This window comes from Actinomadura sp. WAC 06369 (assembly GCF_003947565.1).
GTDB lineage: Bacteria > Actinomycetota > Actinomycetes > Streptosporangiales > Streptosporangiaceae > Spirillospora > Spirillospora rifamycini.
Genome location: NZ_QHJN01000027.1, coordinates 1 through 55800 on the forward strand (window position 1 = coordinate 1; position 55800 = coordinate 55800).

At 74.4% G+C, this 55800-nt stretch carries 53 protein-coding genes (1 of these 53 only partly in view); 23 read left to right on the top strand and 30 right to left on the bottom strand.

Going from position 1 to position 55800, the window contains the following annotated elements; translation table 11 throughout:
- Positions 1 to 845: SigB/SigF/SigG family RNA polymerase sigma factor (locus DMH08_RS09940; RefSeq protein WP_125613214.1), on the top strand; the 845-nt coding region annotated here is incomplete at its 5' end.
- 33 nt (positions 846 to 878) lie between these two features.
- On the opposite strand, the gene DMH08_RS09945 is transcribed toward DMH08_RS09940, so the two are convergent.
- Positions 879 to 1766 carry a S1 family peptidase gene (locus tag DMH08_RS09945; protein ID WP_125613216.1) on the bottom strand — a complete coding sequence of 296 codons (888 nt, stop codon included), beginning with the start codon at positions 1764 to 1766 and terminating at the stop codon, positions 879 to 881.
- A 96-nt stretch (positions 1767 to 1862) separates the two neighbouring features.
- On the opposite strand from DMH08_RS09945, the gene DMH08_RS09950 reads away from it, so the two are divergent.
- Complete coding sequence (locus tag DMH08_RS09950) at positions 1863 to 2885, top strand: Gfo/Idh/MocA family protein (protein ID WP_125613218.1); 1023 nt, start codon at positions 1863 to 1865, stop codon at positions 2883 to 2885.
- Here DMH08_RS09950 and glpK read toward each other — a convergent pair.
- Positions 2861 to 4375 carry a glycerol kinase GlpK gene (glpK, locus tag DMH08_RS09955; RefSeq protein ID WP_026406157.1) on the bottom strand — a complete coding sequence of 505 codons (1515 nt, stop codon included), beginning with the start codon at positions 4373 to 4375 and terminating at the stop codon, positions 2861 to 2863. The two genes, DMH08_RS09950 and glpK, sit on opposite strands and share 25 nt — an antisense overlap.
- Before the next feature lie 143 nt (positions 4376 to 4518).
- Positions 4519 to 5337, bottom strand: coding sequence for an MIP/aquaporin family protein (locus tag DMH08_RS09960; protein WP_233617507.1), 819 nt, complete (start codon positions 5335 to 5337; stop codon positions 4519 to 4521).
- 373 nt (positions 5338 to 5710) lie between these two features.
- Between DMH08_RS09960 and DMH08_RS09965 the strand changes: the two genes are divergently transcribed.
- On the top strand, positions 5711 to 6883 hold the full coding sequence (locus tag DMH08_RS09965; RefSeq protein ID WP_125613220.1) for a serine hydrolase domain-containing protein: 1173 nt from the start codon (positions 5711 to 5713) through the stop codon (positions 6881 to 6883).
- Positions 6884 to 6910: 27 nt separating this feature from the next.
- Here the strand turns inward: DMH08_RS09965 and DMH08_RS09970 are convergent, their stop codons facing one another.
- Complete coding sequence (locus DMH08_RS09970) at positions 6911 to 7387, bottom strand: nuclear transport factor 2 family protein (RefSeq protein WP_125613222.1); 477 nt, start codon at positions 7385 to 7387, stop codon at positions 6911 to 6913.
- Positions 7388 to 7510: 123 nt separating this feature from the next.
- Here DMH08_RS09970 and DMH08_RS09975 point away from each other — a divergent pair, with 123 nt between their 5' ends.
- The gene (locus tag DMH08_RS09975) at positions 7511 to 8383 is read left to right on the top strand and encodes a siderophore-interacting protein (RefSeq protein ID WP_051301619.1); all 873 of its coding nucleotides are present in this window, start codon (positions 7511 to 7513) and stop codon (positions 8381 to 8383) included.
- A gap of 103 nt (positions 8384 to 8486) precedes the next feature.
- On the opposite strand, the gene DMH08_RS09980 is transcribed toward DMH08_RS09975, so the two are convergent.
- Complete coding sequence (locus DMH08_RS09980) at positions 8487 to 9842, bottom strand: ABC1 kinase family protein (protein WP_026406162.1); 1356 nt, start codon at positions 9840 to 9842, stop codon at positions 8487 to 8489.
- 207 nt (positions 9843 to 10049) lie between these two features.
- Here DMH08_RS09980 and DMH08_RS09985 point away from each other — a divergent pair, with 207 nt between their 5' ends.
- Together DMH08_RS09985 and cphA are read left to right on the top strand one after the other, a co-directional pair.
- Positions 10050 to 10877, top strand: a complete 828-nt coding sequence (locus DMH08_RS09985; protein WP_026406163.1) for a cyanophycinase — start codon at positions 10050 to 10052, stop codon at positions 10875 to 10877.
- Between the two features lie 2 nt (positions 10878 to 10879).
- A complete protein-coding gene (gene cphA, locus DMH08_RS09990; RefSeq protein ID WP_125613224.1) occupies positions 10880 to 13618 on the top strand; it encodes a cyanophycin synthetase in 2739 nt (912 codons plus the stop codon).
- 43 nt (positions 13619 to 13661) lie between these two features.
- On the opposite strand, the gene DMH08_RS09995 is transcribed toward cphA, so the two are convergent.
- The 11 genes from DMH08_RS09995 to DMH08_RS10045 form a co-directional block, all read right to left on the bottom strand.
- Positions 13662 to 14822 (bottom strand): 4-hydroxybenzoate 3-monooxygenase, encoded by a 1161-nt coding sequence (locus DMH08_RS09995; RefSeq protein WP_026406164.1) that lies wholly within the window; start codon positions 14820 to 14822, stop codon positions 13662 to 13664.
- A gap of 66 nt (positions 14823 to 14888) precedes the next feature.
- Entirely contained in the window at positions 14889 to 15755 is an 867-nt protein-coding gene (locus DMH08_RS10000; RefSeq protein WP_233617508.1) for an IclR family transcriptional regulator, read from the bottom strand.
- A 13-nt stretch (positions 15756 to 15768) separates the two neighbouring features.
- On the bottom strand, positions 15769 to 16170 hold the full coding sequence (gene pcaC / locus DMH08_RS41545; RefSeq protein ID WP_233617509.1) for a 4-carboxymuconolactone decarboxylase: 402 nt from the start codon (positions 16168 to 16170) through the stop codon (positions 15769 to 15771).
- Positions 16167 to 17012: a 3-oxoadipate enol-lactonase gene (gene pcaD, locus DMH08_RS10010; RefSeq protein ID WP_125613226.1), complete on the bottom strand. Its 846-nt coding sequence runs from the start codon at positions 17010 to 17012 to the stop codon at positions 16167 to 16169. Before pcaD ends, pcaC begins: the two co-directional genes overlap by 4 nt.
- Positions 17009 to 18214, bottom strand: coding sequence for a 3-carboxy-cis,cis-muconate cycloisomerase (gene pcaB / locus DMH08_RS10015; protein WP_233617510.1), 1206 nt, complete (start codon positions 18212 to 18214; stop codon positions 17009 to 17011). The genes pcaD and pcaB overlap by 4 nt, the downstream gene beginning before the upstream one ends.
- On the bottom strand, positions 18204 to 18770 hold the full coding sequence (gene pcaG, locus DMH08_RS10020; RefSeq protein WP_026406167.1) for a protocatechuate 3,4-dioxygenase subunit alpha: 567 nt from the start codon (positions 18768 to 18770) through the stop codon (positions 18204 to 18206). The genes pcaB and pcaG overlap by 11 nt, the downstream gene beginning before the upstream one ends.
- Positions 18767 to 19435: a protocatechuate 3,4-dioxygenase subunit beta gene (gene pcaH / locus DMH08_RS10025; RefSeq protein ID WP_026406168.1), complete on the bottom strand. Its 669-nt coding sequence runs from the start codon at positions 19433 to 19435 to the stop codon at positions 18767 to 18769. Before pcaH ends, pcaG begins: the two co-directional genes overlap by 4 nt.
- Entirely contained in the window at positions 19432 to 20088 is a 657-nt protein-coding gene (locus DMH08_RS10030; RefSeq protein ID WP_026406169.1) for a CoA transferase subunit B, read from the bottom strand. The genes pcaH and DMH08_RS10030 overlap by 4 nt, the downstream gene beginning before the upstream one ends.
- Entirely contained in the window at positions 20088 to 20870 is a 783-nt protein-coding gene (locus tag DMH08_RS10035; protein ID WP_125613228.1) for a CoA transferase subunit A, read from the bottom strand. The genes DMH08_RS10030 and DMH08_RS10035 overlap by 1 nt, the downstream gene beginning before the upstream one ends.
- Positions 20871 to 20993: 123 nt before the next feature.
- Positions 20994 to 22031 carry a sigma-70 family RNA polymerase sigma factor gene (locus DMH08_RS10040; protein WP_125613230.1) on the bottom strand — a complete coding sequence of 346 codons (1038 nt, stop codon included), beginning with the start codon at positions 22029 to 22031 and terminating at the stop codon, positions 20994 to 20996.
- A gap of 148 nt (positions 22032 to 22179) precedes the next feature.
- Positions 22180 to 22722, bottom strand: coding sequence for an XdhC family protein (locus tag DMH08_RS10045; protein ID WP_125613232.1), 543 nt, complete (start codon positions 22720 to 22722; stop codon positions 22180 to 22182).
- A gap of 171 nt (positions 22723 to 22893) precedes the next feature.
- Here DMH08_RS10045 and DMH08_RS10050 point away from each other — a divergent pair, with 171 nt between their 5' ends.
- Entirely contained in the window at positions 22894 to 23451 is a 558-nt protein-coding gene (locus tag DMH08_RS10050) for a universal stress protein (protein WP_051301621.1), read from the top strand.
- A gap of 46 nt (positions 23452 to 23497) precedes the next feature.
- Here DMH08_RS10050 and DMH08_RS10055 read toward each other — a convergent pair whose 3' ends face one another.
- Complete coding sequence (locus DMH08_RS10055; RefSeq protein WP_125613236.1) at positions 23498 to 24586, bottom strand: acyl-CoA dehydrogenase family protein; 1089 nt, start codon at positions 24584 to 24586, stop codon at positions 23498 to 23500.
- Complete coding sequence (locus DMH08_RS10060; RefSeq protein WP_026406174.1) at positions 24583 to 25776, bottom strand: acyl-CoA dehydrogenase family protein; 1194 nt, start codon at positions 25774 to 25776, stop codon at positions 24583 to 24585. The genes DMH08_RS10055 and DMH08_RS10060 overlap by 4 nt, the downstream gene beginning before the upstream one ends.
- 237 nt (positions 25777 to 26013) lie before the next feature.
- On the opposite strand from DMH08_RS10060, the gene DMH08_RS10065 reads away from it, so the two are divergent.
- The 4 genes from DMH08_RS10065 to DMH08_RS10080 all read left to right on the top strand — a co-directional run bounded on the left by DMH08_RS10065 (position 26014) and on the right by DMH08_RS10080 (position 30150).
- The gene (locus tag DMH08_RS10065; protein ID WP_125613238.1) at positions 26014 to 26874 is read left to right on the top strand and encodes an SDR family NAD(P)-dependent oxidoreductase; all 861 of its coding nucleotides are present in this window, start codon (positions 26014 to 26016) and stop codon (positions 26872 to 26874) included.
- A gap of 26 nt (positions 26875 to 26900) precedes the next feature.
- Positions 26901 to 27764 (top strand): ATP-binding cassette domain-containing protein, encoded by an 864-nt coding sequence (locus DMH08_RS10070; protein ID WP_233617511.1) that lies wholly within the window; start codon positions 26901 to 26903, stop codon positions 27762 to 27764.
- Between the two features lie 132 nt (positions 27765 to 27896).
- Positions 27897 to 28493 carry a TetR family transcriptional regulator gene (locus DMH08_RS10075; RefSeq protein WP_051301622.1) on the top strand — a complete coding sequence of 199 codons (597 nt, stop codon included), beginning with the start codon at positions 27897 to 27899 and terminating at the stop codon, positions 28491 to 28493.
- Positions 28494 to 28620: 127 nt separating this feature from the next.
- Positions 28621 to 30150 (top strand): RtcB family protein, encoded by a 1530-nt coding sequence (locus tag DMH08_RS10080; protein WP_026406175.1) that lies wholly within the window; start codon positions 28621 to 28623, stop codon positions 30148 to 30150.
- Positions 30151 to 30163: 13 nt separating this feature from the next.
- Here the strand turns inward: DMH08_RS10080 and DMH08_RS10085 are convergent, their stop codons facing one another.
- Complete coding sequence (locus tag DMH08_RS10085; protein WP_125613242.1) at positions 30164 to 31594, bottom strand: aldehyde dehydrogenase family protein; 1431 nt, start codon at positions 31592 to 31594, stop codon at positions 30164 to 30166.
- Positions 31595 to 31774: 180 nt separating this feature from the next.
- On the opposite strand from DMH08_RS10085, the gene DMH08_RS10090 reads away from it, so the two are divergent.
- Together DMH08_RS10090 and DMH08_RS10095 are read left to right on the top strand one after the other, a co-directional pair.
- Positions 31775 to 32956, top strand: a complete 1182-nt coding sequence (locus DMH08_RS10090) for an acyl-CoA dehydrogenase family protein (protein ID WP_026406177.1) — start codon at positions 31775 to 31777, stop codon at positions 32954 to 32956.
- 87 nt (positions 32957 to 33043) lie between these two features.
- A complete protein-coding gene (locus DMH08_RS10095; RefSeq protein WP_026406178.1) occupies positions 33044 to 33508 on the top strand; it encodes an SRPBCC family protein in 465 nt (154 codons plus the stop codon).
- Between the two features lie 32 nt (positions 33509 to 33540).
- Here DMH08_RS10095 and DMH08_RS10100 read toward each other — a convergent pair whose 3' ends face one another.
- From DMH08_RS10100 to DMH08_RS10115, 4 genes are all read right to left on the bottom strand, one after another.
- The gene (locus DMH08_RS10100) at positions 33541 to 34335 is read right to left on the bottom strand and encodes an enoyl-CoA hydratase/isomerase family protein (protein WP_026406179.1); all 795 of its coding nucleotides are present in this window, start codon (positions 34333 to 34335) and stop codon (positions 33541 to 33543) included.
- Complete coding sequence (locus DMH08_RS10105) at positions 34332 to 35279, bottom strand: alpha/beta hydrolase (protein WP_026406180.1); 948 nt, start codon at positions 35277 to 35279, stop codon at positions 34332 to 34334. Before DMH08_RS10105 ends, DMH08_RS10100 begins: the two co-directional genes overlap by 4 nt.
- A gap of 68 nt (positions 35280 to 35347) precedes the next feature.
- On the bottom strand, positions 35348 to 36064 hold the full coding sequence (locus DMH08_RS10110) for a gamma-glutamyl-gamma-aminobutyrate hydrolase family protein (protein WP_026406181.1): 717 nt from the start codon (positions 36062 to 36064) through the stop codon (positions 35348 to 35350).
- A 118-nt stretch (positions 36065 to 36182) separates the two neighbouring features.
- Positions 36183 to 36983: an MmyB family transcriptional regulator gene (locus DMH08_RS10115; protein ID WP_026406182.1), complete on the bottom strand. Its 801-nt coding sequence runs from the start codon at positions 36981 to 36983 to the stop codon at positions 36183 to 36185.
- A 110-nt stretch (positions 36984 to 37093) separates the two neighbouring features.
- On the opposite strand from DMH08_RS10115, the gene DMH08_RS10120 reads away from it, so the two are divergent.
- Complete coding sequence (locus DMH08_RS10120) at positions 37094 to 37492, top strand: PaaI family thioesterase (RefSeq protein ID WP_125613244.1); 399 nt, start codon at positions 37094 to 37096, stop codon at positions 37490 to 37492.
- A gap of 29 nt (positions 37493 to 37521) precedes the next feature.
- Here the strand turns inward: DMH08_RS10120 and DMH08_RS10125 are convergent, their stop codons facing one another.
- The 3 genes from DMH08_RS10125 to thyX form a co-directional block, all read right to left on the bottom strand.
- Complete coding sequence (locus tag DMH08_RS10125; protein WP_026406184.1) at positions 37522 to 38232, bottom strand: dienelactone hydrolase family protein; 711 nt, start codon at positions 38230 to 38232, stop codon at positions 37522 to 37524.
- A 55-nt stretch (positions 38233 to 38287) separates the two neighbouring features.
- The gene (locus DMH08_RS10130) at positions 38288 to 39451 is read right to left on the bottom strand and encodes an LAGLIDADG family homing endonuclease (RefSeq protein ID WP_125613246.1); all 1164 of its coding nucleotides are present in this window, start codon (positions 39449 to 39451) and stop codon (positions 38288 to 38290) included.
- An 85-nt stretch (positions 39452 to 39536) separates the two neighbouring features.
- Positions 39537 to 40268 (bottom strand): FAD-dependent thymidylate synthase, encoded by a 732-nt coding sequence (gene thyX / locus DMH08_RS10135; protein WP_199747717.1) that lies wholly within the window; start codon positions 40266 to 40268, stop codon positions 39537 to 39539.
- 193 nt (positions 40269 to 40461) lie between these two features.
- Between thyX and DMH08_RS10140 the strand changes: the two genes are divergently transcribed.
- Complete coding sequence (locus tag DMH08_RS10140) at positions 40462 to 42489, top strand: molybdopterin-containing oxidoreductase family protein (RefSeq protein ID WP_125613248.1); 2028 nt, start codon at positions 40462 to 40464, stop codon at positions 42487 to 42489.
- Between the two features lie 111 nt (positions 42490 to 42600).
- Entirely contained in the window at positions 42601 to 43851 is a 1251-nt protein-coding gene (locus DMH08_RS10145) for a DUF1266 domain-containing protein (protein WP_125613250.1), read from the top strand.
- 18 nt (positions 43852 to 43869) lie between these two features.
- Here the strand turns inward: DMH08_RS10145 and add are convergent, their stop codons facing one another.
- On the bottom strand, positions 43870 to 44895 hold the full coding sequence (gene add / locus DMH08_RS10150) for an adenosine deaminase (RefSeq protein ID WP_199747718.1): 1026 nt from the start codon (positions 44893 to 44895) through the stop codon (positions 43870 to 43872).
- A gap of 98 nt (positions 44896 to 44993) precedes the next feature.
- Between add and DMH08_RS10155 the strand changes: the two genes are divergently transcribed.
- Complete coding sequence (locus tag DMH08_RS10155) at positions 44994 to 46067, top strand: helix-turn-helix transcriptional regulator (RefSeq protein ID WP_125613251.1); 1074 nt, start codon at positions 44994 to 44996, stop codon at positions 46065 to 46067.
- Here the strand turns inward: DMH08_RS10155 and DMH08_RS10160 are convergent.
- The 3 genes from DMH08_RS10160 to DMH08_RS10165 form a co-directional block, all read right to left on the bottom strand.
- Entirely contained in the window at positions 46051 to 46986 is a 936-nt protein-coding gene (locus tag DMH08_RS10160; RefSeq protein ID WP_034521861.1) for an SDR family oxidoreductase, read from the bottom strand. The two genes, DMH08_RS10155 and DMH08_RS10160, sit on opposite strands and share 17 nt — an antisense overlap.
- A gap of 74 nt (positions 46987 to 47060) precedes the next feature.
- A complete protein-coding gene (locus DMH08_RS40945) occupies positions 47061 to 47207 on the bottom strand; it encodes a GPGG-motif small membrane protein (RefSeq protein ID WP_169528911.1) in 147 nt (48 codons plus the stop codon).
- Between the two features lie 333 nt (positions 47208 to 47540).
- On the bottom strand, positions 47541 to 49703 hold the full coding sequence (locus tag DMH08_RS10165; RefSeq protein ID WP_026406189.1) for an anthranilate synthase component I: 2163 nt from the start codon (positions 49701 to 49703) through the stop codon (positions 47541 to 47543).
- A 380-nt stretch (positions 49704 to 50083) separates the two neighbouring features.
- Between DMH08_RS10165 and DMH08_RS10170 the strand changes: the two genes are divergently transcribed.
- The 6 genes from DMH08_RS10170 to DMH08_RS10195 all read left to right on the top strand — a co-directional run.
- The gene (locus tag DMH08_RS10170; protein WP_026406190.1) at positions 50084 to 50332 is read left to right on the top strand and encodes a DUF3311 domain-containing protein; all 249 of its coding nucleotides are present in this window, start codon (positions 50084 to 50086) and stop codon (positions 50330 to 50332) included.
- Positions 50333 to 50336: 4 nt separating this feature from the next.
- Positions 50337 to 51947, top strand: coding sequence for a monocarboxylate uptake permease MctP (mctP, locus tag DMH08_RS10175; protein WP_026406191.1), 1611 nt, complete (start codon positions 50337 to 50339; stop codon positions 51945 to 51947).
- A gap of 253 nt (positions 51948 to 52200) precedes the next feature.
- On the top strand, positions 52201 to 53313 hold the full coding sequence (locus DMH08_RS10180; RefSeq protein ID WP_034521864.1) for a hypothetical protein: 1113 nt from the start codon (positions 52201 to 52203) through the stop codon (positions 53311 to 53313).
- Positions 53310 to 54260, top strand: coding sequence for a DUF6772 family protein (locus DMH08_RS10185; RefSeq protein WP_034521866.1), 951 nt, complete (start codon positions 53310 to 53312; stop codon positions 54258 to 54260). Before DMH08_RS10180 ends, DMH08_RS10185 begins: the two co-directional genes overlap by 4 nt.
- 14 nt (positions 54261 to 54274) lie before the next feature.
- On the top strand, positions 54275 to 54634 hold the full coding sequence (locus DMH08_RS10190) for a hypothetical protein (RefSeq protein WP_125613253.1): 360 nt from the start codon (positions 54275 to 54277) through the stop codon (positions 54632 to 54634).
- 12 nt (positions 54635 to 54646) lie between these two features.
- Positions 54647 to 55800, top strand: partial view of an ABC transporter substrate-binding protein gene (locus DMH08_RS10195; RefSeq protein WP_026406195.1) — the 5' portion only. The gene runs 367 nt beyond the window's last position; the window shows 1154 of its 1521 coding nt (coding positions 1–1154); the start codon lies at positions 54647 to 54649; its stop codon lies off the right edge, out of view.

Here is a 55800-nt window from a genome sequence, read left to right on the forward strand (position 1 = left end):
GGGCGTCGGGGCGCGCGGCCGCGGACCCCGAACCGCCCGGACGTCCCGGCGCGGCCGCGCGCCCCGACGCCCCCCGCCGCGCGGACGACGGGCAGGCCGAGGCGCTGCTCGCCGAGATGAACCGGCTCGCCGAGGACGACCCGCGCCGCGAGCGGCTGCGCGCCCGCCTCGTCGACCTGCACGCCGCGCTCGTCCGCGGGGTGGCGCGGCGGTACGCGAACCGCGGCGAGCCGATGGACGACCTGGTGCAGGTCGCCTACCTCGGCCTCGTCAAGGCCATCAACCGGTTCGACCCCGAGGTCGGCGACCGGTTCGTCACCTACGCCTACCCGGTGGTCACCGGCGAGGTGAAGCGGCACTTCCGGGACAAGACGTGGGGCCTGCGGGTGTCGCGCCGCATCCAGGAACTGCGCCCCGTGCTGCAGCGCACCGTCCAGGACTTCACCCGGGAGCACGGCCGCTCCCCCACGACCCGGGAGATCGCCGCGCTCATGGAGATCGGCGAGGACGAGGCCGTCGAGGTCCTGGTGGCCTGCGACGCCTACCGCCCGCTGTCTCTGGAGGCCCCGGCGGACGGCGGGCAGGGCGGCGACGGCGGCGGCACCGTCGGCGAGTACCTCGGCTCCGACGACCCGGAGCTGGACGCCTTCATCGACGGGCACGCGCTGCGCCCGCTCATCGACGAGCTGCCCGAGCGGGAGCGCACGATCCTGCTGCTGCGCTTCTTCGGCAACAAGACCCAGACGCAGATCGCCGAGCAGATCGGCCTGTCGCAGATGCACGTGTCGCGGCTGCTGCGCAGCACCCTGGACAAGCTCCGCGCCGGGCTGCTCGCCGAGCGGTGAGCGGGTCGGCGGGCGGCCCGGCGCGGCGCCCCCTCAGGTCCGCGCGGGCTCGGGCAGCGCGCAGGTCCCGCCGACCGCGACGTCGCCGCCCGGGGCGAGGCAGCGGGCGAGCGCGTACGTCTGCTGCCCGTACGACGCGCCCGGCCGCACGGTCACCCGGCCGTTGCGGTCCACCTCGCACGGATTGTTCAGGGTGCAGCGCTCGCCGTCCTCGTTCCCCGTGTTGTTGACGGCGACGACCGCGCCCGTCGACGCGTCGACCACCGGGGAGCCGGACGTGCCGCCGATCGTCCGGCAGGCGGAGGTGTAGCGGATCGAGTCGGCCCAGGTCCACTCGGCCTCGCGGAGCCGGTGGACGGTCCCGTCGATCGAGCAGGCGTAGATCTGCCGCCAGTACCCGGACACGACCCGGATCGGGGTGCCGTCCGGCGGCCGGGCCGCCGACAGCCGCAGGGCCGGGACGCCGTACCGCCGCCGGATCTCGGCGTAGCTGGCGTCCAGCCGGTACACGGCGACGTCGGTGCCGGTCATCGTGGCGTACTCGAGGTTGTCGGCGCGCAGCGTGCCGAGGTTCCGGCGGCCCGTCCGGTCGAGCAGCGTGAACGTCCGCGCGGAGGGCCGATCGACGATCACCTCGCCCGCCCCCGGCATCCCGGTGCTCAGGCAGTGCCCGTTCGTCATCACCAGGGCCGGGTCGCCGTCGCGGGACCGCGGCCCGCGCACCAGCGAGCCCGAGCAGTTGTCCAGGGCCACGATGCCCGTGAAGTCGACCGCGGCCTGCCGGGCGTACCCGGCCGGTCCCCCCGCCTCCGGCGCCGTCCGGGCCGCCGCGGCGGCGGGCGGGACGGCGAGCAGGGCCGTGGAGACGAGGCCGATCGTGAAGCCGATCGTCAGGCCGGTCGTGCCGAGACGTCCGAGCATGTGTTTCCCTCCGCAGTCGATACACTACTGTCCGTGACTTGATGTTAAATCGGCCGCGGCGTCTCCAAAAGACTTGATCGCCGTTACGATCGCCCCATGGCGGGATCAACGGTGCGCTGGGGCATATTGGGTACGGGCGGAATCGCCGCGACGTTCACCGAGGATCTGGGCCTCCTCCCCGACCACGAGGTCGTCGCCGTCGGGTCGCGGTCGGCCGCCTCCGCGTCCGCGTTCGCCGAGCGGTTCGGGATCCCCCGCGCGCACGCGTCGTACGCCGGTCTCGCCGCCGACGACGGCGTCGACGTCGTCTACGTCGCCACCCCGCATCCCCTGCACTTCGAGCCCGCGCGGCTGTGCATGGAGGCCGGACGCGCCGTGCTGGTGGAGAAGCCCCTCACCATGTCCGCCGACGACGCCGAGAAGCTCGCGGCGATCGCCCGCGAGCACGGCGTGTTCGCCATGGAGGGCATGTGGACGCGGTTCAACCCGCTCGTCCGCCGCCTCCGCGAACTGGTCGCGGACGGCGCGATCGGCGAGGTGACGTCCGTGTACGCGGACTTCTCCGTCGCGGCCGAGTTCGACCCGGCGCACCGGCAGTGGTCCCCCGCGCTCGGCGGCGGCGCGCTGCTCGACCTCGGCTGCTACCCCGTGTCGTTCACCTGGCCGCTGCTCGGCCCGCCCGCGACCGTGCAGGTCGCCGCGAGCCCCGCGCCCACCGGCGTGGACGCCAACACCGGGATCATGTTCGGCTACGAGTCCGGCGCGGTCGCGCTGCTGCACTGCGGGCTCACCGGGTTCTCCCCGCACACCGCCACCGTCGTGGGCACGCGGGGCCGCGTCGACGTCGCGGCCCCGTTCTACCGGCCGTCCGCCATGACCCTGATGCGGGCCGGCGCCGCGCCCGAGGAGATCACCGCGGACGTCCCCGGGCACGGGTTCACCTACGAGGCCGAGGAGGTCGCGCGCTGCCTGCGCGCGGGCCTCACCGAGTCGCCGCTGATGCCGCTGGACGAGACCGTCGCGATCCTGCGGACCCTCGACGAGATCGCCGCGCGGTTCACCGCGTCGTTCGCGGACCGGCCGGCGGGCGGCGCTCAGTCGACGTCCACCCAGCCGTAGGTGCGCTCCACGGCCTTCTTCCAGCCGGCGTAGCCCTCGGCGCGGCGCTCCTCGCTCCAGGTGGGCTCCCAGCGCCTGTCCTCGTTCCAGTTCCGGCGGAGCTCGTCGGTGCCGGACCAGAAGCCGGTGGCGAGGCCCGCCGCGTAGGCGGCGCCGAGGGCGGTCGTCTCGGCGACGACGGGGCGGGAGACGGGGACGCCGAGGATGTCGGCCTGCATCTGCATGCACAGCTCGTTGGCGGTGACGCCGCCGTCGACCTTGAGGACGTCCAGGGAGACGCCGGAGTCGGCGTGCATGGCCTCGACGACGTCCCGGCTCTGGTAGCAGATGGACTCCAGGGTGGCGCGGGCGAGGTGCGCGTTGGTGTTGAACCGGGAGAGCCCGACGATGGCGCCGCGGGCGTCCGAGCGCCAGTAGGGGGCGAACAGGCCGGAGAAGGCGGGCACGAAGTAGACGCCGCCGTTGTCGTCGACCTGGCGGGCGAGGGCCTCGGACTGCGCGGCGCCCGAGATGATCCCGAGCTGGTCGCGCAGCCACTGCACCGCCGACCCCGTCACCGCGATCGACCCCTCCAGCGCGAACACCGGCTTGGCGTCCCCGAACCGGTAGCAGACCGTCGTCAGCATCCCGGCCTCCGACCTCACCAGCTCCTCACCGGTGTTGAGGAGCAGGAAGTTGCCGGTGCCGTAGGTGTTCTTGGCCTCGCCGGGCGCGAAGCACACCTGCCCGACCGTGGCGGCCTGCTGGTCGCCGAGGATCCCGGTCAGCGGCACCTCGCCGCCCAGCGAGGCCGCCCGCGTGACGCCGTAGGGCTCCGGCGAGGACGAGGAGCGGATCTCCGGCAGCATCGCCCTGGGCACGCCGAAGAAGGACAGGAGCTCGTCGTCCCAGTCGAGGGTCTCCAGGTCCATGAGCATGGTGCGGCTGGCGTTGGTGACGTCGGTGACGTGCACGCCGCCGTCCCGCCCGCCGGTCAGGTTCCACAGCACCCAGGTGTCCATGGTCCCGAAGACGGCCTCGCCCTTCTCGGCGGCCTCGCGGACCCCGTCGACGTTCTCCAGGATCCACTGGATCTTGCCGCCGGCGAAGTACGTCGCGGGCGGCAGCCCCGCACGGTGCCGGATGACGTCGCCGCGGCCGTCCCGGTCCAGGGCGGAGGCGATCCGGTCGGTGCGGGTGTCCTGCCACACGATCGCGTTGTGGTACGGGCGTCCGGTGCGGCGGTTCCAGACGAGCGTGGTCTCCCGCTGGTTGGTGATGCCGAACGCGGCCAGGTCGCCGTAGTCGAGGTGCGCCTTGTTCAGGGTCGTCTGGACGACCGCGCGGGTGCGCTCCCAGATCTCGGTGGGGTTGTGCTCGACCCAGCCCGCCCGCGGCAGGATCTGCTCGTGCTCGAGCTGGTGGCGGGCGACCTCGTTCCCGCCGTGGTCGAAGATCATGAAACGGGTGCTGGTCGTCCCCTGGTCGAGCGCTCCGACGAAGTCGGCCATCGATGCCTGCCTTTCTGCTGGAGGGCCGAGGCCCTCGCCACCTCGCGTCCGCCTCGCGGTGCCGTGCCAGGTCGCGTCCCGCACGGGTCGCGTCTTGCTCGGTCGCCTCTTGTCCGGACGCGTCTTTCTCGGGCGCGTCCCGCTCAGTCCACGTCGTACTCGGGGCGGGGCTCGCCGTCACCGGGCTCCTCGGCGGGGAGCATGCGCCCGATGAGCAGGATGTAGAGCCCCGCGCCGATGATCCCCCCGATGATCGGTCCGGCGATCGGCACCCAGAAGTAGAGATCACCGTACTGATCCCGCCACGCCTCCCCGTAGCCGGTGAGGAACTGGGCGAGGCGCGGGCCGAAGTCGCGCGCCGGGTTGATCGCGTAGCCGGCGTTGGTGCCCCACGCCATCCCGATCGCCACCACCACGAGCCCGATGATGAACGGCGTCATGTTCGCCAGCGGCGGCGAGTTGCGCAGGTCGGTGAGGGCGAGCACCAGGAAGAGGAGGATCGCGGTGCCGATGACCTGGTCGCGGAACCCGCCCCACATCCCGACGGGCAGCTCGCCGTTGCCGGGCATGGTGGAGAAGACGGCCTGCGACTTCTGCGTCAGGCCGGGGTCGAACGCGTGCAGGACCTCGGTGTAGTTCCAGCGGACGAGCAGCGCGGCGATGAACGCGCCGAGCATCTGCGCGGCGATGTACGGCAGGACCTTGCGCCAGGGGAAGCCCTTGAAGACGGCGAGCGCGACCGTCACGGCCGGGTTGATGTGGCCGCCGCTGATCCGGGCCGAGACGTAGACGCCCAGGGTGACGGCGAGTCCCCAGGCCCAGGAGATGCTGTCGTGGTCGCCGATCCCGGCCGCCGCGACCTGCGCGACGACCGCGAGACCGAACAGTATGAGGATCAGCGTGCCGGCGAATTCCGCGGCCATTTCCCGGGCCAGTTCGGGGACTTTCGGCCCTTTCGTCATCCGCGCCTCCTCGGAGTGTGACGTGGAACACAACTGACGCGAACGTAAATAATCATCACGGACATGGTCAACCGTCGCGGACGGATGATTTCGTCGCACCGGCCGCCCGCGCCACGCACGAAGATCGTCCGCGGAGACGGGCATTCCCCGGCGCGCCGCCGCTACACGGCCCGCGCGCACCCGTCCCGCCGCACCTCACCGCCCCGAGGCCGCCGCCGCGGCCCCTCGTCCCCCCGCGGCGGGCCACGGCGCCGGACCCGCCGCGGCGCGCGCCGCCCGGACACAGAAAAATGTCGCCGAATATATCGACGCGTCGTCCAATATCGATCATGATCAGAGCAGCCCGCCGATCCCGCACCCCCAGGGAGACCCGATGCGCCGCACGCCTTGGACGTTCGCGCTCGCCCCCGCCGCCGTGACGGTCGCCCTCACGCTGACCGCCGCGCCGGCCGCCGCCGACCCGGCCGCGCCCGGTCCCGCCCCGTCCGCGCTCCGCCCGTCCGGCCCGGCGGCGCTCTCCGCGGACGCCGAACCGGCGCGCGGCTTCGACCCGCTGCGCCCGTCGTCCGACCCGGTGGAGCTGCGCGAGGCGCACCGGCCGCTGTCGGTGACCTACACCCACGACGGCGCGGAGCGCACGCTCGACGACTACCTGGCCCGGACGGGCACGCAGGGCTTCGTCGTCCTGGACGGGCGGGACGTCGTCTTCGAGCGGTACACGGCGGCGAACCGGGATTCGCTGTTCCAGTCGTGGTCGGTCGCCAAGTCGTTCACCTCGGCTGCGGTCGGCGTCGCGCTCGGCGAGGGGGCCATCGACTCGATCGACGATCCGGTCACCAAGTACCTGCCGGAGCTCGCCGGCTCCGGCTTCGCCGGCGTCTCGCTGCGCGACCTGCTGCGGATGTCGTCGGGCATCGACTGGGAGGAGGCGCAGGACGTCCCGTTCGTGCACGTCGCCGCGAGCCTCGGCTACCCGCTGCCCGAACTGGCGAAGCGGCAGAAGCGCGGCTGGGAGCCCGGCACCCGGTTCGAGTACACGAGCATGAACTCGTTCGTGCTGGCCTGGACGGTCGCCGAGGCGACGGGCGTCCCCTTCCACACCTACGTGCAGGAGAAGATCTGGGGCCCGGCGGGGATGGGCGCCAAAGCGTTCCTCGGCAACGACTCCAGCGGCAACAGCATGGGCTACTGCTGCGTCTACGCGACCGACCGCGACTTCGCCCGGTTCGGGCTGCTGTACCTGAACGGCGGCCGGGCGAACGGGCGGCAGGTCGTGCCCGAGTCCTGGGTGGAGCGGTCGACGAGCCCGTCCGCGTCCTTCAACCGGGGGTACGGGTTCCAGTGGTGGCTGGAGGACGACGGCGACTTCTCCGCGAACGGCCTCGGCGGGCAGCGCATCTGGGTGTCGCCCGAGTACGGCGTCGTGATCGTGAAGTCGACCCTCTACACCCTGGCGGGCGAGGACGAGACGGAAGCCGCGTTCGAGGCCGTCGCCGCCGAGGTGGCCCGCACCCGCGCGGCCCGCACCGCCGCCCCCGCGCGCTGACGGGCGTTCACGGGCGCCGGCGCGCCGTCACTCCCGCCCGGTCTCCCCCGCGAGCCACGGGTAGCGGGCGGTGTCGCCGCCCGCGTAGTCGGGATCCAGGTAGATGAAGACGCGCTGGATCTTCCAGTCGCGGATCTCGAAGACGTCGCACCAGCGTCCGGCGCCCCACTCGGGGACGCCCGCGCGCCAGGGGCCGTCGCGGTGCTCGCCGTGGCTCGTGCCCTCGCACACGAGCGTGTCCCCGCCGGAGAAGATCCAGTTGAACATGGCGTAGTGGTGCCGGATCGAGGTGATCGTCCCGCCGACGTCGCCGAACAGCCGGGCGATCTCGTCCCTGCCGGTGGCGAGGCCCCACTTCGGGAAGTACACCTGCGCGTCGTCGGCGAACAGGTCGAGGATCGGCGACCCGTCGGAGGCCACGCCGCCGTTGTCGAACCCCTTGAGGTACTCGAGCGCCACCGACTTGCGCTGCTCGTCCGTCATCGTGTGCCTGCCGACCGCCATGAGCCCACCCGCCGGGTCGCCGGAACGCCGTCCGGCCGACGGTATCCCGAACGGCGGGAACAATCAGGATCTTCCGCAAGTTAGGCTTACCTAACGGGATTGGCCGACGACAGCGGAGGATGCATGGCGACGGAACCGGTGCGCGGGAAGCCGGAGCTCAACCGGGGCCCGGCGCGCAGGAAGGCGAGGCTCCACGTGGGCACGGTACTGCGCACCGAGCGGCTCACCCCGCACATGATCCGGGTCGTCCTGGGCGGCGACGGGCTCGCGAACTTCGACGCGGGCGAGTTCACCGACCACTACGTGAAGCTCCAGTTCCCGCGTCCCGGGGTCGAGTACCCGGAGCCGTTCGACATGGAGCGGATCCGCGCCGAGATGCCCCGCGAGCAGTGGCCGATGACCCGCACCTACACGGTGCGCGCGTGGGACGCCGACGCCCGCGAGCTGACGATCGACTTCGTGTACCACGGCGACCAGGGCGTCGCGGGCCCGTGGGCGGCGAACGCGAAGCCGGGCGACGAGCTGGTGTTCCTCGGGCCGGGCGGGGCGTACGCGCCGAGCGCGGACGCGGGCTGGCACCTGCTGGCCGGCGACGAGAGCGCGCTGCCGGCCATCGCGGCGTCGCTGGAGCGGCTGCCCGCGGGCGTCCCCGCCCGCGTGCTCGTCGAGGTGGCCGGGCCGGAGGAGCGGCAGGACCTCCCCGGCGGCGTCGAGGTGACGTGGCTGTACCGGGGCGGCGAGAAGGTCGGCGACCTGCTAGTGGACGCGGTGCAGAAGCTCGCCTGGCCGGACGGCGAGGTGCACGCGTTCGTCCACGGCGAGGCGAACTTCGTCAAGACGCTCCGGCGGTACCTGCGGGTCGAGCGGCAGATCCCGATGGAGCGGCTGTCGATCTCGGGCTACTGGCGGCTGGGCCGCGACGAGGACGGCTGGCAGTCGTCCAAGCGCGAGTGGAACCGGCAGGTCGAGGAGGAAGAGGCCCGGGCGCTCGCCTGACGCCCCGGCCCGTGCCGCGCGGGCCCGGTCCGAAGACCTCCGCACGAAGGCCCGCCACGCGTCCGGCGCGTGGCGGGCCTTCGCCCGCCTTCGCGTGGGGCCGTCAGGCCGTGATCTCCTCCGGGGCGTCGGTGCCGGGGTCGTCGTCGGCGAAGCCGGGCAGCCACCGCTCGGCCTCGGCGCGGTAGGCGCCCTCGGCCTCGAGCTGGCACAGGACGCCGCCGCCCCCGGCGAGGGCGCGGCTGACGGCGAGGTACTGGGGCGGCAGCCGGAACTGGCGGGCGAGCGCGCCCGGCCGCATGTCGGAGGCCAGGCCGAGCCCGCGCGCGGTCTGCTCGCGCATCCACTCGCGGTTGTAGCGGAAGCGCTCCACGGCGAACGGGGCGGCGTGCGGGGCGATGAGGTCGGCGACCTCGTCGGGGTCGACCTCGGCGTCCTCGGCGAGCCAGCCCTCCTCCCAGAGGGCGTCGACGATCGCGTCGGGGTCGCCGAGGGTGCCGATGCGCAGCAGCCGTCCGATGGACCACTGCAGTTCGGCGGGGACGCGCGCGGCGCCGCCGAAGTCCATGACGCCGAGCCGGCCGTCGTCCAGCAGCCGGAAGTTGCCCGGGTGCGGGTCGATGTGGATCATCTCGCAGCGGGCGGGGCCCGACAGCAGGAAGCGGAACAGCAGCAGCCCGGCGCGGTCGCGGTCGTCCTGGTCGCCCTCGGCGATGACGCGGGCGAGCGGGGCGCCCTCGAGCCACTCGGTGACCAGCACGTTGCCCGACTGGGCGACGACGGCGGGGACCAGGAAGTCGGGGTCGCCGGCGTAGGCGTCATGGAAGGCGGTCTGCGCGCGCGCCTCGTCGACGTAGTCGAGTTCCTTCTCCAGCCGCCGCCTCAGGTCGGCGATCACGGGCTTGACCTCGACGCCGGGGAACAGCGGCGTGAACAGGCGGCTGAGCCGGGAGATCTGCGCGAAGTCGCTCATCAGTGCCTGCGCGGCGCCCGGGTACTGCACCTTGACGGCCACGGTGCGGCCGTCGTGCCACACGGCCTTGTGGACCTGGCCGATGGACGCGGCGGCGGCCGGGACGTCGTCGAACTCGGCGAACTTCTCGCGCCAGTCGTCCCCGAGCCCCTCGGCCAGGACGCGGTGGGTGGTCTCGGCGGGCATCGGCGGCGCCGCCTCCTGCAGCCGGGTGAGGCTGGCGCGGAAGGGGCCGGCGACCTCCTCGGGGAGCCCGGCCTCGAAGATGGACAGGAGCTGCCCGACCTTCATCGCGCCGCCCTTGAGTTCGCCGAGCACGCTGAAGAGCTGCTCGGCGGTGCGGCGCTGCACCTCGAGGGCCACGGTCTCGGCGGGCCTGCCGAAGGTGCGCTTGCCGAACCCCACGGCGGTGCGCCCGGCGAAGCCGAGCGGCAGGGAGGCGAGCTTGGCGGTGCGCGTCACCGCGCGGCGGGGAATGTCGCTCACGGCCGGTCGTCCCTTGTTCGACGCTACGTCCAATGAAAGCTTCTCACGGGCGTCGGACACCATGGAACGGTCGTCCGCCCGTAAAGGTTCAGCGTACGCGCGGGCCGGAAGATTCCCCGGAGGCGCGACGGAACGTACCCGGCACGGGTGGATATGACATGACGCGCCCATTGGACTACCCAGAGTGATGGGGGGTAGTTGGCTGATGTGAACGACACGGATGCCGGACGCAAGGGCCGGTTGCTGATCATCGGTGGGGCCGAGAACCGGACGTGCGGGGCCGGTCCGCTCGAGACGTTCGCGGAGCTGGCCGGCGGCGAGGACGCGCGGATCGTGGTGATCACGACGGCGACGGAGGTCCCGGACGAGGTCGCCGAGGAGTACACGGCGGTGTTCGGCCGGCTCGGGGTGCCGTCGGTGCGCGAGCTGCGGCTGCTGGGCCGGCGGGCCGCGGACGACCCGGCGACGCTGCGGGCGCTGGAGACCGCGACCGGCGTGCTGTTCAGCGGCGGGGACCAGTCGCGGCTGCGGACGCTGGTCGGGTCGCGGACGAACGAGCTGCTCAAGCGGCGGTTCGAGCAGGAGGGCCTGGTGATCGCCGGGACGAGCGCCGGCGCCACCGCGATGGGGCACTGGATGATCCTCGGCGGCGGCGGCCACGAGGTGGCGGCGTCGAGCGTCAAGGTGGGGCCGGGCCTGTCGCTGCTGCCCGACGTCCTGATCGACATGCACTTCAACGAGCGGGGCCGGCTGCCGCGGCTGCTGAGCGGGATAGCGCTGGAGACGCGGCTGCTGGGGGTCGGCATCGACGAGGACACCGCGATCTGCGTGGGCGACGGCCAGTTCACGGTGGTGGGGACGGGCGTGGTGACGGTCGTGGACGCGAGCCAGTGCACGGTCGCCTACGCCGCGTCCGACGACGAGCCGATGGCGATGCTCGACGTCGCGCTGCACCTCCTCCCGGCGGGGTGCACCTTCCAGATGAACGACAGGCTGCCGGCCGTCGGCACGATGCGCGGCCCGAAGGGGGACTGACCGTGCGGCTCGATCACGTGCGCCGCCTGAGCGGCCCGAACGTCTACCTGTCCCGTCCGGTCGCGATCGCGCACCTGGACCTGCAGGGGCTGACCGGCCACGAGACCACCGACCATCCCGGGTTCGCCGAGCGGCTGGTGGCGGCGCTGCCCGGCCTGGCGTCGCACCACTGCGCGGCGGGCCGTCCCGGCGGGCTGCTGGACGCGATGGCGCGCGGCACCTACTTCGGGCACGTCACCGAGCACGTCACGCTGGAGCTGTCCGGGCTGATCGGCCGGGACGCGTTCTTCGGCCGGACGGTTTTGGCGGGTCCGCCGGGACGCTACGACGTGGTGCTGGAGTGCCCGCGGGACGAACCGGCGGGCAGCACGGTCGTGGAGCGGCTGGTCGGCGTCGCGCTGCGGGTGGTGCAGGGCGCGCTGGCCGGGCGGGTGCCGGACACCGCGGACGAGCTCGCGGAGATCGCCGCCGAGCACGAGGCGGAGCGGCTCGGGGTGAGCACCGCCGCGCTGGCCGCGGCGGCGCGGCGGCGGGGCGTCCCGGTCCGCCGGGTCGGGGGCCTCAACCTGCTGCGCCTGGGGTACGGGCGGCACCGCCGGACGGTGTGGGCGGCGATGACGGACGCGACGTCGGCGATCGGCATGGAGGTCGCGGGCGACAAGCGGCTGGCGCACCGGCTGCTGGCCGACGCGGGCCTGCCGGTGCCGGCGGGGCGGGTGGCGTCGTCCCCGGCGGAGGCGCTCGAGGCGCTGCGGGAGATCGGCGGGCCGGTGGTCGTCAAGCCGGTCGCCGGGCACCAGGGCGAGGGCGTCCACATCGAGCTGACGGAGCCGCAGGAGGTGGTCGCGGCGTTCACGGCGGCCGCCGGAGGCGCGGCGACGGCCGCGGGCGCGGGCACGGGGCCGGCCGCCGGCGGCGACGGGGCCGCGGTGATCGTCGAGTCGTACGTCCCGGGCCGCGACTACCGGGTCCTCGTGGTGGGCGGCCGGGTTTCGGCCGCCGCGGAGCTGACCGCGGCGCGGGTCGTCGGCGACGGCGCCGCGACCGTGGCGGAGCTGGTGGAGCGGGTGAACGCCGACCCGGCGCGCGGGGAGGGCCACGACCGGCCGCTGACCCGGCTGGTGCTGGGCCCGGCCGAGCTGGGGCTGCTGGCGCGGCAGGGGCACGGCCCCGCCGCGATCCCGGCCGCCGGGGAGACGGTGTGGCTGCGCCGGAACGCGAACCTGTCGACCGGCGGCACCAGCCGGGACGTGACCGGCGACGTGCATCCGGAGGTGGCCGCGCTGTGCGTGCGGGCGGCCGCGACGGTCGGCATGGACGTGTGCGGCATCGACCTGCGGCTGCCCGACATCGCGGCACCGCCCCCGCCCGAGCCGGGCGCCGCCGGGATCCTGGAGGTGAACGCCGCCCCCGGCCTGCGCATGCACCTGGCGCCCAGCGAGGGCGAGGGTCGGGACGTCGCGGGCGACATCATCGGCCTGCTGTACCCGGACGGCGCGCCGTCGCGGGTGCCGATCGTGTCGGTGACGGGCACCAACGGCAAGACCACGACGGTGCGGATGATCGCGCACATGCTGGAACTGGACGGCCGCCGCACCGGCATGACGAGCACCGAGGGCGTGTACGTCGGGCGGCGGCTGGTGCACATGTCGGACGCGTCGGGCCCGCGGTCGGCGGAGATGGTGCTCGGCGACCGGACGGTGGAGGCCGCGGTGCTGGAGACGGCGCGCGGTGGGATCGTGCGGCGCGGCCTCGGCTACGAGCGGGCGGACGTCGCGGTCGTCACCAACGTCACCCGCGACCACCTCGGGGTGGACGACACCGAGTCGCTGGACGACCTGGTGGAGATCAAGGCGCTGGTCGCCGAGGAGGTGCGGCGCGGCGGGCGGCTCGTGCTGAACGCCGAGGACCCCGCGTCGGCGGGGCTGGCGGAGCGGCCCGCGGTCCGCGACCGGGACCCGTCGGTGCGGTTCTTCGCGCAGGCTCCGGACGCGCCGGTGCTGGCCGCGCACCTGCGGGACGGCGGGGTCGGGTACTGCGTCGAGCACGGCTGGGTGACGGAGGCGACCGGCGACCGCCGCACCCGCGTGCTGCCGGTCGAGGAGATCGCCGGGGCGTTCGGGGGGCGCGCGGCGCACGTGGTGGCGAACGCGCTGGCGGCCGTCGCGGCGGCCCGGGGCCTGGGCGTGCCGCTGGACGTGGTGGCGCGGGCGCTGCGCACGTTCGAGCCGCACACCCGCAATCCGGGGCGGGGCTGCGTGTACCGGGTCGGGGAGAACCCGGTGCTGGTGGACTACGCGCACAACCCGGCGGCGGTCGCGGCGATGGGCGCGCTCACGGCGGCGCGCTGGGGCGGGCCCGACCGCGGCGACCCCGGCGGCCCCGGCGGCGCGGCGGCCGCCGGTCCGGGTGTCGCGGCGGTGACGCTGCCGGGCGACCGCTGCGACGACCTGGTCGTCGAGACCGCCCGGATCCTGGGGCGCGCGTTCGGGCGCGTCGTCGTCTACGAGGACGAGGACCTGCGGGGCCGCCGCTCCGGCGAGATGACCCGGCTGATCGTCCGGGGGCTGCGGGAGGCCCGCCCGGACGTCCGGCACCATCCGGCGGGCGACCTGAAGGGCGCGCTGACGTCGGCGCTCGACATGGCCGAGCCCGGCGAGCCCGTCCTGCTGCTGTACGAGAAGCTGCAGCCGGTTTTGGAACTGCTGGAGACGCTGGGGGCCGAGCCGGAGGAGACCTGACCGCGCGGGCCGGCCCCTCCCCCGGCGGGGCCGTCCGGGCGCGTCAGGCGATGGGCAGGCCGACGTAGTTCTCGGCCAGCGACGCCTTCGCGGCCTCGGAGGACGCCACGTACGCGAGGTGCGACCGCTGCAGGCGGCGGTCGAACGCGTCGGCGGCCGGGTCGACGTGCAGCAGCGTGGTCATCCAGTACGAGAAGTGCTCGGCGCGCCAGACCCGCCGCAAGCACGCCTCGGAGTACCCGTCCAGCAGCGTCTCGGACCCGTTCGCGTACCGCTCGGTGAGCGCGCGCGCCAGCACGATGACGTCCGAGACGGCCAGGTTGAGGCCCTTCGCGCCGGTCGGCGGGACGATGTGGGCCGCGTCGCCCGCGAGGAACAGCCGGTCGTGGCGCATCGGCTCCGCCACGAAACTGCGCATCGGCGTGACCGACTTGTCGGTGATGGGGCCCTCGTGCAGCTCCCAGCCGTCGTCGGTGGCGAACCGCGTCGCCAGCTCGTCCCAGATCCGGGCGTCGGACCAGGCGGCGAGGTCCTCGTCCGGGGCGACCTGCAGGTACAGGCGGCTGACCTTGGGCGAGCGGAGGCTGTGCAGCGCGAACCCGCGCTCGTGGTTCGCGTAGATCAGCTCGTCGGTGGACGGCGGGACGTCCGCGAGGACGCCGAGCCACGCGAACGGGTACTCGCGGGAGAACGTCCGCAGGTCCGGGACGGCCGGGCGGCTGACGCCGTGGAACCCGTCGCACCCCGCGATGTAGTCGCACTCCAGCGTGCGGACGACGCCGTCCGGGCCGCGGAACGCGACGCTCGGCGCGGACGCGTCCAGCTCCACGACCTCGGCCTCGAACCGGATGTCGCCGCCGTCCTCGAGCCGCTTGGCGATGAGGTCCTTGACGATCTCGGTCTGCGCGTAGACGGTGACCGTCCGGCCGGTGAGGTCGGTGAGCGGGATCCGGTGCCCCGCCCCGTCGAACCGCAGCTCCAGCCCGTGGTGGACGAGCCCCTCGCGGTCGAGCCGTTCCCCGGCTCCGGTCTCGCGGAGCACGTCCGTCGTGCCCTGCTCCAGCATCCCGGCGCGCTGCCGCCGCTCCACGTAGCCGCGATCACGGCTCTCCAGGACCACCGAGTCGATCCCCTGCAGGTGGAGCAGATGGGACAGCAGCAGCCCGGCGGGCCCTCCGCCGATGATCGCGACCTGGGTGCGCATCATGTCTCCTGTTCGTCAATGCGTGCAATGCGGGCCCCGCCGTCCCGGGGGCGCGCGGGGGGCGGCTCAGGCGCCGGTCTTCCGCTCGGCGGAGAACGACTCGGGCTGCCCGCGCCAGTGGACGGCGACGTCCCGCGAGAGGGCGCGCGCCGCCGTGGTGAGCGGCGGCAGCAGCCGCCGCAGGTCCGCGCTGCGGGTGCGCGACACCAGCGACAGCGCCGCGACGACCTGCCCGGACCCGTCCCGCACGGGCGCGCCGACGGAGGACGCGCCGAGCGTCATCTCGTCGCGGGTCAGCGCGTAACCGGAGCGGCGGACCTGCTCGATGCAGCGCCGCAGCTCCGCGGGGTCGGTGATGGAGCGGGCGGTGCGGCGCGACAGCGGCGCGGCCAGCACCGCCTCCCGGACGTCCGGCGGCGCGAACGCCAGCAGCACCTTCCCGACCCCGGTGGTGTGCAGCGGCAGGGACGCCCCGACCTGCGTGAGGACGGGCACCGACCGGGTGCCGCGCAGCCGTTCGACGACCAGCACGTGGTCGTCGCGCAGCACGGCGAGCTGCACGTTGTCGTGGGTGGCCTCGTAGAGGTCCTCCATGTGCGGCAGGGCCAGCTCGCGCAGGCCGGTCACGGCGGGCGCCTGGCTGCCGATCCGCCACAGCCGGGTGCCGATGCGGTACGTGCCGTCCGGCACCCGCTCCAGGAACCCGCCCGCGACCAGCTCGCCGACGAGGCGGTGCCCGGTCGCCGGGGGCAGCCCGGCGCGGCGGCAGATCTCCGTGAGGTTGAGGCGGACCTCGCCCTGGGCGAACGCGTTGAGGATGGCCATCACCTTGCCGGCCACGCTGACCGGGCGCGCCCCCTCGGCCATGCCCCCGCCCTCGCCCTTCCCGCCGACCGCCCTGATCGGTCCGCCGCGGCCGGTCGCCCCGGTCATCCGGTCACTCCCGTCACTCCTGCTCGGCCAGTACCCGCTGGGCGACCGCGAACGCCGAGTTCGCGGCGGGCACCCCGCAGTAGATCGCGGTCTGCAGGAGCACCTCCTTGATCTCGTCCGGGGTGAGCCCGTTGCGCAGGGCGGCCCGCACGTGCATCGCCAGCTCGTCCAGGTGCCCGTGCGCGACCAGGGCGGTGAGGGTGATGCAGCTGCGGGTCTTGCGGTCCAGGCCCGGCCGGGTCCAGATCTCGCCCCACGCGTAGCGGGTGATCATGTCCTGGAAGTCGGCGGTGAAGCCGTCCTTGCGGGCCTCGGCGCGGTCCACGTGGGCGTCGCCGAGCACCGCGCGGCGCACCGTCATGCCGTCCGCGCGCCGTTCCGCGTCGCCCGTCGCCCCGGTCATGGAGTCGCTCATCGTCCCAGTCCCTTCCATGTGCGGTCCAGATGCGCGGTCATCGCCTCGGTGACCGGACCCGGCCGTTCGGCCCCGGCCAGGTGCGCGGCGCCCTCGACGACGACCAGCCCGGCGTCCGGGATGCCCTCCGCGAGCCGGTCGGCGTGCCCGGCGGGCGGCGTCGGCCCGTCCTGCGCCCCGGCGATCACCAGGGTGGGCGCGGACACCTCCGGCAGCCGCGCCGCGGCGTCGAACTCCGCGAGGGCGTCGCAGCAGCCGGCGTAGCCCTCGGGGTCGGTGCCGCGCAGCATCGCGACGTACGGCTCCGCGCCGGTGAACGACGGGGTGAACCAGCGGTCCGCCGCCGTCCGCGCGACCGGCTCGACGCCCTCGCGGCGGACGAGCGCGGCACGGTCCCGCCAGGCGGCCGGGTCGCCGAACCGGGGCGAGGTGCACACGAGGACGAGGCTGGCGACCCGTCCGGGGTGGCGCAGCGCGAGCGTCGTCCCGACGGCGCCGCCCAGCGACACCCCGGCGTAGGCGGCCTCGGCGGCGCCGATCCGGTCGAGCAGCGCGGCGACGCCGTCGGCGAGGTCGGCGACGGTGAACGGCCCGCCCGGCGCGGGCGAGCCGCCGTGGCCCGGCAGGTCGTAGCGCAGCACCCGCCAGGACCGGGTCAGTTCGGGGAGCTGCGGCTGCCACAGGTCCATGGTGGTGCCGAGCGACGGCCCGAGGACGAGGACGGGCGCTCCGGGCGGGCCCTCCACGCGGTGGTGCGGGACGTACGCGCCCCGCCCGCCGCGGGCGGGGCCGGACGGGGTGCGGCCGGCGGACGGGTCGGCGGACGGGTCGGTGGGCGTCATGCGCGGCTCCTGCGGTACGCGTCGAGGGCCCGGTCGACGAGCGCGGGCGCGGCGCCGGGCCCGGGGTCACGGCCGAGGACGGCCAGGAGGGCGTCGAGGCCGGCCCGCATACGGTCCGGCGCGACCTCGAGGCCGCCGAACAGCTCGGCGGCGGTCTCGGCGGCGCCGCCGGTGAGCCGCAGCGCCTCGCGCAGCGGCTGCCACTCGGCGTGCCACTCCCCCGCCGGACGCTCGTGCGGCGCGGCCTGCGCCGCGTGCAGGATCTGGACGTGCGCGGGGACCTGCAGCGCCGCCGACCGGATCAGCGCGGACAGGGCGGGGTTGCGCTTGTGCGGCATCGCCGACGAGCCGCCGCGGCCGGGTCCGGCGGCCTCGGCCGCCTCGTCGACCTCGCTCTGCGCGAGCAGCCACACGTCGGTGGCGGCCTTGCCGAGGGCCCCGGCGGTGACCGCGAGCGCGGCGCCGAGGTCCGCGACCGGGGTGCGGCGGGTGTGCCAGGGCAGGACCGGCGCGTCGAGGCCGGTCTCGGCGGCGAACGCGGCCACGAGGTCGGCGCCGCGGTCGCCGAACGCGTCGAGCGTCCCGGCGGCGCCGCCGAGCTGGACGGGCAGCGCCGCCGCGGCCAGCCGGTCGCGGGCCTCCAGGCAGCCCAGCAGCCAGCCGGCGGCCTTCGCGCCGAACGTGGTCGGCAGCGCGTGCCGGCCGAGGGTGCGGGCGGCCATCGGGGTGTCGCGGTGCCGCCCGGCGAGGTCCGCCAGGGCGGCGAGGGCGTCGTCGAGCGCCGCGAGGATCACGCGGCGGGCGCGGAACGCGACGAGCATCGCGCCGGTGTCGACGATGTCCTGGCTGGTGGCTCCCCGGTGGACGTGCTCGCCCGCGGCCCCGGCGAGGGCGCGCAGGTCGGCGACCAGCGGGACGACCGGGTTGCCGGCGCCGCGCGCGCGGCGGGCGACGCCGGCGAGATCGAACCGGGCCGGGTCGGCGGCCGCGGCGATCGCCGCGGCCGCGTCCGCGGGGACGATCCCGAGGCCCGCCTGCGCGCGGGCGAGCGCGGCCTCGGCGTCCAGCATGGCCGCCAGGTAGGCGGCGTCGCCGGTGGCCGCCTCGGTCCGGGTGGCGGCGCGGACCGGGGACAGCAGCCCCGCGTCGGGCGACACGGTGCCGGGCGCCGTCCCCTGTTCCGGCCGGTGGTCAGAAGGCAAGGAAGACCGTCTCCCCGTCGCCCTGGAGGCGGACGTCGAACCGGTACTCGCGTTCGGCCGTCCGCTCGGCGACCAGCGTGCCGCGGCGCTCGGCCGGGACGTCGCGGAGCAGCGGGTCGGACGCGTGCGCGGCCTCGTCCTCCGGGAAGTACAGGCGGGTGAACACCGGCTTGAGCAGGCCCCGCGCGAACACCAGCACGGCGATGTAGGGGGCGCCGCCGCCGACCGCGCCGGGCTTGACGGTGCTGAACCAGTAGCCGCCCGCGGGGTCGGTGGCGCACCGGCCGAAACCGGAGAAGTCGTGGCCGTCGCGGACCCGGCCGCCGGGCCCGGCCGGAATCACGCCGTTCCCGTCCGCCTGCCAGATCTCGACGAGCGCGTCCGGGACCGGCTCGCCGGCCCCGTCGTACACGGTGCCGCGGACCCGGATCGCGTCCGGCCGCCAGTCGGGGACGACCCGGGGGCCCTCCTCGTAGGGCAGCGCGTACCCGAAGAACGGGCCGACCGTCTGCGACGGGGTGACCGGGGACGGGCGGAGCGGAGTCGACTCGGTCATCGGTCCTCCATCGGGGTGTCGCCGAGCACGATGTCCCACTGGTAGCCCAGTGCCCACTCCGGCTCGGTGGTCTCCATGTCGAACCGGGAGATCAGGTTCTCCCGGTCCCGCTGCTCGGGGATCGACTGGAAGATCGGGTCGAAGGGGAACAGCGGGTCGCCCGGGAAGTACATCTGGGTGACGAGGCGCTGGGTGAACGCCGTCCCGAACACCGAGAAGTGGATGTGCGCGGGCCGCCAGGCGTTGCGGTGGTTGCGCCACGGGTAGGCGCCCGGCTTGATCGTGACGAACCGGTAGCGGCCGTCGTCGTCGGTGAGGCAGCGGCCCGCGCCGGTGAAGTTGGGGTCGAGCGGCGCGGGGTGCTGGTCGCCCGCGTGCAGGTACCGTCCGGCCGCGTTGGCCTGCCAGACCTCGACGAGGGCGCCGCGGATCGGGCGTCCGGCGGTGTCCAGCAGCCGGCCGGTGACGATGATGCGCTCGCCGAGCGGCTCGCCGGGGTGCTGCCGGGTGAGGTCCCAGTCGAGGCGGCCGAGCTCCTGGTGCCCGAAGACGGGGGAGGTCAACTCGACGCTGTCGGGCCCGAGCCCGGGCATCGCGAGCTCGCGCCCGGGCGCGCGCAGGGCGGTGCTCTTGTACCCGGGGTGGAGGTACGGGGGGTGGGTCATGCCGGGGTCCCTTCTGCTGCGGCGGGCGCGAGGAGCCGCGGTCCGGTCGCGGCGCGGATCTCGTCGGCGGTCACGCCGGGCGCCGTCTCGACCAGCGCCAAGCCGTCCGGGACGACGTCGACGACACCGAGGTCGGTGATGATCCGGTCGACGCAGCCCGCGCCGGTCAGCGGCAGCGCGCACTCCTCGACGATCTTCGGTTCGCCGTCGCGGGTGGTGTGGCTCATCACGACGATCACCTTGCGGGCGCCGTGCACCAGGTCCATGGCCCCGCCCATGCCCTTGATCATTTTACCGGGGACGGACCAGTTGGCGAGGTCGCCGCGGGCGGAGACCTGCATGGCGCCCAGCACGGCGATGTCGATGTGGCCGCCGCGGATCATGCCGAACGACAGGGCGGAGTCGAAGCAGGCCGCACCGGGCAGGGCCGTGACCGTCTCCTTGCCGGCGTTGATCAGGTCGGGGTCGACCTCGTCCTCGGCCGGGTACGGGCCGACGCCGAGGACGCCGTTCTCGGCGTGCAGCGTCACGTGGCGGCCCTCGGGGACGTACCCGGGGATCAGGGTGGGCAGGCCGATGCCGAGGTTGACGTACGCGCCGTCGGGCAGCTCGGCCGCCGCGCGCGCGGCGATCTCGTTCCTGGACCAGGCCATCAGGCGCCCTCCCCGTTCGCCGGCGCGGCGGGGCGCACCGTCCGCTTCTCGATGGGCTTGTCCGCCGCCTGCTCGGGCGCCAGCTCCAGCACCCGCTGGACGAACACGCCGGGCAGGTGGACGGCGTCGGGGTCGAGCTCGCCGGGTTCGACGAGCCGCTCGACCTCCGCGACCGTGATCCGCCCGGCCATCGCGGCGAGCGGGTTGAAGTTCCGGGCGGCCTTGTCGAAGACCAGGTTGCCGTGCCGGTCGCCGACGGCGGCGCGCACCAGCGCGAAGTCGGTGGTGATGCTCTCCTCGAGCACGTACCGGCGGCCGCCGAACTCGCGGACCTCCTTGGGCGGCGACGCGACCGCGACGGTGCCGTCCGGGGCGTACCGCCAGGGCATGCCGCCCTCGGCGACCATCGTGCCGACGCCCGCGGGGGTGTAGAACGCGGGGATGCCCGAGCCGCCCGCGCGGAGCCGTTCGGCGAGCGTGCCCTGCGGCATCAGCTCGACCTCGATCTCGCCGGCGAGGTACTGGCGGGCGAACTCCTTGTTCTCGCCGACGTAGGAGCCCATCGCCCGCGCGATCCGCCCCGCGGCGAGGAGCTGCCCGAGGCCCCGGCCGTCCAGCCCGCAGTTGTTCGACACGACCGTCAGGTTCCCGGCGCCCCGCTCGTACAGGGCGGAGATCAGGACCGCGGGCACCCCGCACAGCCCGAATCCGCCGACGGCCAGCGAAGCCCCGTCGCCGATGCCGGCGACCGCGTCCGCCGCCGAGGGCACGACCTTGTCCATGTGCCTCCCATTCCGCTCCGGCGGCGCCCGGCCATGCCGCCGGAACCGCCGGTCACCACAGTGGCAGCCGGCGGCGGAGGCCGTGGACATCGTTTTCCGCTGAACGGAAGAACAGCGCTCCGGTCAGGCGCTTTGCGGGAGGCCGAACAGCGGGAACAGGGACGTGTCGAAGAACGCGGAGACGTGCGCGACACCGTCGGCGGTGATCGAGAGGACCTGCAGCTGGTACGGCCGGTGCACGCCCTCCTCGTCGCGCCGGTAGAGGCCGAACGCGGGCTGGCCGTTCGCGGCGGACGGGAGCATGCGCAGCTCCCCCGGCTCGGGGGCGCACTGCGCGGTGATGAGCCGCACGATGGGTTCGGCGCCGACGAACCATTCTGGGAACGGCGGCATCTCCCAGACGGCGTCCTGCTTGAACAGTTCGAGGAGCGCGGCGATGTCGGCGTCCTCGAACGCCTTGGCGTAGCGGTCGAGCAGGTTCCGGACGGACGGGTCGGTGGGCTCGACGAGCTCGTCGCGGGCGGGGCCGTCCTGCTCCAGGCGTTCCCGGGCCCGCTGCAGGGCGCTGTTGACGGCGGCGGTGCTGGTGCCGAGCAGTTCGGCGACCTCGGCGGCCCGCCACTTCAGGACGTCCCGCAGGATCAGCACGACCCGCTGCTTGGCGGGCAGGTGCTGCAGCGCCGCGACGAACGCGAGCCGGGTGCTCTCCCGGGCGGCGACGATGGCGGCCGGGTCGGCGGCGTCCGCGGCGACGACGGCGTCGGGGGCGGGCTCCAGCCACGGCACCTCGGGGGACGCGACGACGGGCCGTTCGGGCTCGTCGCTCGGGGCGCCCAGCCCGGACGGCATGGGCCGGTGGCCGCGCTGGTCGATCGCGGTGAGGCAGGCGTTGGTGGCGATGCGGTACAGCCACGTCCGCAGCGAGGACCTGCCCTCGAAGCGCTCGTAGGACTTCCAGGCCCGCAGGTAGGTCTCCTGGACGAGGTCCTCGGCGTCGTGGATGGACCCGAGCATCCGGTAGCAGTGCGCGAGCAGCTCGCGCCGGTAGGGGTCGGCCCGGTCGAGGAACGCGCGGTCGTCCGCGGCGGCGCGGCCGCCCGCGGGGGCGCGGTCGTCCACGGTCGCGGCGGCGTTCTTCTGCTGCGTGCGGTCGGCTGGCATGGTCGTCGTCACCTTCGCTCGGCGATGTACCTCGCGGCGGCGCGGGCCGGCGGCCGCCCGTTCGTCCCGACCGTAGACCGCCCCACCGACAGAACCCGTGCGCCGCTCCATCCTACGCGGTTGACCTGCGGCGCAGCCGGTGGACGGGTCAGAACTCGAACCCGCCGGGGCGGCCGTTGCGGTCGGCGATCAGCCCGGCGAGGGTCGCGACGGCGATCTCGGCGGGCGTCCGGGACCCGATGTTGAGGCCGATGGGCCGGCGCACCCGGGCGATGTCGTCGTACGGGACGCCGAGTTCGGTGAGCGCGGGGATGTGCGGGGCGGGGTGGCGCGGGTTGCCCATCACGCCGACCCAGCGGACGGGCTGGGTGAGCACGGCGGCCAGCACCCGCCCGAGTTCGGGGCGGTGGTGGTCGGTGACGACGACGTCGGCCGAGGCGTCCAGCGGCGGGAGCGCCGCCGCGCCGTCCCGCCGTTCGTCGGGGTCCACGAGGAAGGTGCGGTACCCGAGGTCGGCGCCGTACCTCAGCAGGTGCTCGGCCACCGGGGTGGCGAAGACGGCGACGAGGGTGCGGTCGCCGGTCCCGGGACGGACGTCGCCGTGCGCGACGGCGCACGCGGTGCCGTCGTCCGCGCCGCCGCGCACGTGCTCGCCGGAGGCGCCGGATGCGGCCGGCGTCGGTGTGCCCATGGCGGAAGTCTGCCGGGCCGCCGCCCGGCGGTCCAGCGGGGCGCGCGCCGCCGCCCGGAACGGCGGAATCGCCGAGAACCGGAGGTGAACCGAGGCGAAACACTTCCGCGGAGGCGGGTATTCCTTCAATGTAAGGTGAACCACCTCACCCCGCAGGCTTCAGGAGGGACCGTGATCGTGAGGCCGGAGGGCGGCCCCCGTGTCGTGGTGGGGGTCGACGACTCCGCCGGCGCGCGCTGTGCGCTCTCCTGGGCGATCGGCGAGGCGCGGCTGCGGCGGCTCCCCCTGCTGGTGGCGCACGCCGCCCCGCTCCCCCCGCACGTGTCGGCGGCCGGGCAGCTCGGCTGCGGCGTCACCGACGCGCTGCGCGGCTCCGGCGCGGACCTCATCGCCCGGCTGCTGTCGGACGTGTGCGACGGCCCGCCGGACGGCGTGGACATGACGGCGCTGGCCCTGGTCGGCGAGCCGGGCGCGACGCTGGTGCGGCTCGCGGGCGAGGACGACATCCTCGTCGTCGGGCACGGCCGCCGGGGAGTGCTGTCGCGGCTGGTGCGCCCGTCGGTGCGGCTGCACTGCGCCCGCCGCTCCCGGGCGACGCTGGTGTGCGTCGGCCCGCCCGCGTTCGACTCGCTGCTCGAGCGGCTCGCGGCCGGGGGCGCGAGCCCGGAGCACGTCCCGGACGAGTCCCGGTTCCGGCGGCTGGGCCGCCGGCTCGGGCTCGACCGGTAGGACCGGCCCGGCCGGTCCCGCCGGCGGGGCCGCCGGCGGGGCGGCGTCAGGCGGGCGGCAGGTCCGCCAGCGCGGCGAGCGCCGCGCGGTGCCGGTCGGGCGACCCGAGCGCGATCGAGTCGGCCTTGGCCCGCTTGAGGAACAGGTGCGCCGAGTGCTCCCACGTGAACCCGATGCCGCCGTGCATCTGCACGCACTCCTCGGCGGCCTTGACCGCGACGGCCGAGCAGTGCGCCTGCGCGACGGCGGCGGCGACCGGCAGGTCGGGGTCCGCGGCGGCCGCGCAGGACGCGGCGTAGCGGGCGGCGGCGCGGGCCTGCGTGATCGACGTCCACAGGTCCGCGAGGCGGTGCTTGAGGGCCTGGTAGGAGCCGATCTGGCGGCCGAACTGGTAGCGGGTCTTGACGTAGGCGACGGTGTCGTCCAGGCAGCGTTCGGCGATGCCGAGCTGCTCGGAGGCGAGCAGCGCGGCGCCGGTCAGCAGCGCGGCGCGGACCGCGTCCGGCCCGTCGGCGACCGGCCGGGCCGGGGCGCCGTCGAAGGCGACGTCGGCGAGGCGGCGGGTCATGTCCAGGGACGTCACGGCGGTGCGGCGCGCGTGGGCGGCGTCCACCGCGTACAGCCCGCCGGCGGCCGGGACGAGGAGCACGTCGGCGGCCATGCCGTCGGCGACGCCCGCGACCGCGCCGGTGAGCGCGCCGCCGGACACGGTCGGCGCGCGGCCGGGGCCGGCCGCCGGGTCGGCGCCGGGCGCGGCGGCGAACGGGACGGCGAGGACGGCGATCGCCTCCCCGGCGGCGAGCCGGCCGAGCAGGTCCCGCTCGCCCGCGGCGAGCAGCGCCGCGGTGGCGACGACGGAGCTGGTGAGGAACGGGACGGGCGCGGCGGCGCGGCCCAGCTCCTCCATCACCACGGCGGTCTCCCGCCAGCTCGCGCCCGCGCCGCCGAGGTCCTCGGGGACGGGCAGCCCGGCGCAGCCGAGCTGCGCGGCGACGGCCGTCCACAGGGCGGCGTCGTGCGGCTCGTCCTTCTCGGTGCCGGCGAGCACGGCCGTCCAGGGGGCCTTGTCCTCGAGGACCTCGCGGACGCTCGCGCGCAGGTCGTTCTCGATCTCGGTGTAGAGGAGGTCGGTCACTTCGGCAGGTCCTTCCACGGCACGTCCTTGTCGACCCGGATCTCGCCGGGCAGGCCGAGGACGCGTTCGGCGATGATGTTGCGCAGGATCTCCGAGGTGCCGCCCTCGATGGAGTTGCCCTTGGCGCGCAGGTACCGGTAGCCGGGCGAGCGGCGGGTGAAGTCGACCTCGGACGGGCGGCGCATCGTCCAGTCGTCGTAGCGCAGGCCGTCGGCGCCGAGCAGTTCCAGCTCGAGCCCGGACGTGCGCTGGTTGATGTCGGCGAAGGCGAGCTTGGCGGCCGAGCCCTCGGGGCCGGGCTTGCCGACCGCGAGCTGCTGGCGGAGCCGCTCGCCGGTGAGGCGGGCGGCCTCGGACTCGACCCACAGCCGCAGCAGGGCGTCGTGCAGCCCGGCGGTGCGCAGCTCGGGGCGGTCCCGCCACAGCTTCGCGACGACGCCGATCATGCCGCCCTCGCGGGGCGCGGCGGCGCCGCCGATCGCGACCCGCTCGTTCATGAGGGTGGTCGTGGAGACGCGCCAGCCGTCCCCGACCTCGCCGAGGCGGTGCTCGTCGGGGATCCGGACGTCGGTGAGGAAGACCTCGTTGAACTCGGCCTCGCCGGTGATCTGCCGGAGCGGCCTGACCTCGACGCCGGGCGCGGTCATGTCGCACACGAAGTACGTCATGCCGCGGTGCTTGGGGACGTCGGGGTCGGTGCGGGTCACCAGGATCGCCCAGCGGGCCTCGTGGGCCATGGACGTCCAGACCTTCTGGCCGTTGACGATCCAGTGGTCGCCGTCGCGGACGGCGCGGGTGCCGAGCGCGGCGAGGTCGGAGCCGGCGCCGGGCTCGCTGAACAGCTGGCACCAGATCTCCTCGCCCGTCCAGAGGGGGCGCAGGAAGCGGCGCTTCTGCTCCTCGGTGCCGAACGCGAGGACCGTGGGGGCCGCCATGCCGAGGCCGATGCCGTTGCGCTCGGGCTGGTTGGTGGGGGCGCCCGCCTCGCGGAACCGCCGGTCGACGGCGGGCTGGAGGGCGCGGGGGGCGCCGAGGCCGCCGTGCCCCTCCGGGTAGTGGACCCACGCCAGGCCGGCGTCGTAGCGGGCCCGGAGGAACTCTCCCGGCTCGGCGGCCGCGGGGTCGTGCTCGGCGAGGAAGGCGTCGACCCTCCTGTCCAGCTCGTCGGCGTCGGGCGGTGCTGTGCTCACAGGGCGGACCTCCGCGCGGTGTCGGGCGGCGCCGCGTGTCGGGCGGCGCGGCGTCGCCATCGGACATACCAACCGGTCGGTATGGCAGGTCCACCCTAGGAACCCGCGCGCACGGGCGTCAACAGGGGCACCCCGTCCGGGCGGACCCGGCACCGGAGGCGGGCGCGAGGGTAACGGCAGGGTCCGGCCCGGCGATGCGCCTTGCCGGGCCGCCCGCGGCTGTGCCACGTTCGCCGCATGGTGACTTTGGCGGGACGGTCGGCGCTGGTCACGGGCGCCTCGTCGGGGATCGGCGCGGCGGTCGCGGAGGCGCTCGCCGCCGCCGGCGCCCGGGTGGGGCTGACGGCGCGGCGTGCGGACCGGCTGGCGGGCGTGCTGGCCCGGTGCCGGGAGCACGCGCCGGGCTCGGCGATGTGGCCGGCCGACCTGGCCGACCCGGACGCCGCGGCGGCGCTGGCCGCGGCGGCCGAGGCGGAGTTCGGCGGCGTCGACGTGCTGGTCAACAACGCGGGGGCGCCGAAGCGGCGGCACGTCCTGGACCTGGCGCCCGCCGACGCCGAGGAAGTGCTGCGGCTGAACTACCTGTCGGCCGTGCGGCTCACCCTCGCGGTGCTGCCCGGCATGGTCGCGCGGGGGCGCGGGCACCTGGTGGCGATCGGGTCGGTGGCGGCGCGGCTCGGCCCGCCGCACGAGGCCGCGTACGCCGCGTCGAAGGCCGCGCTGACCGCGTTCTGGGAGAGCATGGCCGTCGACCTGGACGGCACGGGCGTGCAGGTCCACGTGGTGCAGCCGGCGCTCATCGGCGGCACGGAGCTGTTCGACGCGCGGCCCGGCGAGGAGGAGCCGCTGAGCGACCTCGCGGACGCCCGCCCGCCGGGCGACGTGGCGGCGGCCGTCCTCGAGGTCATCGGCGACGGGCGGTTCGAGCGGTACGTCCCGGACTGGTTCGACCAGATGGCCTCGGGCAAGGCCGCCGACGTGGAGGGCTTCGTCGCCGGGGTCAAGGAGTGGCGCCGCGAACGGCTCGGCGAGATCGCCGGTTCCGGCGCCGCCGCGGGCCCCGCGGAGGGCGTTGCCGCCGCGCCGCCTCCTCAGTAAGGTGAGGAACCGGTGATCTAGATCACATGATCCGGGTCACGGCCGTCCTCGTGCCCCGCCGGGAGGTGCGGATGCTCCCCACCGCCATGTCCCCGACCGCCGGAGGACTGCTCGTGTCGGGCGTGACCGTCCGGTTCGGCGCGCTCACCGCCGTGGACCGGGCCGCGCTCGCCGCGCCCGCCGGCGCGGTCACCGGCCTGATCGGCCCGGACGGCGCGGGCAAGACCACCCTGTGCGACGTCATCAGCGGGCTGCGCCGCCCCAGCGAGGGCACCGTCCGGCTCGGCGGCGCCGACCTCACCGGCGGCGCCCGCGAGCGCGCCCGCCGCGGCGTCGCCCGCACGTTCGAGCGTCCGGGCCCGCTCGGCGGCGCGACCGTGCGGGACGCCGTCCGGACGGCCGCGGTCCGGCACGCGGCGGCCCGCGAGCAGCCCGGCCGGACGGCGCGGGACCGGTGGCGGCGGCGCCGCGCGGCCCGCCGGGACGCGGCCGGACGCGCCGACGAGCTGCTCGCCCGCGTCGGCATCGGCGAGTACGCCCGCCGCTCCGCGCGCGCCGTCCCGCCGGACGTCGCCCGGCTGGCCGAACTGGCGCGCGCTCTCGCCGCGGACCCGTCCGTCCTGCTGCTCGACGAACCGTGGACGGGCCTGCCCGAGCGGCGGTCCCGCGCGCTGGAGGTGCTGCTGCGCGATCTCGCCGCCGACGGCCTGGCCGTCCTGGTCGCCGGGCACGACCTCGAACCGGTCCTCGGCGTCTGCGACGTCGTGCACGTCCTGGACGGCGGCCGGGTCGTCGCGAGCGGCCCGCCCGCCGAGGTCCGCGCCGACGCCCGCGCACGCGGCGCGTACCGGGGCACGCGCGGCCCGGAGGCGCGCCTCCCGGCCGGCTGACCGCACCGCCCGCCCGCGTTCCGGGCGGCGGGCGCCTGGCCGGAGACCGGGGAAGCGGGCCGGGTGATAATGGGGGCCCACCGACCGCCGACCGCGTCGCGGTCGACGCGTCCAGCATCCGGAGGAACGCTGATGGGCACCGCCGACCGTCCCGTGCGCGAAGCACTGCTGGACGCCGCCGCCGCGCTGCTGGTCGAGCGCGGGTACCGGGGACTGCGCATGCGGGACGTCGCGGCCGCCGCCGGGGTGAGCCGGCAGACCGTCTACAACGAGTTCGGCGACAAGTGGGGCCTGGCGCAGGCGGTGGTGATCCGCGACAACGACCGGTACCTCGACGGCATCGACCGGGTGCTGTCGGAGCACGCCGACCTGTTCGACGCGGTGGTCGCGGCCGTGCGGTACACCCTGGAGACGTCGGCGGACGACCAGCTGAAGAAGGCGGTGCTGACGGGGGCCGGCGGGGAGGAGCTGCTGCCGCTGCTGACGACGCAGGCGGAGCCGCTGCTGTTCACCGCCAGCGCGCGGCTCGCCGACCACGCGATGCGGCACTGGCCGGATCTGGACGCGGCGGCGCTGGCCGAGGTCGCGGACGCGGCCGTCCGGCTGACGATGAGCCACCTCATGCTGCCGTCCGGGCCGCCCGAGCGCGCGGCCCGCTCCGTCGCCCGGATGGTGACGGGCTACCTGGCCGCCGGAAAACCGGATGACGGCGCCGGGGGCGCCCGGTAGCGTCTCCCCCGCCTCGCGGCTGCTGAACCCGAGGAGACCGGTGCGCCCCGGACGGGCGCCCGTCCCGCCGTCGCGCCCTTCGCGCGGACGGCTCCTTTCCGTGTTCGGCCGTCACCCGGAGGCTTCCATGCCCGCGGTCCATTCCGCACGTCAAGATCATCGACTCGTCCGCACGGGCGGGCACTGGCTCACGCTGCCCAACCCCCACGGCGTCCCCGCGGAGATCTGCGCGGGGGCGGACGTCCCGCTGGAACCGGCCGCCGTCACCGAGGCGCTGGACCTGCTGGAGACGGCGCGGACCCTCGAGCGGCTCGCCGAGGCCGCGCCGGGCCCGGTCGGGGAGCCGCGCATCGCCCGCGCCGCGTTCACCCCCGACTTCCACAAGGGCGCCGGGATCCCGATCGGGACGGTCCTGGACGTGCGGGACGCGCTGCTCCCGCAGGCCGTCGGCAACGACGTGAACTGCGGCATGCGGCTGGAGGTCACCGGCCTGGACGCCGACCGCGTGCGGGCCCGGCTGGACGGGCTCGAGCGGCGGCTGCGGCACCTGTTCTTCGAGGGCGGCCGCCGGATCGCGCTCACCCCGCTGCAGCGGGAGGCGCTGCTGCGCGACGGCCTGCCCGGGCTGCTGACGACCGGCCCGGCGCCCTGGGCGGGGCTGCGCCCGGAGGACGCCGAGGACTGCCTCGACCGCGTCCACTGCGCCGGGCTGCCCGTCGGGACGGCGGAGGCGTTCGCCGACTGGATCGGCAGCGCGGGCGGGGCGCCGGACGAGCCGAGCCACGACGGCGTCATCGGCGGGATCGGCGGCGGCAACCACTTCGCCGAACTGCAGTACGTGGCGCGCGTCCACGACGCGGCCGCCGCGCACGCGTGGGGGCTGGCGCCGGGCACCGTGACGGTGATGGTGCACAGCGGGTCGCTGTCGCTGGGGCACCAGGCGAACGCGACCGCGCTCGACCGGCTCCGCGCGCGGTGGCCGAAGGGCCTGCCGCGCCCGCGCAACGGCGTCCTGCCGTTCCTGCTGGACGAGCGTTCGGAGCCGGACCGGCGCCGCTATCTGGAGGCGTTCGGGAACGCCGCCAACTTCGCGCTCGGCAACCGGTTCTTCCTCGCGCTGACGATGCGCGCCGGGCTCGCCGCCGAGTGCGGCGGCCCGGACGCCCGGCTCCTGTACGACGCGCCGCACAACCTCTTCTGGCGGGACGGCGGCCGGGCGGTGCACCGCAAGGGCGCGACCCCGGCGGGCGGCCACGCGGAGATGGCGGGCGGACCGTATGCGATGTGGGGCGAACCGGTCATCGTGCCCGGGTCGATGGGCGCGTCCAGCTTCGTGCTGCGCGGGCACGGCGACGCCCGGACGGTCGCGAGCGCGTGCCACGGCGCCGGACGGCGGGTGCCGCGCGGAGCGGCGGCGCGCGGCGGCGACGCCGAGCTGGACGCGTTCCTGCGGGAGTTCCGGGTGGTCACGCCGCTGGACCACCGCGACCCGCGGGCGGCGCGCCGGGCGGACGTCATGGCCGCGTGGCGGCGCGACCTGAAGCAGGAGGCGCCGTGGGCCTACAAGGACATCGGCCCGGTCGTGTCGGCGCTGCACGGCGGCGGCGTCGCGTCGCCGGTCGCGGAGCTGCGGCCGCTGCTCACCGTGAAGGGGTGAGGCCCGGCCGGGGTCAGGGCGCGGCCTCGATGTGGACGACCTTGACCGCGGTCATCTCGTCGAGCAGTTCGGGCCCGTACCCGAAGCCCTCCCCGGAGGCGCCGCGCGGGGTGGCGGCGCCGCCGGGGGCGCCGCCGAACACCGCGTTGACCTTGACGGTCCCGACCGGCAGGTCCCGCCAGGCGCGCCGCGCGTGCGCCATGTCCCGGGTGAGGACGGTCGCGGCGAGGCCGTGCCGGGCGCGGCGCGCGGCGTCGAGGGCCTCGTCGAAGGACGCGACGGCGCGGACGGGCGCGACGGGCCCGAACGTCTCCTCGGCCATGACCGCCATCTGGTCGGTGCAGCCGTCCAGCACGGTCGCCGGGTAGAACGCGCCGGGGCCGTCCGGGATCGCGCCCCCGGCCAGGACCCGGGCGCCGTCGGCGACGGCCTTCTCGACGTGCTCGTGCACCCGGGCGCGGTGCCGTTCGTCCACGAGCGGCCCGAGTTCGGTGGCGGGGTCGAAGCCCGGTCCCGTGCGCATGGCGCGGGCGCGTTCGGCGAGCGCGTCGAGGAAGCCGGCGTGCACCGACTCGTGCACGTAGATCCGTTCGACGGACGTGCAGATCTGCCCGGCGTTCGCGAAGCAGCCGACGGCGGCCTGCTCGGCGGCCCGGTGCGGGTCGACGCCGGCGTCGACGATGAGGGGGTCGGTGCCGCCGTTCTCCAGCAGCGCCTTCGCGCCGTTGCGGGCGGCCAGCTCGGCGATGCGGCGGCCCGCGCGGGTGGAGCCGACGTGCGCGACGACGTCCGGGCGCGGGTCGGCGGCCAGCGCCTCGCCGGTGCGGCCGTCGCCGGTGACGAGGTTGAGGACGCCGTCCGGCAGGGCGCCCGCGAGCAGTTCGGCGAGCAGCGCGCCGGCGTGCGGGGTCCGCTCGGACGGTTTGTGCACCACCGCGTTGCCGGTGACGGCGGCGGCGCCGATCAGCCCGCAGGCGATGGCGACCGGATCGTTCCACGGGGTGATCACCGCGACGACGCCGCGCGGCTCGCGGACCATGAGGTCGGTCGCCGTCGGGCCGCCCTGCAGGCTGCGGCCGCGGTGCAGCGGCCCCAGCTCAGCGTACTGCCGCAGGGTGCCGATCCCGGCCTCGACGCCGCCGCGCGCGTCGTCCGCGGGCTTGCCCATCTCGGTCGTGACCAGCGCGGCCAGCTCGTCGGCCCGCTCCTCGACGGCGTCCGCCGCGGCGTGCAGCGCGGCGCCGCGCTCGGCGGCCGGAACGGCGGCCCAGCCGGGCGCGGCGGCGGCCGCGGCGGACACGGCGTCCTCGACGTCGGCGGCGGAGCAGACCGGCACCTCCCCCACCGGCTCGCCGGTCGCCGGGTCGGCCACCGTGAACGTCTCGTCCCCGGTGCCGCCGCTCCACCGGCCGCCCGCCAGCGTCCAGCCGTCCCGCACCCGCATCCGAACCTCCGCGTCGTCTCCCCGGTCCCCTGTCGTCGCGTCCCGCCTACCCGGGACGGGAGGGTTCAATGGCCGCCGCCCCGATGTCAGTGGCCACTTACCACATCGGCTACGGTGGGGGGCCTGATCGGGCGCCCGGCCTGATCGGACGCCGAACAGGACAGACGCCAGGAGGCTTGCGTGGACTTCGACCTGCCGGAGAGCGCGATCGCGGTGCGCGACGGCGTGCGGGCCATCGCCGGGAAGTACGACCAGGAGTACTGGAGCCGGTGCGACGCCGAGAAGCGGTGGCCCGAGGAGGTGTGGCGGGAGCTGGTCGCGGGCGGCTGGCACAGCCTCGCCATTCCCGAGGAGCACGGCGGCGCCGGACAGGGCCTCCTCGAGCTCGCGGTCGCGCTGGAGTCGCTCGCCGAGGGCGGCGCGGGCGGCGCCGCGTCGTTCATGTACCTGCTCACCCCCGCGTTCGGCGGGCTGACCATCGCCCGCCACGGGACGGAGGCGCAGCGCGCCGAGTTCCTGCCGAAGATCGCCGCCGGGGAGCTGGAGACCTGCTTCGCGATCACCGAGCCCGACGCGGGCAGCAACGCGATGAACATCTCCACCCAAGCCCGCCGCGACGGCGACGGCTACCTGGTGACCGGCCAGAAGATCTGGATCTCCGGCATGGAGCGCGCCGACTTCCTCGTGCTCGTGACCCGGACGATCCCGGCCGCCGAGGCGCGCCCCCGCACCGCGGGCTTCACCGTCCTGCTCGTGGACATCAAGGAGGCCGTCGAGGCGGGCACGCTGACCTACCAGCCGATCCCGAAGCTCGGCACGAACACCGTCGCGTCCAGCATGGTCTTCCTGGACGACGTGCGCGTGCCGGCCGACCGGGTGCTGGGCGAGCCCGACCAGGGCTTCGCCGTCCTGTGGGACATCCTCAACCCCGAGCGCATCCTCGCGGCGGCCGGCGGCGTCGGCTCCGGCGAGCTGGTGCTGCGGATCGCGTGCGACTACGCGCGGGACCGGGCGCCGTTCGGGCGGCCGATCGGCGCCAACCAGGGCATCGCGTTCCCGCTCGCCCGGATCAAGGCTCAGGTCGAGCTGGCCCGGCTGATGACCTACAAGGCCGCCTGGCTGTGGGACCGCGGCCGGCCGTGCGGGTCGGAGGCCAACATCGCCAAGCTCACCGCGGCGGACGCGGCGTGGCAGGCGGCCGACCGCGCGTTCCAGACGCACGGCGGGATGGCGTACTCGCTGGAGTACCCGGTCGCGCGGATGTTCCGCGACGCCCGCATCGCCAAGAACATCCCCGTCGCCGAGGAGCTCGTGCTGGCCCACATCGCCCAGCACGAACTGGGACTGCCGCGCTCGTACTGAGATCCGGTGCCGCCGGGTGTTGCCAAGATCACACCGGCGGGGCGAGCATGAGGGGCACCAGCGCCCCCGTCGCCCGAGGAGACCGCGATGCCCAGGTCCTACGCCAGCGCCGTGATCGACGCGACCGCCGACGACGTGTGGGCCTACCTGCGGGACTTCGGGAACGCCGCGGAGTGGCTGCCGGGCGTGGAGACCGGGGTCATCGAGGACGGCGGCCCGGCCGACCGGGTCGGCTGCGTCCGCCGCCTCATCGGCCCCGGCGACTCGGTGTTCCGCGAGCGGCTCACCGCCCTCGACGACGCCGGCCGCGCCTACCGCTACGAGATCCTCGAGTGCCCGCTGCCGGTGCGGGACGTGCGCGGCCGGCTGCGGGTCTCCCCCGTCGCCGGCCCACCCGGCGGGCCCGCGGCCTCCGCCGGCGCCGGGCGCGCGTTCGTGGAGTGGTCGGCGGACTTCTCCGCCGACACGGCCGACGAACTGGCCATGGGCCGGACGCTCGAACTCGGCATCTACGCGACGGGCCTGGAGGCGCTCGCCCGCCGGTTCGGCTGACGCGGGACCGGCGGGCGTGCCCGGACCGGCGGTCAGCCGAACTCGGGCGAGCGCTTCTCGCGGAGCGCCGCCACGCCCTCGCGCACGTCCGGTCCGGTGAACCCGAAGAACTCCATCGCCAGCGACGCGTCGAACGCCGGTCCCGCCGAGCGCAGCCAGTTGTTGAGCGCGTGCTTGGTGAACTGGATCGCCTCGGCGGGCCCGGCGGCCAGCCGCCCCGCGATCTCCAGCGCGCGGTCGTGCACCTCGGCGTCGTCCACGCACAGCGACACCAGGCCGATCCGCTCGGCCTCCTCGCCCGTCAGGACGTCGTTGAGCAGCAGGTAGTACTTCGCCTTCGCCATCCCGCACAGCAGCGGCCAGACGATCGCCGCGTGGTCGCCCGCCGCGACGCCCAGCCGGGTGTGCCCGTCGATGATCTTCGCCGAGCGGCCCGCCACCGACACGTCCGCGAGCAGCGCCACCGCGAGCCCCGCGCCGACCACCGGGCCCTGGATCGCGCTGACCACCGGCTTCGCGCAGTCGATCACGTTCATCACGATGTCGCGCGCCTCCCGCATGATCCGGCGGCGCGCCGCGTGGTCGCCCATCATCTCCTCGATCATGGACAGGTCGCCGCCCGCCGAGAACGCCTCGCCCTCGCCGCGCACCACGATCGCGCGCACCTCGTCGTCGGCGTCCGCGTCCCGCCAGATCCGCGCGAGCTCCCCGTGGCCCACCGTGTCGACCGCGTTCAGCCGCCCCGGCGCGCTCAGCGTCACCCGCAGCACCCCCGGCGCCGCCCAGTCGATCCGCAGCCGCTCGTACGTCCCGTACCGGTCGCTCATGACGCCTCCCGCTCGCAGTGACCGAATGCCGTTCGCAATCGTGCCACGGCGTACGCCACCGCCTCGGCACCGGCGTCGAAGACCTCCGGCATCAGGAAGAACGAGTGCACCACCCCGTCGTAGCGCCGCAGCTCGACCGGCACCCCCGCCGCCGCGAGGCGCCGCGCGTACGCCTCGCCCTCGTCCCGCAGGATGTCGTACTCCGCGGTGATCACCGTCGCGGGCGCGGCCCCGCGCAGGTCGGGGGCGCGCAGCGGCGCCAGCCGCGGATCCCGCGGGTCGGCGCCGCCGCGGTACAGGTCCATGAACCGGGACAGCGCGGCGGCGTCCAGCCCGTACCCGCTGCCGTACTCCCGCCAGCTCGGGGCGTCCCGCGCCGTGTCCGTCACCGGGTAGACCAGCAGCTGGTGCGCCAGCCCGACGCCCCGGTCGCGGGCGAGCAGCGCGACCGCCGCGGCGACGTTGCCGCCCGCGCTGTCCCCGGCCACCGCCACCGCCCCCGGTCCCGGCCGGATCCCGAACCGCCCCGGCTCCCGGACGGCCGCCGCGACGACGGCCCACGCGTCGTCCACCGCGGCCGGGAACGGGTGCTCGGGCGCCAGCCGGTACCCGACGCTCAGCACGGCGCAGCCCGCGTCCGCCGCGAGACCGCGGCACAGGCCGTCCACGTTCTCGACCCCGCCCAGCACCCAGCCGCCGCCGTGCAGGTAGACCACCGCGGGCAGCGGCCCCTCCGCCGGACGGTACAGCCGCACCGGCACCGGACCGTCCGGGCCCCGCACGGCCAGGTCGTCCACGAAGGGCAGCTCGCGGCGCCCCACCGGGAACACCGCGCCGACCCGCTCCCGCATCTCCTCGATCGTGGGTTCCGGCTCGCCCGGGGGCACCGCCGTCCACCTGCGCAGCATCTGCAGGAAGCTCACGGTCTGCGGGTGCAGCGGCATGCGGCGACCTCCGGGGGGAAGCGACGGAAACTACCGGTTCGTCTTCCCCGCCCTCGGGACGCCAACCGCTACCCGCCGCGCGCCGCCGACACCAGCGCCTCGAACAGCCGGCCGTCGTCCCCCTCCTCGGGATGCCACTGCACGGCCACCCCGAACCGGTGCCCCTGCACCTCCGCGGCCTCGACGACCTGGTCGTCCGCCCACGCCACCGCGGCCAGCCCCTTCCCGAGCCGCCCCACCGCCTGATGGTGCAGCGTCGGCACGTCCGCCGACTCCCCGAGCACCTTCCCGATCAGGCTGTTCGGGGCGATCCGCACCGCGTGCGCCCCCATCGCGGCCGGCACCGGCGCGTGCCCCTCGTGCCCGACCGCCTCCGGCAGATGCTGCACGAGCGTCCCGCCCCGCGCCACGTTCAGGATCTGCAGGCCCCGGCAGATCCCCAGGAACGGGACGTCCGCGTCCACCACGGCCCGGGCCAGCGCGAGCTCGAAGCGGTCCCGCTGCGGCTGCGGCGGATCCGTCTCGGGGTGCCGCTCCGCCCCGTACAGCTCCGGGTCCACGTCGCCGCCGCCCGCGAGGACGATCCCGTCGAGCCGCTCGACCAGCGCGCCCACGCCGCGCAGCGACGCCGCCGGGGGCAGCAGCACCGGCACGCCGCCGGCCCGCTCCACCCACCGCGGGTACGGGACCGGCAGGAGCGCCGCCTCCCGCACCCACATGCCCCAGCGCGCCGGCTCCTGGCACGCGGTGATGCCGATGAGCGGCATCCGGCCGGGCTCTGACATGGGTCGTTCCCCTCTCCCGGCCGGTGTCGGCGGCCGGGCGGCTCGTCCGTCAGGAGAGTCCCCCCACCCTGTCGTCCCGCCTCCCCCGCCGCAAGAGGGCGCACCCGGCGCGGGCGCCTCACCAGCCCGCGCGTTCCCGCAGATAGGCGCTCGTCTCCGCGTCCGCCGGGTAGAACGACTCGATCGCCAGCTCCGCGACCGTGATGTCGACCGGCGTCCCGAACGTCGCGATCGTGCTGAAAAACGACAGATCCCGGTCGTCCACCCGGATCCGCAGCGGAACGAACACCTCGTGGTCCGCCGGCGGCGCGATCGCCTCGCCGACGTCCCCCGGGAAGTCGCGCAGCTCCCGGTACAGCTGCGCCAGCGACGCGTCCGCCGTCAGCCGGACGTGCCGCCGCACCCGGTCGATCATGTGGGCGCGCCACTCCGCCAGGTTCAGGATGTTCTTCGCCATCCCGTCCGGGTGCATGCTGAGCCGCAGCACGTTCAGCGGCGGCTCCAGCAGCTCCGGCGGCGCGCCGTCCATGAACAGCGCCGCCGCGCCGTTCGCGTCGATCAGGTTCCAGAACCGGTCCACCACCACCGCCGGGAACGGCTCGTGCCCCCGCAGCACCTGCTTCAGCGCCGCCCGGACCGAGTCCATCCGCGGCTCCTCGATCGGCGTCTCCTCGAACACCGGCGCGTACCCGGCCGACACCAGCAGCAGGTTGCGGTCCCGCAGCGGGACGTCCAGGTGCTCGGCCAGCCGCAGCACCATCTCCCGGCTCGGCGCCGACCGCCCCGTCTCGACGAAGCTCAGATGCCGCGTCGACACGCCCGCCTCGGACGCCAGCTCGAGCTGGCTCAGCCTCCGCCGCTGCCGCCACGCCCGCAGCCGCTCCCCGACCGGCCGCACCTCGTTCATGATCGTCGTCACCGCACCGACGCTACCGGCCCGCACGTCACGGCGGCGATGACGTCGGAGGTAATGGACGCGCCGCCGCCCGGTCGCGAGGCTGGCCCGGTCCGCAGTCCGGAGGAGGAACCATGCAGCCCAGTCCCGACCTGCTCGTCGACGCGATGCCGTTCGCCCGCGCCCTCGGCGTCGAGATCGACACCGCGGGCCCCGACGAGGTCACCGGCGGCCTCGACTGGGCGCCCGACCGCTGCACCGCGGGCGGCGTCCTGCACGGCGGCGCCCTCATGGCCCTCGCCGACACCCTCGGCGCCGCGTGCGCGTTCCTCAACCTGCCCGACGGCGCGTCCACCACGACGCTCGAGTCCAAGACGAACTTCTTCCGCGGCGTCCGCGAGGGCCGCGTCCGCGGCACGTCCCGCCCGCTGCACGCGGGCCGCACGGTCGTCGTCGTCCAGACCGACCTGCACGACGGCGAGGGCCGCCGCGTCGCGCAGGTGACGCAGACCCAGGCCGTCCTGCGCCCCTGACGGTCCGGCCGGGGTACCCGCGCCCCGGGTCACTCGCGGACGTGCTCGTCGAAGAACGCGAGGATGCGGGACCAGCCGTCGGGGGCGTTCTCGCGGCCCTTGCCCATACCGAAGACGATCTTCGAGACGGGGCCGAGCGGGCCCGGCGGCTCGCTGTCGGTGAGGAAGCCGTGCCCCGTGCCCGGGTACTCCTTCACGTCGTGCGGCACGCCGGCGTCCGCCAGCACCCGCTCCAGCTTCCGCGCCGCCCCGCGGAGCGTGGGGTCGGCGGCGCCGTAGCCGGCGACGATCGGGCACGCGTCCCGCAGCGCCTCGTCCGGACGGCGGGGCAGCATGCCGTAGTTGACCGCGGCGGCCCGGAAGTCGTACCGGGCGGCGGCGACGAGCGCGAAGCCGCCGCCCATGCAGAAGCCGCACACGCCGACGGCGCCGGTGCAGTCGGCGCGTCCGGCCAGCCAGGCCCGCGTCGCCTCGATCGCGTCGTAGGTCGCGCCCCGCCCGGCGCGCATGTCCCGCATCGCCTTGGACACGCACCGCAGCCACGGCGCGCCGCCGTACAGGTCGGGCAGGACGGCGAGGTAGCCGTGCGCGGCGAAGCGGTCGGCCTGGGCGCGCATGTCCGCGGTCGCCCCGAGGGCCTCGAACAGGACGACCACGCCGGGCCAGGGGCCCTCGCCCTCGGGGACGGCCAGGTACCCGGGCAGGTCGCGTGCTCCGGTGGGAATCTCGACGTCGGTCATACCGCCCAAGCCTCCCCCACCCAGGCCTTGCCGCCCAACCCCAAAACTGGTCCCGTCAAGCCCCTGCCTTAATCGGACCGAAGTCAACGCCACCCTTGATCGCTGCCGCCCCCGACACGACCACCTTTCCGTTCCGGCGAACCAGGAGCAATCCATGAGGGACACTTGCACAGTGAATGCCACCCTCGTATTCCTGATACTCATCATGATATCCTGCGGAATTCCAATAGCGACTCGAATGTCCGCGCCCGTGATTGACAAGCGGACGATTGCGCTTGGAAAGCAGCGATACGATGTATCCTGGCCGCAGGTTATGGAACGACTGTCCATTGGGCATAACACGCCGCATGCCGGTGCGGTCATCAATGCGAACGTTGGCGCTGATGCCGGCCTTGATCGCCAGAACTTGCAATGCGTCGGCCAGCAACGGCGATGCCGTGTAGATGACCCGGTGGCCTGTCTTCGGGTGCGTGCTTCCGTCTCCGACCACCATGGCCGACAGGAAGATCCGTAGGATTTCCGGGGTCCAGCCGTGAACGACCGGAGGGACGCGCTTGTCGGGAGCATGACCCAACTCGGCAAGGAAATCGCGGAGTGCTACACATTGGGTACGGACACCACCGTTACCAGAATTCGGCACATAGGTCGGCAGTCCCATCGCTCGAATGGTTCCGACCATCTCATCCAGCACCGGCCCTCTGTTCTGGGCAAGAGCAATTTGGTGGCCGTTGACAGAACCCTCGGCCAGGTAATACCCGAGGAACTTGGCGAACGGTCCGACCGGAAACGTCGCACCCGGATACTTGCGCGTGCACCGCCTCCCACCCCGGACCCATGAGCGGGAGGTGCCCTGAATCTCGACATCGGCGTCGGTACCGCTCAACCACTTCGCGGTTTTGTCGTAGCGGACTCGTTTATGGTGAAGCGCTCGCGGGGTTTCCAAGCCGAAGGGCTGTTCGCCGCGCCTGGCCGCGCGGGTGTCATGCCGCAGGATCCAGAGCAGAGTCTCGTCACCGACGAGCAGATCGACCTGCTCGGACCGGACCCTGTACAACCGCCCGCGGTACTCGCGATGAGAGAAGGCGAGGGGCTGCTGGTATTCCAGAGCCCCCGATACCGGATCGACAGCCCCCAAGGCCTCCCGGCCATCGATCTCCGGCCACGGCACCCATCCGCGGTCGGTCAGCACCGCTGTCCGGTCGTCGTATCCGACCGCCATTGCACCCCCCGATTCCCGACGACACCGCCATGAGACATCACAGCACGTGCCACTGACATCGCGGTGGGTGAACGTCATGTCGACGTCAGGGGGCCACGCGACCGTTCGTCTCGAAGGCGGCGTGGGTCAACGGCATGAGCGCGGCCCACTGCTCCTCCATCTGCTCGGCGACCATCTCGATCTCGCGCTGGGGGAACGAGGGGAACGTCGAGTCTTCGCGCTTCGTGCGGAGGGACAGGAAGTTCATCAGGGCTCGCGCGTTGCACGTCGCGTACATGGACGAGTACAGGCCCACCGGCAGAACGGTCCGCGCGACCTCCCGCGCGACTCCCGCCTCGAGCATTTCCACGTACGCGCGGTAGGACTGCCGGTAGCTGTCCTTTGTGGCCTCTGTCACGAGCTTGTGCTGCTCGGGAGTGCCGTCCACGAACACGTACTTCCCCGGCTTGCCCTCCTGCACGAGCTTCCGGTCGGCGGCCGGCACGTAGAAGACCGGCGCCAGCCGCCTGTACCTGCCGCTCTCCTCGTTGAAGGAGAACGTCCGATGCCGCATGAGCTCACGGAACACGAAGATCGGTGCCTGCACGTAGAAGGTCATCGAGGAGTGCTCGAAGGGGGTCCCGTGCCGGTCCCGCATCAGAAAGTTGATCAGCCCCTTGGAGCGCTCCGGGTCGGCGTCCAGTTCTTCGAGCGAGTTCTCGCCCTTGGTCGACACCCGAGCGGCCCACAGCACGTCGGCGTCCGATGCCGCCGACTTGATGAGCTCCACCTCCACGTCGCTGCGGAACTCGACGTCCATCGCTTCGGCACCCGTCACCGGACTCCCCCTCACACCTTCGAACCGGCCGCGGCAACCCTACCGGAGACGGTTGGAGGTCCGGCCGGGGCCGTCAGGTGCGTTCGGGTGTCACGCTGCTGGATGTATGACGCACACTGGAGGGATTCGTCCGGGGTCGGAGGGACGCGACGGACGTCGCACGAACGGGGCGCGTCCCGGAGAGGAGCGGCTGATGGGGCCCGAACTGAAGGTGCTGGGAGCCTGCCCGCTGGACTGCCCCGACGGCTGCTCCTGGGTGGTCACGGTCCGGGACGGCGAGGCGGTGCGGCTGCGCGGCAACCCCGAGCACCCGTACACGCGGGGCGCGCTGTGCGCGAAGGTGAACCGGTGGCTCGAACGGGCGGCCCAGCCCGACCGGATCCTGCACCCGATGCGGCGGGTGGGCCGCAAGGGCGAGGGGCGGTTCGAGCGGATCTCGTGGGACGAGGCGCTCGACGAGATCGCGGAGCGCCTCGGGGACGCCGTGCGGGAGCACGGCGGCGAGGCGGTCTGGCCGTACTGGGGCACCGGGACGCTGGGCTACCTGCAGGGGCTCGAAGGGTACTCGGGGCGCCGGTTCTTCAACGTGCTCGGCGCGTCCGCGCACTACGCCAACATCTGCTCGGCGGCGGGCGCCGCGGGCATGGAGGCGACCGTCGGCTCGGCGGGCGGCATGGACCCGGAGGACCTCGCGCACGCGCGGCTGATCCTGCTGTGGGGCTCGAACCCGCTGACGAGCGGCCACCACGTGTGGAAGTTCGTGCAGGACGCGCGGAAGGCCGGGGCGCACCTGGTGGCGATCGACCCCGTGCGGACGCGGACCGCGCAGCAGGCGGACGAGCACCTCGCGCCGCTCCCCGGGACCGACGCGGCCCTCGCGCTCGGGCTGCTGAACGTCGTCGTGGCGGCGGGCGGACAGGACGAGCGGTTCCTGCGCGAGCACACGGCGGGCTGGGCCGAGTTCCGCGAGCGGATCGCGGAGTTCCCGCCGGAGCGGGCCGCGCGGATCACCGGGGTGCCGGTGGAGCGGATCACGGCGCTCGGCGAGCGGATCGCCCGCACCCGGCCGACCGCGATCCGCGCGACGCAGGGGCTCCAGCGGCACGCGGGCGGCGGGACGGCGCTGCGGGTGCTGGCGGGGTTCGCGGCGGTGACCGGCGACTGGGCGCGGCGCGGCGGCGGGCTGGCGTTCTCCACGTCCGGCCACAACCGGCTGGACAAGGCGGCGCTGTGGCGCGACGACCTGCGGCCGGGGCCGGTGCGGACGCTGTCGATGACGCGGCTCGGCGAGGCGCTCCTGGACGTCCAGGACCCGCCGGTCAAGGCGCTGTTCGTGATCGCCGCGAACCCGGTGGGCAGCACCCCGCACCAGAACCGGGTGCGGGCGGGCCTGGCGCGCGAGGACCTGTTCACCGTGGTGCTGGAGCAGTTCCCGACCGACACGGTCGACTACGCCGACATCGTGCTGCCGGCGACGGCGCAGCACGAGCACATGGACCTGCACGAGGGCTACGGGCACCTGTACCTGACGTGGAACGAGCCGGCGGTGGCGCCGCCCGGCGAGTGCCTGCCGACGACGGAGACGTTCCGCCGGCTGGCGCGGCGGATGGGGCTGACCGAGCCGAGCCTGTACGACTCGGACGAGAGCCTCGCCGAGCAGCTCGTCGCGTCCGGCCATCCGTGGATGGCGGGCGTCACGCTGGACCGGCTGCGCAAGGAGGGCTTCGTGCGCATGTCGGTGCCGGACCCGTTCCTGCCGTACGCCGAGGGGTTCCCGACGCCGTCCGGGCGGCTGGAGTTCCCCCGCGACGCCGCGTACGTCCCGCCCGCGGAGGTCGCCGACCCGGACCGGGCGGCGCGGTACCCGCTGGCGCTGATCTCGGCGGCCTCGCACGAGTTCCTGAACACGCAGTTCGCGAACAACCCGGAGCTGCGGCGGCGGTCGGGCGGCCTGGCCGTCCGGCTCCATCCGGACGACGCCGCCGCACGGGGCCTGGCGGACGGGCAGCCGGTCCGGGTGGCCAACGACCGGGGCGGCTTCGACGCCGTCCTGCGGGTGACCGACCAGGTCAGGCCGGGCGTCGCGGCGACGAGCAAGGGGCACTGGGCCAAGTTCTCCGGCGGCTCGAACGCCAACGCGGTCGTCGCCGAGCGCGACACCGACCTCGGCGCGGGACCGGTCTTCCACGACACCCGCGTGGAGGTCACCGCGCGCGCCTGACCGCGGCACCGCAGTGCCGCGGCCCCCCGGCGCGGACGTCCGGAACGGCGCGTCCGCGAAGAATGCCGCTCCGCGCGGCTCCGCTCGGTACGGTGTCGCCCGGAGGAAACCATGACGATCGATGCCGATCCGGGCGCCCTGCTCGACCGGGCCCGGAAGTACGAGCGGCAGGGCCGCCCCGAGGAGGCCGCGAAGGCGTTCGGGGAGGCCGCCGGACGGCTGGCGGCGCGCGGCGACCGGGCCGCCGCGGCCGGGGTCGCGGCCCGCCGGGCGCGGGCGCTCGCGGCGGCCGGGCGCGTCGACGACGCGCTCCGGGTGCTCGCGGCCGCCGAGGAGGCGGCCGGTCCGGCGGGCGGGGAGCTGCGCGCGGCGCTCGACGGGCACGCCGCGCACGTCCTGGCCGCGGCCGGGCGCGCGGGCGAGGCGGCGCGGCGGGCGTGGGCGGCGATGGCCGCGTTCCGCACGCTGGGCGACGACCGCCGCGCGGACGTCGCGGGCGTCCACGCGGCGCGGCTCATCGTCGAGGACGCGGGGCCCCGCGCGGCGGTGGAACCGCTGCGCGACCTGCTGGGGCGGCTGGCGCCGGACGGCGACGGGCACCGCCGGGTCGCGCGCCTGCTGGCGGACGCCGAGCGGCGGCCCGACCGCGACTTCGACGTGCTCGTCACCGACCCGAACGGGGCGGGGTGGGGCGCGCTCGCGGCGGCGCTCGGCGTGGGCGCGCACCTGGCCGTCGGCAACGGCGTCGCGTGGAACACGCTCGGCGAGCCGGGATCGCGGGACGACCGCGTGCTGCTGGAACGCGACTGGGGCGTGACCGACGCGGCGGGCTGGCGGGAGCAGGTCCGGGCGCTGCTGGACGCGGAGAACTCCGACCCCGGCATCCAGATGGTCCTCGACCGGCGGGCGCCCGGCATGGAGCCGGCCTCGTGGCGGGCCGCGATCGCCGGGTGGTGCGCCGAGCGGAACGTGTCGGAGGCGACCACCCGGAACGTGATCGAGATGTCGGGGCTGGTCCTGCGGTACGAGGAGCGGTTCCGCGCCGACGGTCTGCTCGGGCCGGACGAGCTGGTGGAGAGCGTGTACGGCTACGACTTCGGGCGCGCCGTGAACATGGCCCGCTGGGGTCTGGGCGCCGGGTTCTGCGAGGCCGACGAGGCCGAGCGGTGCGTCCTGACGGCCGGGCGCCGCGCCCACCAGGTGTACTCGTCGTGGGAGTCGTTCTCCGCCGGGTACGTGCTCGGCCGGATGCTGCGGTTCGACGAGGGCGAGTTCGGCCAGTGGTACGCGCGCTCGGTGGTCGGGCACCGCATCCTCGCCGAGGACCCCGCCAGCCCCTGGCGCCGCATGGCGTGGGGCTGACGGGCGCGGGCGGCGGCCTCAGGCGAGGGCGTCGATCTCCGCGGTGAGGGCCCGCTTGGCGGCGCCGTCCAGGCAGGACGCCGCGACGGCGTTGCGGGCGAGCGCGGCCAGTTCGGCGCGGCCGAGCCCGAACGCCGCGGCGGCGGCGCGGTACTCGCCGGTCAGCGTGGTGTCGAACATGGGCGGGTCGTCGCTGTTCAGCGTGACGAACAGGCCGGCCTCCAGCATGCGGGGCAGCGGGTGGTCGGCGAGCGCGGCGACCTGGCCGGTGCAGACGTTGGAGGTCGGGCAGACCTCGAGGGGCGTGCCGGTGTCGCGGAGATGCGCCATCAGCCGCTCGTCGCGGACGCAGGCGATGCCGTGCCCGAGCCGCTCGGCGCCGAGGTGCTCGATGGCCTCCCACATCGTCTCGGGCCCGGTCATCTCGCCGGCGTGCGGGAGGCTGCGGAGCCCGGCGGCGCGGGCGGCGCGGAACGCGTCCCGGATCTCGTCGCGGATCGCGGCGCGCATCTGCTCGATGCCGCCGATCCCGAAGCCGACGAGCGCCTCCGCCGGGTGCTCCAGCGCGGCGGTGACGGTGCCCTTCACCCCTTCGATCCCGAAGTCGGCGGGGATGTCGTAGATGTAGGCGACCTGGATGCCGTGCAGCTCCCGCGCCCGCCGCGCGGCGATGTCGAGCGCCTCGCGCACCGCGTGGTGCGGGATCCCCGCGCGGGTGTGCGCCTGCGGGGTGACGGTCAGCTCGACGTACCGGACGTTCTGGGCGGCGAGGTCGCGGGCGGCGCCGAGCACGAGCGTCGCGACGTCCTCGGGCGTCCGGACGAGGTGGTTCACCCGGTCGTAGACCTGGGCGAAGTGGGGGAAGTCGGTGAACTTGTAGAACGCGCGCAGCTCGCGCTCGTCCACGGGCACCCCGCCGTCGGGGTGCCGGCGGGCGAGTTCCAGGACGGTCGGGACGGACGCCGAGCCCACGAGATGCACGTGGAGTTCGACCTTGGGCAGGGCGTCGATGAAAGCCTCGATGGACGTGGTCTGGGTCAGCACGCGGCGACGCTAACAGCGGCACGAGCGGCCGGAACAGGGAAACCGGGCGAACCTGCCACGAAATTGTGAAGTTCCCCCGAAGCGGGCACGATGGGGGTGTGCGCGCGTCCCGGTTGATCTCACTCGTCCTGCTTCTGCAGTCGCGCGACCGCATGACGGCGGCCGAGCTGGCACGGGAGCTGGAGGTGTCGGAGCGAACCGTGTACCGGGACGTCGAGGCGCTCTCGGCCGCCGGGGTCCCGGTGTACGCCGAGCAGGGCCGCGCCGGGGGCTACCGCCTCGTCGCCGGGTACCGGACCCGGCTGACCGGGCTCAGCCGGGAGGAGGCCGAGGCGCTCTTCCTGTCGGGCCTGCCGGGCCCGGCCGGGGACATGGGCCTCGCCGACGCCGTGGCCGCCGCCGAGCTGAAGGTGCTCGCCGCGCTGCCGGGCCCGCTGCGGGACGCGCCCGCCCGCGCCGGGCAGCGGTTCCACCTGGACGCGCCCGGCTGGTTCCACGCCCCGGCGCCTCCGCCGCTGCTGCGCGGGCTCGCCGCCGCCGTGTGGTCGGACGCGGAGGTCGAGTTGCGGTACCGGCGCAAGGACGGCGAGGTGACGCGGACGGCCGACCCGTACGGGCTCGTCCTGAAGAACGGCACCTGGTACCTGGTGGCGCTCGTCGACGGGCGGGGCCGCACGTACCGGGTGGACCGGATCGCGGCGGTGGCGCCGACGGGCGCGACGTTCGACCGCGACGTGGACTTCGACCTCGCGGAGTACTGGCGGGAGCAGGCGGACGCGTTCGCCCGGTCGATGCTGCACGAGGAGATCACCGTGCGGCTCGGCCCGGAGGGGATGCGCCGGCTGCGGTTCGCGGCGACCGAGCACGCGGTGCGCCGGGCCGTCGAGGCAGCCGGGGAGCCCGACGCGGACGGGTGGCGGACGACCGTGCTGCCGGTCGAGTCGCTCGACGTCGCGGCGACCGAGATGCGGATCCTCGGCGCGGACGTCGAGGTGCTGGGCCCGCCGGAGCTGCGGGCGCGGATGGCCGAGACCGCCGCCCGGCTCGCGGCGCTGTACGCGCGGCCGGGCGGCGGCGGTGGCCGCGGGGACGGCGGTACCTGCGACGGCGGTTCCAAGGACGGTGCCGACGACGGTGCCGACGACGGCACGCGGGTCAGCGGTAGCCGGTGACGTCGGCGGGCCTGCCCGCCATCGCGACCTCGGTGATGTAGGTGTAGGCGTCCGGCCGGCTGCCGTCGACGTCGGTGAACCCGTAGACCTTCGCGAGCCCGCCGCTGGACTGCGACGTCCCGTTCCAGCGGGCCCGCTCCGGGTCGGCCGCGAGGGCCGCGACGGCGCGGCCGACGAACGCGGGCGTCTCGGAGATCGCGAAGTGCGGATCCTTCGCCGTCCCGTCGGTCCAGGTGTCCTCGGTGACGCCGAAGTGCTCGAGCATCGCCTCCGACCGCAGCCAGCCGGGCGTCACCGACACGGCCGTCCCGCCGTACGGGGCGATCTCCACGGACTGGGCGAGCGCCATGCGGATCACGGCGGTCTTGGCCAGGTCGTAGAAGTAGCCGCAGTCCTTGCGGTAGTCCGCGTTGAACTCGGCGGTCCCGTCGGTGATCTCGACGACGAGACCGCCGGGCTCGCGGACCAGCAGGGGCAGTGCCGTGTGGCTGGTGACGGCGTGGGTGTCGACGGCGAGCCGCAGCATGCGCAGCCCGTTCTCCAGCGACTGCTCCCACAGCGGCTTGCCGAACTCGAAGAGGTGGTCGCTGCCCCAGATGTCGTTGACCAGGACGTCGAGCCGGCCCCGTTCGCCGTCGATGCGGCGGACGAGGCCGTCCACCTGCGCGGGGTCCAGGTGGTCGACCCGGACGGCGATCCCCTCGCCGCCCGCCGCCGTGACCAGCTCGGCGGTGTCCTCAATGGTCTCGGGACGGTCCATCTCCGACCGCGCGGACCGGGTGGTCCGTCCCGTGCAGTACACGGTGGCTCCGGCGGCGCCGAGCTCGACGGCGATGCCGCGGCCCGCGCCCCGGGTGGCGCCGGCGACCAGCGCGACCTTCCCCGCCAGCGGCGCGCTCTCGGTTTCGTGCTCGCTCATGCCGCCGATGCTGGCAGCGAAACCTGACAGCGCGCGTCAGTCTTCGGCCGGGCCGCCGGAGATCTTCTCCGGCGTCAGCCGAAGATGCTGACGCCGCCGGGGCCGACGAGCAGGCCGACGACGATGAGGACGATGCCCCAGAGGAGGTCGCGACGGGCGATCAGGACGTAAGCGCCGGCGATCACGAGGATCACCGCGATGAGCCAAAGAATGAACATCATGGCTCCGGGGTCCCCCGGTAGATGACCACGAAACACCCAACTCGATCCGGCCGACCGAAAACCGGGTTCTGTGCCCGGCAAAGGAGGCCCCGGGCCATGGCCGCCGACGCGGAGGAGGGAGCGCGCCTCCCTCCTCCGCCGGGATAACGGCGATCACGCGCGCCGCGAGCGGCGCGGTGGCCGAACCCCGATTCTGCCGTGCCGGACCGGACGAAGTCAGCACCTCAAGGACCATTTTCGGCAGTCCGCAATCCGCCTCCGGAACGATGTTCGGTTCATCACTCCGGAGGGGGCGGCGGACCGGGCCGCCCGCCCGCCCGGGACCGGAGACGGTCAGCGGCAGAGCCGCAGCACGTTCGCCACGATGCGGTGCCCGGCGCCGCCCGCCGCCGTGAGGATCGACTCCGGATGGAACTGGACGGCCCAGCGCCGCCGCTCCGCGTTCTCGATCGCCATCACCACGTCCCCGGTGGTCGCCGTCACCTGGAAGCCCCGCACCCGGTCGGGCGTGGCGTGCAGCGAGTGGTAGCGGGCGGCGGTGAACTCGTCCGGGAGCCCCTCGAACAGCCCGCCGCCGGTCACCTTCACCTGGCCGGGCTTGCCGTGCGACGGCTCGGGCAGCAGGTCCAGGGAGCCGCCCGCGTGCTCGACCATCGCCTGCAGGCCGAGGCAGACGCCGAAGACGGGCAGGCCCCGGGCGTCCAGGGCGTCCAGCAGGTCTCGCGTCGCGAAGTCGTCCGGGCGTCCCGGCCCCGGCGACAGGACGACCAGGTCGGGGGCGTGCTCGTCCAGGAGCCGCGCGGGGAAGCCGTGCCGGAGCGTGACCACGCCGGCGCCGTGCTGCCGGAAGTAGTCGGCGAGGGTGTTGACGAACGAGTCCTCGTGGTCGACGAGCAGCACCTTCAGCCCGTCCCCCGGGCGCTCCGGCGCGGGCTCCGGCTCCCGGTCCGCCTCCGGCTCCGCGCCGTCCCGCGCGGTCGCCGCGAGCGCGCCCAGCAGCGCGCTCGCCTTCAGGTGCGTCTCGCGCTCCTCCTCGTCGGGGTCGGAGTCGTAGAGCAGCGTCGCGCCCGCCCGCACGGTCGCGACGCCGTCGCGGATCTGCGCCGTCCGGAGGGTGAGGCCGGTGTTCATGGACCCGTCGAACCCGACGAACCCGACCGCGCCGCCGTACCAGCGGCGCGGCGAGTCCTCGTGGTCCTCGATGAACTGCATCGCCCACGTCTTCGGCGCCCCGGTCACCGTCACGGCCCACATGTGGGTGAGGAACGCGTCGAGCGCGTCGAACTCCGGCCGCAGCCGCCCCTCGATGTGGTCCACGGTGTGGATGAGCCGCGAGTACATCTCGATCTGCCGGCGGCCCAGCACCCGCACGCTGCCCGGCACGCACACCCGCGACTTGTCGTTGCGGTCCACGTCCGTGCACATCGTCAGCTCGGACTCGTCCTTCGCCGACGCCAGGATCGTGCGGATCTGCTCGGCGTCCTGCAGCGCGTCGCCGCCGCGCTTGATCGTCCCCGCGATCGGGCAGGTCTCCACGCGGTCGCCGGTCACCCGCACGAACATCTCGGGCGACGCGCCCACCAGGTACTCGCCGTCACCGAGGTTGAACAGGAACTCGTACGGCGCCGGGTTCGTCTCGCGCAGCCGCTCGAAGAACGCGGCGGGCGAGTCGCAGCGGCCGTGCATGGCGTGGCCGGGCGTCACCTCGAACAGGTCGCCGCGGACGAACCGCTCCTTGGCGTCCCGCACCATCTGCGCGTACACGCCCGGAACGGGCTGCGGGGGGAGTTCCGCCGGGACGACGGGAGGCGTCGGCTCCGTGTCCCGCGGGAGCCCGGCGGTGGCGGTCCCGCCGACCTCGAAGTCGTAGGAGATGCGGTGCGAGGTCTCGCGCTTGCGGTCCACGACGACCATCTCGTCGGCCAGGTGCAGCACGAGGTCCCGCTGGTCGTCCGGCCGCTCCAGGCGCGGTCGCAGCGGCTCGAACTGCAGCGACAGGTCGTAGCCGAACGCCCCGTACAGGCCGAGGTGCGGGTCGTCGCAGCGGAACAGGTCGACGACGGCGCGCAGGGCGGTGAAGACCGTCGGCTGCCGGCTGCGCTCCTCCTCGGGGAAGAACTCCTCCGTGGGCGGGACGAACACCGCGCACTCGCCGGGCCCGTCGGCCCGCACCTCGCCTGTCCCGCGCAGCACTTCGGCGACCGCGGGCAGCACGACCCGGCCGCGCCCGTTGAGGGCCCGCGCCGCGACCGTCCGGCCGCGCGCGACGATCTCCAGGCACGGGTCGACGTACGCCATGTGCCAGCGGCTGTACCGGCCGGGATACTCCATGCCGGAGCTGAGCACCCCGCCGCGCCGCTCCCCCACGGCGGCGACGAGCGCGTTCAGCACGTCGGACTTGCGCTCGGGGTCGACGGGCGCGGCGGTACGGGTCACCCGTACGCCCCCGGCCGTGACGAACTCGCCGGTCGTCGGCTGTTGTGAGACGGTCTCCACCGCGGTGGCCCCTCATCGTCGGGCCCTGCACCGGACGGACGAGAGGTCACCGACCGCCGGGTGAGGGCGGTCGCCTGGTTTTGGAACGTGCACGAACCGGCGCCGCCTTAGCGGCGCCACCACCACTGGCCGGTGATTCGGCGGGGCACGGTTCGCATGCGACGAGCCTACCGGGTCGCGGCACCCCGGGTCGACAGGCGGAGAAAGTGCGGCGCCACCTGCGGCAACGCGGACCGGAACGCTCCACTCAAGTCGTGGCGCGACCGATATCGACCCGTGACCCCCGTCACGGTACGCTCACCCGGTTTCACCCGTGACACGGCCCCGTCTCGCCATCCGGACGGGCCGGGCGCCGATCGTCCGCGACGAGGAGGACCCCCTTGACCTCGAAGGAAAGACCCGACGAACCGGAGACCCCGGCATCGGCCGGGGAGCCCCGCTCGGACCGCAGCCCGTGGAACTGGCTGCTGATCGTGCCGGTCGTCGTGCCGCTGCTGACCTTCTTCTACAACAGCGACTCGCCCCGGCTGGCCGGTGTCCCCGCCTTCTACTGGATGCAGATGATGTTCATCCCGCTCGGCGTGGCGTGCACCGTCATCGTGTACCGCATGACCAGGAAGCGGGGCTGAGCCGGTGGCGAGCGATCACATCACCGAGATCGTCATCTTCTCGGTGCTCTTCCTTCTGGTCAGCGGGATGGGCTTCGTCGCGGCGCGGTGGCGCAAGGCCGAGACGATGGACAACCTGGACGAGTGGGGGCTGGGCGGCCGCAGCTTCGGGAGCTGGATCACCTGGTTCCTGATCGGCGGCGACCTCTACACCGCGTACACGTTCGTCGCGGTTCCCGCGCTGGTGTTCGGCGCCGGCGCGGCGGGCTTCTTCGCGGTCCCGTACACGATCGTCGTGTACCCGCTGGTGTTCCTCGTGCTGATCCGGCTCTGGTCGGTGTCGCACGTGCACGGTTTCGTCACGCCCGCGGACTTCGTCCGGGCGCGGTTCGGCTCCCCGACGCTGGCGCTGGCCATCGCGATCACCGGCATCGTCGCGACGATGCCGTACATCGCGCTGCAGCTCGTCGGGATCGAGGCCGTGCTCAAGGCGATGGGCGTGCACGGGCACTGGCCGATCATCATCGCGTTCGTGATCCTGGCGGCCTACACCTACCAGTCGGGGCTGCGGGCGCCGGCGCTGATCGCGTTCGTCAAGGACATCCTGATCTACCTGGTGATCATCGTCGCGGTGCTGTACATCCCCGCGAAGCTCGGCGGCTGGGGCGACATCTTCGACTCGGCGCAGGCCAAGTTCGACGCGTCGGAGAACCCCGGGGACGGCATCCTGCTGGACGGCTCGAACCAGCTGAACTACGCGATGCTGGCGCTGGGCTCGGCGATGGCGCTGTTCCTGTACCCGCACAGCATCACCGGCGTCCTGGCCAGCAAGAACCGCAACGTGATCAAGCGGAACATGGCGGCGCTGCCGGCGTACAGCCTCGTGCTCGGCCTGATCGCGCTGCTCGGCTACATGGCGATCGCCGCCGGGGTGAAGCCGGTCAGCCACGACGGCGAGGCGGACGGCAACACGGTCGTGCCCGTGCTGTTCGACCAGATGTTCCCGGACTGGTTCGCCGGCGTCGCCTTCGCGGCCGTCGGCATCGGCGCGCTCGTCCCGGCGGCCATCATGTCGATCGCGGCGGCGAACCTGTTCACGCGCAACATCTACCGGGAGTACTTCAACCGGAACGCGACGGAGAAGCAGGAGGCGACGGTCAGCAAGCTGGTGTCGCTGGTCGTCAAGGCGGGCGCGGTCGCGTGCATCCTGATGCTCGACCCGCAGTTCTCCATCGACCTGCAGCTGATCGGCGGCGTGATCATCCTGCAGACGCTGCCGGCGGTCGCGCTCGGCCTGATGACGCGCTGGTTCCACCGGGGCGCGCTCATCGCCGGGTGGGCGGCGGGCCTGCTCGTGGGCCTGGCGCTGCTGTACCAGATCCCGAACCCGGCCAAGGGCAAGGAGCACTTCGGCGGCTCCGCCTACCCGCTGAGCGACTTCGGCTTCGACACGAAGATGACCCTCTACGTGGGCGTCATCGCGCTGCTGGTCAACGTGGTCGTCGCGGTGGTCGGCACGGTGGTCTGCCGGGCGGCGAACCTCAAGGACGGGGTGGACGCGACCAAGGAGGCCGACTACCTCGCCGACGAGAACGACCCGAAGATCAAGGAGATCGAGATGACCGGCAGCACCTGAGCGGTCCCCCGATTCCCGGCGGCCCGCGGCCGGCTCTCCCCGAGCCGGCCGCGGGCCGCCCCGCGTTCCGGCGCCGCAACGGCCGATCGCGCGCGTTTCCGGGCACGCCGATGGCCCGACCGTCTGCTCGTTCGGACGGCCGGGCCGATTCCTTTTCGGCTCTTGACAGGCGGACGACAGGACATCGAAGGTACGTGAACGATCACGTTAACGTTAATGTGACGCAGCCGACATGGGAAGGCCCCCACGCGACATGAGGAAACCCCGTCCCCCCGCCCGCTCGACCGCCGCGCGGCTGGCCGCCGTGCTCGCGGCCGCCGGGTGCGGCGCGGCGCTGCTCGCGCCGCCCGCGAACGCGCAGCCCCGGCCGGACCGGCGCCCCCTCGACCTACGGATCGCGACGTACAACACCTGCGGGCACGGGTGCCTGCCGACCGAGCAGGAGTGCGTCGACACGATCGGCCGCGACTGCGCGACCAAGCTGGCCCCGTGGGCCGGCGGCCGCGCCGCCGAGGTCGCCGACGACGTGGCGCGGGCCCGCGCCGGAGTCGTCGTCACTCAGGAGATCGGCAACAACGCGACGCCGACGCAGCCGGGCGTGGACGTCGAGTCGTTCCGGGCGCCGCTGACCGAGGCGATGCGGGAACGCGGCTACGCCGAGGCGCCCGCCGACTACGCCGGAACCCGCCACCCGGTGGAGGGCTATCCGCTGAAGTCGGGCGCGGGCCGCTTCACCTACTACGACGCGCGCCGGTTCTCCCACCTGGACGAGCGCGGCCGGGAACTGCCGCACGACCTGCTGTGGCTGCCCGACTCCACCGAGATCTACGGCAAGACGATGACCTGGAACACCCTCCGCGACCTGCGGACGGGGACGCGCTTCGTCGTCGTCGACATGCACCTGGAGTACCGCAAGAACGGCGCCACCGACCCGAACGGCTGGACGAAGAACTGGGACGAGGTCCGGTACGCGGACGCGCTCCGAACGGCCCGGTACCTCACCCGCGACAACCCGTACACGCGGCGGCTGCCGATCGTGTTCGCCGGCGACATGAACTCCGCCTCGACGGCGGACGGCGCGAGCCCGCACGACGCGTTCGCCGACGCGGGCTACGCCGACGCCTTCGAGTCCGCGCCCGCCGCGCGGCGCACGGGCGCCGAGTACGCGTCGTTCAACGGCGGCCGGATCCCGCTGCCGCGCTCCGCGGACAAGATCGACCGCATCTTCGTCCGGAACGGGACGCGCGTCCTGCAGTGGACGCTCGTCCCGCAGACGGACGCGCAGGCCGGCGAGCCGCGCGACCTGCTGCGTTCCGACCACAACATGGTGCACGCCACCGTCAGGATTCAGGAGCCCACCCGATGAGCGTTACCCCGAGCGAGCGGTCCCTGGCCGCGGAACTCCGGCGGGCCGACCCGGCCCTGTCGCGCTTCAACCCGCTGGAGCGCATCCTCGTCCACGACGACTTCAACACCGGCACGCACGGCTGGATCGAGCTGCTCGGCAACTACGACGGGCACGGGAACCTCGACACCGTCGACGACCACATGCGCGACTTCCGGCCGCCGCAGCTCAGCTCGTGCAACTTCTTCGACGTCGGCACGCACGGCGCGATGTCGGGGACGTACGCGCTGAAGGTCGCCACGCGCCCGCTGGCCGGGCACACCGGCGTCGCGATCCGGCGGCTCACGATGGCCGGGCGGGGCCGCGTCCAGTTCGAGGCGTACCTGACGTTCAAGACCGAGGCGGCGTCGGAGGAGAACCGGGCGGCCGACAAGGCCGGCGCCGGGCCGTGGGACGCGAACCTGCACCCGTCGGAGCAGCAGTTCGGCGCCTTCACGATCGCGACCGACATCTGCGACGGCGTCCGGTACCACTGCGTCGCCCGCTACCTGAACACCGACCTGGAGAACCGGCTCCGCCGCGAGTGGGTGTACCCGACGGTGCCGGAGCCGACCCCGCGCGAGCACTTCGAGGGCAAAATCAAGCTCCCGCCGACCGCCGACTTCACCGCGCCGGAGCCGGACGACTGGAAGCCGTTCGGCGGCCCGCAGGAGCTCTGCTACAACGAGGTGCCGACCAAGGTGAACTGGCACTACGTGCGGTGGCTGATCGACACGAGCACCAGGTCGAACATCGAACTGCAGGTCAACGACACCGTCTACGACATGCGGGACGTGCCCGTCCCCCCGTACGACGAGGAGTACGGCTCGCTGCAGAATCTGCTCAACTTCTACGTCTCGGTCAGGACCCACACGGACGTGCGGAACTTCCTGTACCTGGACTCGGTACTGATTTCGGTGGACTGGTGAGGAGCACCGGCACGATGCGCGAATCGTTCACGGCCGTCCTGGAACGCAACCGCACCCTGGCGGGCGAGTTCGCGACGGAACCCTATGAGGCGGCGTGGGCCGCGGAGGCGCGCTGGTTCGTCCGGACGCTGGAGCGGACGGGCGCGGCGGCGCGGATGCGGGTGACCACGCAGGTCTCCCCCGACGGGCTGCACTGGTGCGACCTCGACGCGGAGCGCGAGATCGCCGGCGACCTCGTGAGCTGGGAGTCGACCGGGTTCGGCGGCTGGCTGCGGCTGAAGGGCGTCGTCGACGCCGCCGACGGCACCGACGCCGCGGACGGCGCGGACGCGCCCGCCGCCAAGGTGATGATCTACCTCGCGCTGAAGAGCTAGGAGGGGCCCGTCATGGACCTGCGCAGGCGCGAGTTCCTCGCGCTGACCGGCCTGGCCGCGTCGGCGGTGGCGCTCGGCGGATGCGGCCGGGCCGGCGGGTCCGCGCCGGACGGCTCGCTGCGCGCCGCGTTCGGGCAGCCGGTCACCGACCTGGACCCCTACAACGCGGGGACGGCGGTGGACGAGGCGTCGCTCATCGTCAAGCGGCTCGTGTTCGACACCCTCGTCCGGCACGAGGACGGGCGGCTGGTACCGGGTCTGGCGACCTCGTGGAAGCGGGCGGACGACACGACGTGGGTGTTCGACCTGCGTCCGGGCGTCCGCTTCCACGACGGGAGCCCGCTCACCGCGCGGGACGTCGTCGCCTGCGTCGAGCGGACGAAGGCGGTCAAGTCGGCCCAGTCCGCGCTGTGGGCGCCCGTCGCGTCGGTGCGCGCGGACGGCGACCGGCGCGTCACGTTCACCACGGACGGCCCGATGGGCACGCTGCCGGTGAACCTGACGCTGCTGTTCGTCGTCCCCGCGCGGCTCGTCGCCGACCCGGCGCAGAAGCGCCGCCCCGTTGGCTCGGGGCCCTTCCGGGTCACCGGGTTCACCCCGTCGACCGCCGTCGAGCTCGCCCGCTTCGACGGCTACTGGGGCGGCCCCGCCGCGCTCCCCGGCGTCTCGATGCCGTACATCGGGGAGACGTCCAGCGCCGTCACCGCGCTGCGCAACGGGGACGTCGATCTGCTGTGGCCCGTGCCGTCCGACCAGCTCGGCGAGGTGGAGGGGCGGCGCGGGGTGCGCGTCGAGACGGTGCCGAGCTGGACCTACTACCTGGCGTGGTTCAACTGTCGGCGCGAGCCGTTCACCGACCCGCGCGTCCGGCGCGCGATGTGGCAGGCGCTGGACCTGGAGACGATCGTCGGGCGGCTGTTCGGCCGGGGCGCCGAGCGGATGCGCGCGCCGATCCCGTCGACGGTGTTCGGGTACGCCGAGCAGCCGCCGTACCGGTACGACCCGGACGCCGCGCGCCGGGCGCTGCGGGACGCCGGCCTCGGGGACGGCTTCGACACCACGATGATGTGGTTCGACGCGACCGGGCCGCTCGCCCGCGAGCTGGCCCAGTCGATGATCTCGGACTGGGACGCGGTCGGCGTCCGGGTCCGGCCGCAGAGCATCGA

Excerpts from the sequence above, each read along its gene's own strand:
- DMH08_RS09945 (WP_125613216.1), bottom strand. The coding sequence starts at position 1,766 with ATGCTCGGACGTCTCGGCACGACCGGCCTGACGATCGGCTTCACGATC.
- DMH08_RS09950 (WP_125613218.1), top strand. The coding sequence starts at position 1,863 with ATGGCGGGATCAACGGTGCGCTGGGGCATATTGGGTACGGGCGGAATC.
- glpK (WP_026406157.1), bottom strand. The coding sequence starts at position 4,375 with ATGGCCGACTTCGTCGGAGCGCTCGACCAGGGGACGACCAGCACCCGT.
- DMH08_RS09960 (WP_233617507.1), bottom strand. The coding sequence starts at position 5,337 with ATGACGAAAGGGCCGAAAGTCCCCGAACTGGCCCGGGAAATGGCCGCG.
- DMH08_RS09965 (WP_125613220.1), top strand. The coding sequence starts at position 5,711 with ATGCGCCGCACGCCTTGGACGTTCGCGCTCGCCCCCGCCGCCGTGACG.
- DMH08_RS09970 (WP_125613222.1), bottom strand. The coding sequence starts at position 7,387 with ATGGCGGTCGGCAGGCACACGATGACGGACGAGCAGCGCAAGTCGGTG.
- DMH08_RS09975 (WP_051301619.1), top strand. The coding sequence starts at position 7,511 with ATGGCGACGGAACCGGTGCGCGGGAAGCCGGAGCTCAACCGGGGCCCG.
- DMH08_RS09995 (WP_026406164.1), bottom strand. The coding sequence starts at position 14,822 with ATGCGCACCCAGGTCGCGATCATCGGCGGAGGGCCCGCCGGGCTGCTG.
- DMH08_RS10000 (WP_233617508.1), bottom strand. The coding sequence starts at position 15,755 with ATGACCGGGGCGACCGGCCGCGGCGGACCGATCAGGGCGGTCGGCGGG.
- pcaC (WP_233617509.1), bottom strand. The coding sequence starts at position 16,170 with ATGAGCGACTCCATGACCGGGGCGACGGGCGACGCGGAACGGCGCGCG.
- pcaD (WP_125613226.1), bottom strand. The coding sequence starts at position 17,012 with ATGACGCCCACCGACCCGTCCGCCGACCCGTCCGCCGGCCGCACCCCG.
- pcaG (WP_026406167.1), bottom strand. The coding sequence starts at position 18,770 with ATGACCGAGTCGACTCCGCTCCGCCCGTCCCCGGTCACCCCGTCGCAG.
- pcaH (WP_026406168.1), bottom strand. The coding sequence starts at position 19,435 with ATGACCCACCCCCCGTACCTCCACCCCGGGTACAAGAGCACCGCCCTG.
- DMH08_RS10030 (WP_026406169.1), bottom strand. The coding sequence starts at position 20,088 with ATGGCCTGGTCCAGGAACGAGATCGCCGCGCGCGCGGCGGCCGAGCTG.
- DMH08_RS10035 (WP_125613228.1), bottom strand. The coding sequence starts at position 20,870 with ATGGACAAGGTCGTGCCCTCGGCGGCGGACGCGGTCGCCGGCATCGGC.
- DMH08_RS10040 (WP_125613230.1), bottom strand. The coding sequence starts at position 22,031 with ATGCCAGCCGACCGCACGCAGCAGAAGAACGCCGCCGCGACCGTGGAC.
- DMH08_RS10045 (WP_125613232.1), bottom strand. The coding sequence starts at position 22,722 with ATGGGCACACCGACGCCGGCCGCATCCGGCGCCTCCGGCGAGCACGTG.
- DMH08_RS10065 (WP_125613238.1), top strand. The coding sequence starts at position 26,014 with ATGGTGACTTTGGCGGGACGGTCGGCGCTGGTCACGGGCGCCTCGTCG.
- DMH08_RS10070 (WP_233617511.1), top strand. The coding sequence starts at position 26,901 with ATGATCCGGGTCACGGCCGTCCTCGTGCCCCGCCGGGAGGTGCGGATG.
- DMH08_RS10075 (WP_051301622.1), top strand. The coding sequence starts at position 27,897 with ATGGGCACCGCCGACCGTCCCGTGCGCGAAGCACTGCTGGACGCCGCC.
- DMH08_RS10080 (WP_026406175.1), top strand. The coding sequence starts at position 28,621 with ATGCCCGCGGTCCATTCCGCACGTCAAGATCATCGACTCGTCCGCACG.
- DMH08_RS10085 (WP_125613242.1), bottom strand. The coding sequence starts at position 31,594 with ATGCGGGTGCGGGACGGCTGGACGCTGGCGGGCGGCCGGTGGAGCGGC.
- DMH08_RS10095 (WP_026406178.1), top strand. The coding sequence starts at position 33,044 with ATGCCCAGGTCCTACGCCAGCGCCGTGATCGACGCGACCGCCGACGAC.
- DMH08_RS10100 (WP_026406179.1), bottom strand. The coding sequence starts at position 34,335 with ATGAGCGACCGGTACGGGACGTACGAGCGGCTGCGGATCGACTGGGCG.
- DMH08_RS10105 (WP_026406180.1), bottom strand. The coding sequence starts at position 35,279 with ATGCCGCTGCACCCGCAGACCGTGAGCTTCCTGCAGATGCTGCGCAGG.
- DMH08_RS10110 (WP_026406181.1), bottom strand. The coding sequence starts at position 36,064 with ATGTCAGAGCCCGGCCGGATGCCGCTCATCGGCATCACCGCGTGCCAG.
- DMH08_RS10120 (WP_125613244.1), top strand. The coding sequence starts at position 37,094 with ATGCAGCCCAGTCCCGACCTGCTCGTCGACGCGATGCCGTTCGCCCGC.
- DMH08_RS10125 (WP_026406184.1), bottom strand. The coding sequence starts at position 38,232 with ATGACCGACGTCGAGATTCCCACCGGAGCACGCGACCTGCCCGGGTAC.
- DMH08_RS10130 (WP_125613246.1), bottom strand. The coding sequence starts at position 39,451 with ATGGCGGTCGGATACGACGACCGGACAGCGGTGCTGACCGACCGCGGA.
- DMH08_RS10140 (WP_125613248.1), top strand. The coding sequence starts at position 40,462 with ATGGGGCCCGAACTGAAGGTGCTGGGAGCCTGCCCGCTGGACTGCCCC.
- DMH08_RS10145 (WP_125613250.1), top strand. The coding sequence starts at position 42,601 with ATGACGATCGATGCCGATCCGGGCGCCCTGCTCGACCGGGCCCGGAAG.
- DMH08_RS10160 (WP_034521861.1), bottom strand. The coding sequence starts at position 46,986 with ATGAGCGAGCACGAAACCGAGAGCGCGCCGCTGGCGGGGAAGGTCGCG.
- DMH08_RS40945 (WP_169528911.1), bottom strand. The coding sequence starts at position 47,207 with ATGATGTTCATTCTTTGGCTCATCGCGGTGATCCTCGTGATCGCCGGC.
- DMH08_RS10180 (WP_034521864.1), top strand. The coding sequence starts at position 52,201 with ATGAGGAAACCCCGTCCCCCCGCCCGCTCGACCGCCGCGCGGCTGGCC.
- DMH08_RS10185 (WP_034521866.1), top strand. The coding sequence starts at position 53,310 with ATGAGCGTTACCCCGAGCGAGCGGTCCCTGGCCGCGGAACTCCGGCGG.
- DMH08_RS10190 (WP_125613253.1), top strand. The coding sequence starts at position 54,275 with ATGCGCGAATCGTTCACGGCCGTCCTGGAACGCAACCGCACCCTGGCG.